51 protein-coding genes and 1 pseudogene (2 of these 52 running past the window's edge) are annotated in these 56,415 nt (G+C 70.0%); 24 read left to right on the plus strand and 28 right to left on the minus strand.

All coding sequences use genetic code 11. From position 1 onward, the window contains the following. Window positions 1–444, minus strand: partial view of a hypothetical protein gene (locus ACZ3I4_RS04800; RefSeq protein WP_465380510.1) — the 5' portion only. It extends 135 nt beyond the left edge of the window; only the first 444 of its 579 coding nucleotides appear in the window; its start codon is at window positions 442–444; its stop codon lies off the left edge, out of view. A 69-nt stretch (window positions 445–513) separates the two neighbouring features. Continuing rightward, window positions 514–993, minus strand: a complete 480-nt coding sequence (locus ACZ3I4_RS04805; protein WP_465380511.1) for a DUF6082 family protein — start codon at window positions 991–993, stop codon at window positions 514–516. Between the two features lie 839 nt (window positions 994–1,832). On the opposite strand from ACZ3I4_RS04805, the gene ACZ3I4_RS04810 reads away from it, so the two are divergent. Genes ACZ3I4_RS04810 through ACZ3I4_RS04820 form a run of 3 tightly spaced genes read left to right on the plus strand, consistent with a single transcriptional unit; the run spans window position 1,833 to window position 3,225 of the window. Continuing rightward, the gene (locus tag ACZ3I4_RS04810) at window positions 1,833–2,717 is read left to right on the plus strand and encodes a substrate-binding domain-containing protein (RefSeq protein WP_465380512.1); all 885 of its coding nucleotides are present in this window, start codon (window positions 1,833–1,835) and stop codon (window positions 2,715–2,717) included. 34 nt (window positions 2,718–2,751) lie between these two features. Continuing rightward, a complete protein-coding gene (locus ACZ3I4_RS04815) occupies window positions 2,752–3,048 on the plus strand; it encodes a hypothetical protein (protein WP_465380513.1) in 297 nt (98 codons plus the stop codon). Window positions 3,049–3,054: 6 nt separating this feature from the next. Further along, a complete protein-coding gene (locus tag ACZ3I4_RS04820; RefSeq protein WP_465380514.1) occupies window positions 3,055–3,225 on the plus strand; it encodes a hypothetical protein in 171 nt (56 codons plus the stop codon). A 42-nt stretch (window positions 3,226–3,267) separates the two neighbouring features. Here ACZ3I4_RS04820 and ACZ3I4_RS04825 read toward each other — a convergent pair whose 3' ends face one another. Further along, the gene (locus ACZ3I4_RS04825) at window positions 3,268–3,696 is read right to left on the minus strand and encodes a BLUF domain-containing protein (protein ID WP_465380515.1); all 429 of its coding nucleotides are present in this window, start codon (window positions 3,694–3,696) and stop codon (window positions 3,268–3,270) included. Window positions 3,697–3,880: 184 nt separating this feature from the next. Between ACZ3I4_RS04825 and ACZ3I4_RS04830 the strand changes: the two genes are divergently transcribed. Together ACZ3I4_RS04830 and ACZ3I4_RS04835 are read left to right on the plus strand one after the other, a co-directional pair. Then, the gene (locus ACZ3I4_RS04830) at window positions 3,881–5,683 is read left to right on the plus strand and encodes a YncE family protein (protein ID WP_465380516.1); all 1,803 of its coding nucleotides are present in this window, start codon (window positions 3,881–3,883) and stop codon (window positions 5,681–5,683) included. A 54-nt stretch (window positions 5,684–5,737) separates the two neighbouring features. After that, window positions 5,738–6,241: a hypothetical protein gene (locus tag ACZ3I4_RS04835; RefSeq protein ID WP_465380517.1), complete on the plus strand. Its 504-nt coding sequence runs from the start codon at window positions 5,738–5,740 to the stop codon at window positions 6,239–6,241. A gap of 54 nt (window positions 6,242–6,295) precedes the next feature. Here the strand turns inward: ACZ3I4_RS04835 and araA are convergent, their stop codons facing one another. From araA to ACZ3I4_RS04870, 7 genes are read right to left on the minus strand one after another with little or no spacing between them, the layout of a single operon-like run. Further along, window positions 6,296–7,771, minus strand: coding sequence for an L-arabinose isomerase (araA, locus tag ACZ3I4_RS04840; protein WP_465380518.1), 1,476 nt, complete (start codon window positions 7,769–7,771; stop codon window positions 6,296–6,298). Next, window positions 7,768–8,439 carry an L-ribulose-5-phosphate 4-epimerase gene (locus ACZ3I4_RS04845; protein WP_465380519.1) on the minus strand — a complete coding sequence of 224 codons (672 nt, stop codon included), beginning with the start codon at window positions 8,437–8,439 and terminating at the stop codon, window positions 7,768–7,770. The genes araA and ACZ3I4_RS04845 overlap by 4 nt, the downstream gene beginning before the upstream one ends. Then, on the minus strand, window positions 8,436–10,049 hold the full coding sequence (gene araB, locus ACZ3I4_RS04850) for a ribulokinase (RefSeq protein ID WP_465380520.1): 1,614 nt from the start codon (window positions 10,047–10,049) through the stop codon (window positions 8,436–8,438). The genes ACZ3I4_RS04845 and araB overlap by 4 nt, the downstream gene beginning before the upstream one ends. After that, entirely contained in the window at window positions 10,050–11,069 is a 1,020-nt protein-coding gene (yjfF, locus tag ACZ3I4_RS04855) for a galactofuranose ABC transporter, permease protein YjfF (protein WP_465380521.1), read from the minus strand. It lies immediately after the preceding gene. Beyond that, window positions 11,066–12,082, minus strand: a complete 1,017-nt coding sequence (locus ACZ3I4_RS04860; RefSeq protein WP_465380522.1) for an ABC transporter permease — start codon at window positions 12,080–12,082, stop codon at window positions 11,066–11,068. Before ACZ3I4_RS04860 ends, yjfF begins: the two co-directional genes overlap by 4 nt. Further along, on the minus strand, window positions 12,079–13,635 hold the full coding sequence (locus tag ACZ3I4_RS04865) for a sugar ABC transporter ATP-binding protein (RefSeq protein ID WP_465380523.1): 1,557 nt from the start codon (window positions 13,633–13,635) through the stop codon (window positions 12,079–12,081). Before ACZ3I4_RS04865 ends, ACZ3I4_RS04860 begins: the two co-directional genes overlap by 4 nt. Before the next feature lie 54 nt (window positions 13,636–13,689). Continuing rightward, on the minus strand, window positions 13,690–14,682 hold the full coding sequence (locus tag ACZ3I4_RS04870) for an ABC transporter substrate-binding protein (RefSeq protein ID WP_465380524.1): 993 nt from the start codon (window positions 14,680–14,682) through the stop codon (window positions 13,690–13,692). 356 nt (window positions 14,683–15,038) lie between these two features. On the opposite strand from ACZ3I4_RS04870, the gene ACZ3I4_RS04875 reads away from it, so the two are divergent. Continuing rightward, a complete protein-coding gene (locus ACZ3I4_RS04875; protein WP_465380525.1) occupies window positions 15,039–16,043 on the plus strand; it encodes a LacI family DNA-binding transcriptional regulator in 1,005 nt (334 codons plus the stop codon). A 1,159-nt stretch (window positions 16,044–17,202) separates the two neighbouring features. After that, window positions 17,203–18,195, plus strand: a complete 993-nt coding sequence (locus ACZ3I4_RS04880; RefSeq protein ID WP_465381152.1) for a LacI family DNA-binding transcriptional regulator — start codon at window positions 17,203–17,205, stop codon at window positions 18,193–18,195. A gap of 188 nt (window positions 18,196–18,383) precedes the next feature. On the opposite strand, the gene ACZ3I4_RS04885 is transcribed toward ACZ3I4_RS04880, so the two are convergent. Then, a complete protein-coding gene (locus ACZ3I4_RS04885; RefSeq protein ID WP_465380526.1) occupies window positions 18,384–19,040 on the minus strand; it encodes a response regulator in 657 nt (218 codons plus the stop codon). After that, the gene (locus tag ACZ3I4_RS04890; protein ID WP_465380527.1) at window positions 19,037–20,218 is read right to left on the minus strand and encodes a sensor histidine kinase; all 1,182 of its coding nucleotides are present in this window, start codon (window positions 20,216–20,218) and stop codon (window positions 19,037–19,039) included. The genes ACZ3I4_RS04885 and ACZ3I4_RS04890 overlap by 4 nt, the downstream gene beginning before the upstream one ends. A 131-nt stretch (window positions 20,219–20,349) precedes the next feature. On the opposite strand from ACZ3I4_RS04890, the gene ACZ3I4_RS04895 reads away from it, so the two are divergent. Next, window positions 20,350–21,300 (plus strand): alpha/beta fold hydrolase, encoded by a 951-nt coding sequence (locus ACZ3I4_RS04895; protein WP_465380528.1) that lies wholly within the window; start codon window positions 20,350–20,352, stop codon window positions 21,298–21,300. A gap of 148 nt (window positions 21,301–21,448) precedes the next feature. Here ACZ3I4_RS04895 and ACZ3I4_RS04900 read toward each other — a convergent pair whose 3' ends face one another. Then, window positions 21,449–22,285: an EamA family transporter gene (locus ACZ3I4_RS04900; protein WP_465380529.1), complete on the minus strand. Its 837-nt coding sequence runs from the start codon at window positions 22,283–22,285 to the stop codon at window positions 21,449–21,451. Between the two features lie 69 nt (window positions 22,286–22,354). Between ACZ3I4_RS04900 and ACZ3I4_RS04905 the strand changes: the two genes are divergently transcribed. From ACZ3I4_RS04905 to ACZ3I4_RS04915, 3 genes and pseudogenes are all read left to right on the plus strand, one after another. Then, window positions 22,355–23,230 carry a LysR family transcriptional regulator gene (locus ACZ3I4_RS04905; RefSeq protein ID WP_465380530.1) on the plus strand — a complete coding sequence of 292 codons (876 nt, stop codon included), beginning with the start codon at window positions 22,355–22,357 and terminating at the stop codon, window positions 23,228–23,230. Then, window positions 23,223–23,708 (plus strand): annotated as a pseudogene (locus ACZ3I4_RS04910) (GNAT family N-acetyltransferase); the annotation flags it as partial. The gene ACZ3I4_RS04905 and the pseudogene ACZ3I4_RS04910, both read left to right, overlap by 8 nt. Before the next feature lie 72 nt (window positions 23,709–23,780). Next, on the plus strand, window positions 23,781–24,206 hold the full coding sequence (locus ACZ3I4_RS04915) for a tetratricopeptide repeat protein (RefSeq protein WP_465381153.1): 426 nt from the start codon (window positions 23,781–23,783) through the stop codon (window positions 24,204–24,206). Here the strand turns inward: ACZ3I4_RS04915 and ACZ3I4_RS04920 are convergent. The 3 genes from ACZ3I4_RS04920 to ACZ3I4_RS04930 all read right to left on the minus strand — a co-directional run bounded on the left by ACZ3I4_RS04920 (window position 24,149) and on the right by ACZ3I4_RS04930 (window position 27,780). Next, window positions 24,149–24,754 carry a hypothetical protein gene (locus tag ACZ3I4_RS04920; RefSeq protein WP_465380531.1) on the minus strand — a complete coding sequence of 202 codons (606 nt, stop codon included), beginning with the start codon at window positions 24,752–24,754 and terminating at the stop codon, window positions 24,149–24,151. The two genes, ACZ3I4_RS04915 and ACZ3I4_RS04920, sit on opposite strands and share 58 nt — an antisense overlap. Further along, the gene (locus ACZ3I4_RS04925) at window positions 24,751–25,287 is read right to left on the minus strand and encodes an RNA polymerase sigma factor (protein ID WP_465380532.1); all 537 of its coding nucleotides are present in this window, start codon (window positions 25,285–25,287) and stop codon (window positions 24,751–24,753) included. The genes ACZ3I4_RS04920 and ACZ3I4_RS04925 overlap by 4 nt, the downstream gene beginning before the upstream one ends. Window positions 25,288–25,995: 708 nt before the next feature. Next, on the minus strand, window positions 25,996–27,780 hold the full coding sequence (locus ACZ3I4_RS04930) for an ABC transporter ATP-binding protein (protein ID WP_465380533.1): 1,785 nt from the start codon (window positions 27,778–27,780) through the stop codon (window positions 25,996–25,998). Between the two features lie 84 nt (window positions 27,781–27,864). On the opposite strand from ACZ3I4_RS04930, the gene ACZ3I4_RS04935 reads away from it, so the two are divergent. Next, window positions 27,865–28,290: a MarR family winged helix-turn-helix transcriptional regulator gene (locus tag ACZ3I4_RS04935; RefSeq protein ID WP_465380534.1), complete on the plus strand. Its 426-nt coding sequence runs from the start codon at window positions 27,865–27,867 to the stop codon at window positions 28,288–28,290. Between the two features lie 149 nt (window positions 28,291–28,439). On the opposite strand, the gene ACZ3I4_RS04940 is transcribed toward ACZ3I4_RS04935, so the two are convergent. Continuing rightward, on the minus strand, window positions 28,440–29,285 hold the full coding sequence (locus ACZ3I4_RS04940; RefSeq protein ID WP_465380535.1) for a tetratricopeptide repeat protein: 846 nt from the start codon (window positions 29,283–29,285) through the stop codon (window positions 28,440–28,442). 154 nt (window positions 29,286–29,439) lie between these two features. Between ACZ3I4_RS04940 and ACZ3I4_RS04945 the strand changes: the two genes are divergently transcribed. Beyond that, the gene (locus ACZ3I4_RS04945) at window positions 29,440–29,631 is read left to right on the plus strand and encodes a hypothetical protein (RefSeq protein ID WP_465380536.1); all 192 of its coding nucleotides are present in this window, start codon (window positions 29,440–29,442) and stop codon (window positions 29,629–29,631) included. 68 nt (window positions 29,632–29,699) lie between these two features. On the opposite strand, the gene ACZ3I4_RS04950 is transcribed toward ACZ3I4_RS04945, so the two are convergent. Further along, complete coding sequence (locus ACZ3I4_RS04950; RefSeq protein WP_465380537.1) at window positions 29,700–30,188, minus strand: MarR family winged helix-turn-helix transcriptional regulator; 489 nt, start codon at window positions 30,186–30,188, stop codon at window positions 29,700–29,702. Window positions 30,189–30,261: 73 nt separating this feature from the next. Here ACZ3I4_RS04950 and ACZ3I4_RS04955 point away from each other — a divergent pair, with 73 nt between their 5' ends. Then, window positions 30,262–32,268, plus strand: coding sequence for an MMPL family transporter (locus ACZ3I4_RS04955; RefSeq protein WP_465380538.1), 2,007 nt, complete (start codon window positions 30,262–30,264; stop codon window positions 32,266–32,268). A gap of 561 nt (window positions 32,269–32,829) precedes the next feature. Here the strand turns inward: ACZ3I4_RS04955 and ACZ3I4_RS04960 are convergent. Then, window positions 32,830–33,999 carry an LLM class flavin-dependent oxidoreductase gene (locus ACZ3I4_RS04960; RefSeq protein ID WP_465380539.1) on the minus strand — a complete coding sequence of 390 codons (1,170 nt, stop codon included), beginning with the start codon at window positions 33,997–33,999 and terminating at the stop codon, window positions 32,830–32,832. 47 nt (window positions 34,000–34,046) lie between these two features. Between ACZ3I4_RS04960 and ACZ3I4_RS04965 the strand changes: the two genes are divergently transcribed. Beyond that, window positions 34,047–35,327: a molybdopterin-dependent oxidoreductase gene (locus ACZ3I4_RS04965; RefSeq protein WP_465380540.1), complete on the plus strand. Its 1,281-nt coding sequence runs from the start codon at window positions 34,047–34,049 to the stop codon at window positions 35,325–35,327. 58 nt (window positions 35,328–35,385) lie between these two features. On the opposite strand, the gene ACZ3I4_RS04970 is transcribed toward ACZ3I4_RS04965, so the two are convergent. The 7 genes from ACZ3I4_RS04970 to ACZ3I4_RS05000 form a co-directional block, all read right to left on the minus strand. Next, window positions 35,386–36,507 carry a hypothetical protein gene (locus tag ACZ3I4_RS04970; RefSeq protein WP_465380541.1) on the minus strand — a complete coding sequence of 374 codons (1,122 nt, stop codon included), beginning with the start codon at window positions 36,505–36,507 and terminating at the stop codon, window positions 35,386–35,388. A gap of 422 nt (window positions 36,508–36,929) precedes the next feature. Next, the gene (locus ACZ3I4_RS04975) at window positions 36,930–37,769 is read right to left on the minus strand and encodes a TauD/TfdA dioxygenase family protein (protein ID WP_465380542.1); all 840 of its coding nucleotides are present in this window, start codon (window positions 37,767–37,769) and stop codon (window positions 36,930–36,932) included. Next, entirely contained in the window at window positions 37,766–38,530 is a 765-nt protein-coding gene (locus ACZ3I4_RS04980) for an ABC transporter ATP-binding protein (protein ID WP_465380543.1), read from the minus strand. Before ACZ3I4_RS04980 ends, ACZ3I4_RS04975 begins: the two co-directional genes overlap by 4 nt. Continuing rightward, complete coding sequence (locus tag ACZ3I4_RS04985; RefSeq protein WP_465380544.1) at window positions 38,517–39,539, minus strand: taurine ABC transporter substrate-binding protein; 1,023 nt, start codon at window positions 39,537–39,539, stop codon at window positions 38,517–38,519. The genes ACZ3I4_RS04980 and ACZ3I4_RS04985 overlap by 14 nt, the downstream gene beginning before the upstream one ends. Before the next feature lie 15 nt (window positions 39,540–39,554). Further along, complete coding sequence (locus ACZ3I4_RS04990) at window positions 39,555–40,406, minus strand: ABC transporter permease (RefSeq protein WP_465380545.1); 852 nt, start codon at window positions 40,404–40,406, stop codon at window positions 39,555–39,557. 64 nt (window positions 40,407–40,470) lie between these two features. Continuing rightward, window positions 40,471–42,882 carry a YncE family protein gene (locus ACZ3I4_RS04995; RefSeq protein WP_465380546.1) on the minus strand — a complete coding sequence of 804 codons (2,412 nt, stop codon included), beginning with the start codon at window positions 42,880–42,882 and terminating at the stop codon, window positions 40,471–40,473. A gap of 39 nt (window positions 42,883–42,921) precedes the next feature. Beyond that, window positions 42,922–43,107: a hypothetical protein gene (locus tag ACZ3I4_RS05000; RefSeq protein ID WP_465380547.1), complete on the minus strand. Its 186-nt coding sequence runs from the start codon at window positions 43,105–43,107 to the stop codon at window positions 42,922–42,924. A gap of 195 nt (window positions 43,108–43,302) precedes the next feature. Between ACZ3I4_RS05000 and ACZ3I4_RS05005 the strand changes: the two genes are divergently transcribed. The 6 genes from ACZ3I4_RS05005 to ACZ3I4_RS05030 all read left to right on the plus strand — a co-directional run bounded on the left by ACZ3I4_RS05005 (window position 43,303) and on the right by ACZ3I4_RS05030 (window position 49,391). Beyond that, window positions 43,303–43,857 (plus strand): isochorismatase family protein, encoded by a 555-nt coding sequence (locus tag ACZ3I4_RS05005; protein WP_465380548.1) that lies wholly within the window; start codon window positions 43,303–43,305, stop codon window positions 43,855–43,857. Between the two features lie 665 nt (window positions 43,858–44,522). Then, window positions 44,523–45,377: a glutathione S-transferase C-terminal domain-containing protein gene (locus ACZ3I4_RS05010; protein WP_465380549.1), complete on the plus strand. Its 855-nt coding sequence runs from the start codon at window positions 44,523–44,525 to the stop codon at window positions 45,375–45,377. Window positions 45,378–45,455: 78 nt separating this feature from the next. Further along, entirely contained in the window at window positions 45,456–45,866 is a 411-nt protein-coding gene (locus ACZ3I4_RS05015; protein ID WP_465380550.1) for a VOC family protein, read from the plus strand. Then, complete coding sequence (locus ACZ3I4_RS05020; RefSeq protein WP_465380551.1) at window positions 45,863–46,645, plus strand: DUF899 domain-containing protein; 783 nt, start codon at window positions 45,863–45,865, stop codon at window positions 46,643–46,645. The genes ACZ3I4_RS05015 and ACZ3I4_RS05020 overlap by 4 nt, the downstream gene beginning before the upstream one ends. A 74-nt stretch (window positions 46,646–46,719) precedes the next feature. After that, window positions 46,720–48,951, plus strand: a complete 2,232-nt coding sequence (locus ACZ3I4_RS05025) for a putative bifunctional diguanylate cyclase/phosphodiesterase (protein ID WP_465380552.1) — start codon at window positions 46,720–46,722, stop codon at window positions 48,949–48,951. Window positions 48,952–49,049: 98 nt separating this feature from the next. Beyond that, a complete protein-coding gene (locus ACZ3I4_RS05030; protein WP_465380553.1) occupies window positions 49,050–49,391 on the plus strand; it encodes an STAS domain-containing protein in 342 nt (113 codons plus the stop codon). Here ACZ3I4_RS05030 and ACZ3I4_RS05035 read toward each other — a convergent pair. Then, window positions 49,388–49,861, minus strand: coding sequence for a GNAT family N-acetyltransferase (locus ACZ3I4_RS05035; RefSeq protein WP_465380554.1), 474 nt, complete (start codon window positions 49,859–49,861; stop codon window positions 49,388–49,390). The genes ACZ3I4_RS05030 and ACZ3I4_RS05035 overlap by 4 nt on opposite strands. Window positions 49,862–49,879: 18 nt before the next feature. Next, window positions 49,880–52,273, minus strand: coding sequence for a phosphoketolase family protein (locus ACZ3I4_RS05040; protein WP_465380555.1), 2,394 nt, complete (start codon window positions 52,271–52,273; stop codon window positions 49,880–49,882). A gap of 153 nt (window positions 52,274–52,426) precedes the next feature. Between ACZ3I4_RS05040 and ACZ3I4_RS05045 the strand changes: the two genes are divergently transcribed. From ACZ3I4_RS05045 to ACZ3I4_RS05055, 3 genes are all read left to right on the plus strand, one after another. Next, window positions 52,427–54,106: a sulfatase-like hydrolase/transferase gene (locus ACZ3I4_RS05045; protein WP_465380556.1), complete on the plus strand. Its 1,680-nt coding sequence runs from the start codon at window positions 52,427–52,429 to the stop codon at window positions 54,104–54,106. Window positions 54,107–54,168: 62 nt separating this feature from the next. Continuing rightward, complete coding sequence (locus ACZ3I4_RS05050; protein ID WP_465380557.1) at window positions 54,169–55,536, plus strand: transaminase; 1,368 nt, start codon at window positions 54,169–54,171, stop codon at window positions 55,534–55,536. Between the two features lie 99 nt (window positions 55,537–55,635). Then, on the plus strand, window positions 55,636–56,415 hold the 5' portion of the coding sequence (locus tag ACZ3I4_RS05055) for a methyl-accepting chemotaxis protein (RefSeq protein WP_465380558.1). Its footprint extends 735 nt past the window's final position; the window shows 780 of its 1,515 coding nt (coding positions 1–780); its start codon is at window positions 55,636–55,638; its stop codon lies beyond the right edge, outside the window.

Raw genomic sequence — 56,415 nt, forward strand, 5'->3', positions numbered from 1 at the left:
GAAGCCCAGGTCCGTGTTGATGACCTTGTGCAGCACCGCCCCGGACACTCCGGCCAGACCCGCGGCGCCGGCCAGGCGGGCCAGGGCGGGCCCGGGGCGGCGGAAACGGTCGCCGTGGCCGAGCCAGTAGCCGGGCAGCCAGCGGTCGAACAACCACGCGAACAGCAGAGCCGGGACGACCTGGGGTACCGCCTGCACGAACGAGTGCAGCAGACCGTCGCCGTTGCCGGGGGCGAGCACGGCCAGGACGGACAGCGCGATGACGTCGAGGTTGCGGTAGCCGTAGCGGGCCTGGGCCACGAGCCACAGCGCGGCGACCACGGCGGCGTGCCAGAGCAGGCGTACGCCCGCGTCCGACGAGGCCGTGGCCAGGCCGGCCCACGTGGCCAGCAGGTAGAGCGCGCCGAAGCCGGCGGTCCGGAACGCGTATCGGGTCAGGCTCACGCTGCACCTCGGGGGGTAGGTGCCGACAGGGCCTGTCTGATCGGCACACCGCCCGCCCGGTTGAGGATTTCAGTCGCGTACGCCCGAACCGCTCTTGACCGGCTCTCGCAGCTGCACCGGGGGCTTGGCCCGGGCTGCCCGCTCGCACTCCTCGCCGACGATCGCGAGGAAGCGGCGTTCCTTGCGGGTGCCCTTGGACGACCAGGCGCTGCCGACCCGGCGCCACCACGAGCGCGCCTCGGCGTTGGCGAACAGGTCCTCGAGGTTGAAGCGGAGGGCCTTCTCGTCGAGCTTGCCGATGTGCCAGAGCGTGTTCCAGTGGGCCATCCACAAGCTCATGCCGATGGCGGTCTTGCGCTCGTCGGACTGGGGCCGGTCGGTGGCGTTGTAGTCGAGCTCCGGATGGTCGAGCATCAGCTTGATCAGCTCGAAGTGCCGCTCGCGGACGTCGACGGCCTGAGCGGTGCGCGCCTGCTGTTGCTGCACCACGATGGCGATCGCGACGGCGAGTAGTGCGGCAATCGACACGACTGTTGGTAGATCGGTCATCATCACTCTCTGTTCCTTGTGCGCCGCTCCGGCCTGGGTCAGGGGGCCGCGTGCAGGAGGGCGCTGACGATCAGGGCGCGTGGTTTCCCGGTAGCTCTCACGTGGACGTATCCATCGACAACGCAGTCTTGCACCGGGAGTACGTGAGCAGTTGCGATGTATTCCGTACCGGACAGAGGCGTGTCCCGGTCGCTCGCTCGGAGTATTGTCAGGGCCGCCGTGATGTGCATGCGCAGGTCACGATGCATAGGCCTCCGTGCGTAGGACCGCTTGTCCATGCGGAAACCATTGCCCGTCAGGCTGATGAACCCACCTTCTGTCGCCGTCACCGCCGATAACGGCGAACACGAAAAACCCCTCAATCCGCGGCAAATGCCGACATCCGACCGTGGGGAACACGGCTGTTCCAGCCCGACGGCCGACCGCCCGGACGAGCCCCTGAACCCCTGGCCGGACGCCCCGGGGCGACGAGATCGACCGCCCTCCGGCACACCGGCTCGGACCGGCCCGTGTCTGATCAAGGACAGAACAGCGCCCGGTCACCCACCCGGCAGCCGGACGCCGCTGTGCGCGGCCGCCGAGGCGGACCCGGCTCGATCGCGGCGGAGAAGCCAGGCGTGAGCAACAGCAGCACCCCGGCGGGCGGTCGCCGAAGCGCCGTTTCGCTCCCTGTTTGTTCCGAGTTTGGCAAGGGTCCGGACCGAAATTGTCGGCCTGGACCGATCTCTCTACATGGATGTAACAAGGACGTAACGGAGGCTTGACCCGGCCGGACCGTACCAAGCATGTTTGCGTTCACCAAAGACTCGTGGGACCTCTCCGCAAAGGACGAACAACGCATGCAGACACGTCCTGCGCCGCCCAGTTCCCGCGGCCGCGACCACCGCTCCCCCGTCATCGGCGTGGTCGCGCAGAACACCACCCTGTACGGCCCGGCCGGCATGGTCCAGGCGATCGGCGACGCCAGCCTCGACGCCGATCTGCCGGTCACCATCGGGCACGTCTCCGGATCGGACTCGGTCGCCGCCTCCCGCCGCCTCGTCCGCCGGCTCACCGGCCAGGGCATCGCCGGTCTCATCGTGATCGCCCCGGTCGACGCCGCGGCCGACATGCTCGAGGCGGTGCCCGCGGGCCTGCCCGTGGTCACCGTGGACGGCCCGCCCGGCTGCCCGGCCCCGAACGTCTCGGTCGACCAGCACGCGGGCGGGGTCCTGGCCACGCGTCACCTGCTGGCCAACGGCCACCGTACGGTCTGGCACGTCGCCGGCCCCGAGCAGTGGCACGGCAGCCGCGCCCGTGAAGCCGGCTGGCGGGCCGCGCTGGCCGAGGCCGGGGTGCCGGCCCCGCCGACCGTGCGCGCCGACTGGTCGGCCGCGTCCGGTTACCGCTGCGGCAAGCTGCTGGCCGAGAATCCGTCGTGCACCGCCGTCTTCGCGGCCAACGACGACATCGCGCTCGGCGTGATGCGGGCGATGGCCGAGCGCGGCCGCCGCATCCCCGAGGACGTGAGCGTGGTCGGCTTCGACGACGTGCCCGAGGCCGGATACACGTGCCCCGGCCTCACCACCGTCCGTCAGGAGTTCGCCGACGTCGGCCGGGAGGCCCTGCGCCTACTGCTCGACCAGCTCGGCTCGGGCCGGCCCACCGGCGAGTCCGTACGCTTGAACCCGGTGCTCATGCCCCGCGGCACCGTCACGACGAGGCCGGCGCGCGAACGTCACTGAGCACGTCGTAAAGCCCCGTCCGTCAGTTCCGGGCATGGGATTCTTTCTGCTGCCGGTCCTGGCTTTCGTGCTGTGGGAGTTCCCCAGCATGGTCGCCATGTCGGTTCACAAATTCATCTGCGCGCGCACCGGCGGAAGCTTCGAGGAGCAGTTCGCCGGCGTGTGGCCGTACCGGCTGATCGGCATGTTCACGTTCTGGCCGGGCCTGCTCATCACCGGCGCCCTGGCCGCCGAGGCCGGCCCCCAGGTGGCAACCGTGGTGGTCGGCCTCGAGGCGCTGGCCACGATCACGCTGCTGATCTGGGCCCGGACCAGCGACCGCGGGGCGTGACCGATCATGCCCACCGACCGCGAACGCCGCGAGCAGCACGCCGCCTGGGTCCGTGACGGCCGCCCGTCCCCCTTCAGCAACATCGGCTGCGGGGGCTGCTTCTGGATCCTGGCGGCCGTTTTCGCCTTCGGCATGCTCATCATGATCTGCAGCAGCGGCGGCCTGTCCGGCCGATAGCCCCACAGCCCGGATCCGGACCTCACGCCGGCAGCCGGTGGCTCACATCGTGGCGCCGGCCGCTTGCAAACTGCGCAGCGTCTCCAGTGCCGTCGAGGCCGTCATGGAGGGCGGGTCGAACGCGCCGAGGCCGAGACCGCCGACGTCTATCGCACCCATGGACCAGTCGGGGAAAAGACGTCCGCCGGCGTCCTCGAACGCGACCAGAGTGACTCGGCCGTGCCGCTGGTCCTGGGCGATGGCCAGAAACTTGCGACTGACCGCCTCCCGCGAACCCTCGAGGCATTGCAGGAACCAGCGCCGGTCGAAGGCGAGGACTCCGGTGATCCCCTCACTTCGGTTGCCCTCCCGCGCCTCATCGAGGATCCGGAGAACCCCTTGCACCCCGACGTCGCGTTCCTCACTGAAGTAGATCAAGCGACTGAGCATCACCATCTCACCGTAACCTCGCGAACCGAACCGATTGGGCATTTCGGTCTGTATCCGCGACTGCCCGGCCGCGCGAGCCGTCCGGGAAAGAATTCCACCTGATCCGCTCAGCCGCAGGAACCACTGTGCCCGATCGGTCCGTCAGGTCGCCTGAATCGGCCATTGATTCCATGGTGGGCCGCGGCGAAGACTGGCGGCTCGGGCAGCATGACGGCGGGGTGTGGGATTGACCGAGTTCATCGTCGGCGAATCCGTCCTGATGGACGAACCGCTCTCCGACTACGACGCCCTGCGGGTGTTCTTCCAGCTGGCCGACGAGCGTGGTCATCTCGCCCCCTCGGTCGTCGTCGACGACGAAGGTCAAGTGCTGACCCATCGGCACTACTCCGACCGGGCCGGCGCTGTGCACGAGAGCGCGGGCGCCTGGGCGTTCTGCCGTCAGCCGTTGCCCGAGGCCCTGGGTGTGACCGAGGGTGCCGGGTGGGTCCGGCAGCATGCGCCGCATCTGCTGCTGCGGCACAGCGTGCCGTATCCCTTCGAGCCCATCTTCAGCTACCAGCCGTATCTGCAGCGGTTCGGCTCGGACACCCCCATCACGTTGCCGCCGGTGGCCAACGCGGCGGCGATCGCGATCTCTCCGGACGGGATGCGGGTCTGCGTTCTGGAGGAGCGGGCCCGGGGTGGGTACGCGGTTCACGAGTACGAGCTGGGCCTCGGTGTGCAACGGCTCGTGGCCACGTTCCCGGCCGGGGCGGCCTGGTTCCTGACCGATGTGGCCTACGGGCCGGACGGCCGGTGGGTGCTGGTCACCGGCGGTGGCCGGGCCTGCCTGGTCCATCTGTCCGACGGTCTGGTGGTGCCGATTCCGATCGGCGCTCAAACTGCCGCCTGGAATCCCCGTCAGGGACCGAATGCCCTGCTGCTGATGTCCACGGACCAGGCCGGCGGGCGCCTCCTGGTCCAGCACTACGACGTCGCGACCGAGGAGCTCCAGGTACGGTCGGCCATCGACTCGTCCGACGGGCGGCCCCTCGACGTACGGGAAATGGCGGTCTCCTCGGACGAACTTGCTCTGGTCATAGCGCCGGTCGGAGCAGTAGGCATGGATCATGCTCCACGCGGAGGCGCCGGGGTGGGCGCCGTGGTCGACATCGATCGCGGCACGATCGACCCCATCTCGGCCGCCCGGTTCAAGACAGGGCAGGTCAGCCGCCGGCACGGCAATCCACGTTGGTGCGAGCGGCCGGTGCGGGTCGCCGGCAACACGACACCGCATCCGCGCCTGATGGAGCGCGGCCGGACGCAGCGCGACGAGCAAGCACCGCCCCTGGAGCGCTGGCAACCGATCCCGGAGGCGATCCTCCGGGCCTGGCGCAACGGCTCGGTCCCGCACGGCACGCTGGCCCAGGAATTCATCCAGTTCGTCCTCAGCTGCGACGACCTCCGGGAGGGGATGCTGCGGCAGCTCTCCGAACTCGGCCGCGGTCACAGCACACCGAGACTGGTGCGGCAGCGCATCAGCGACTCGCGGCGGCTCTGGGCTCCCGTCCCGGCCGATCCGCCGCCGGCCGCCGACACGCTGCCACCGGTCGTGCCGGCCGCGGTGGACCGGCTGATCGAGGCCCGGGACAGCGCCGAAGCGGCCTCCGCGGCCCGTGAGCTCGTCGCCGCCGCACCCGGCGAACCGTGGCCGTGGCTGCAGGAACAGAGCTCACGAGCGTTGAGCGGCGGCTCGTACGAGACCGCGGCACGGATCGCCTTGGCCTCCATCCGGTGGCACGTGCATCATGCGGCCGCGGACTGGTCGCTGCCCCGCATCAGCGGCCTGGGCACCGCCGCTCGCGACACAGCCACGCGCCTGTACGTGAACGGCTTCACAGCGTGCACCCACCTGCCCGAGCGGCAGGAGATCGCGCGCATCGGCGACGAACTCCATGACGGCGAATCGGTGCGGGAGGCTTGCCACCGCCAGCTCCGTCAGCTGCGCTACGAGGCCGTCACCACTGGAACGCCGCCATGGCCTCCCTGATCACGGCGCTGCGTTCGATACTCGACACCGACTGAATGGCCAAGGAGCGCTTCCATGCCGTACGCCGACATCGCGATCTGGGACGACCCGGATGTCAAGCTGATCTACGAGGTGCACAACGGACAGCCGATCCCGAACTTCGGTGTCTTCGCGGGCGAACCGCACCAGCTCCGGCTCGTCGGCGACTTCGTCCAGGCGGACCAGCAGGCCGGCTCCGACGGTCCGGCGAGCGCCTTCGTCGACGCCTGCCTGGCGGCGATCCGAGCCGTGGACAGCCTGGCCGCCGGCGTCGACCCGGGATGGCTCAAGTTCTTCATCTACATGACCGACGCCAACAACCATTTCCTCTGGGACCTCTACCACCCCAGCCTCGAGGTCGGGGCCATCGCCTCCTGGACCGTCAGCACCATTGAGAAACACGGCTGGGGGCCGGACGGCAACTCCACCGCGATGGGCCAGCGACACAGCAACGCCCTCGCCCTTGCCGCCGCGGCCGGAAGCATCCCGCCGGACAACGGTGACCGGGCGCGAAAGGCCGCAGCCGACGGCCATTTCTAGATCAGGCCCCGCCCGGCCCGAGCCGCTGGAACACGACTCGGGCCGGGGACAGTGTCAGAAACCTCGGGCCAGCCGGTAGTACGCCTGGTTCCAGCGCACCTCCTGGGCGAACCGGCGGATGCGGGTGTCGGCGTCGATCACGAGCAACTCGGTGGACAGCATTTCGGAGAGGTCGGTCAGTTCCTCGGTGCCCACGGCCGAGGACAGGACGGTGTGGTGCGGGCCGCCCGCGGTCAGCCACGCCTCGGTCGAGGTCGAGAAGTCGGGCGCCGGCTTCCAGACCGCGCGGGCGACCGGCAGCTTGGGCAGGGGTGCGGACGGCTCGACGACCTCGATCTCGTTGGCGATCAGCCGGAACCGCTCGCCCATGTCGGTCAGGCCGACGACCACGGCCGGGCCCGGGGCGGCGTCGAACACCATGCGTACGGGATCCTCGCGGCCGCCGATGCCCAGGGGGTGGATCTCGAGGCGGGGGCGGCCGGCGGCGATCGACGGGCACACCTCGAGCATGTGCGCGCCGAGGATGCGTTCCTGGCCGGGCGTCAGGTCGTACGTGTAGTCCTCCATGAACGACGTGCCGCCGGGCGTCATCGCCTTGAGCGTGTGCAGCAGCACCGACGTCTTCCAGTCGCCCTCGCCGCCGAAGCCGTAGCCGTCGGCCATCAGGCGCTGCACCGCGAGCCCGGGCAGCTGGCGCAGGCCGCCGAGGTCCTCGAAGTTGGTGGTGAACGCCTTGAAGCCGCCCGCCTCCAGGAAGCTGCGGAGACCGAGTTCGATCCGCGCCGCGTAGCGCAGGGAGTCGTGCCGCTCGTCGCGCAGGGCGGCGTCGATCTCGTACAGGTCCTCGTACTCGCCGATCAGCTTGTCGATTTCGGTGTCCAGCACCTGGTCGACGACGGCGATCAGATCATTGACCCCGTACGTGTTGACCGAGACCCCGAACCGCAGCTGGGCCTCGACCTTGTCGCCCTCGGTGACCGCGACGTCGCGCATGTTGTCGCCGAACCGGGCCAGCCGCAGCGACCGCATGGCCGCGTAGCCGCGTGCGGCCCGCACCCAGGTGCCGATCCGGGCGGCGACGCGCGGGTCGGTGACGTGCCCGGCCACGGTCTTGCGGGCGACGCCGAGCCGGGCCTCGATGTAACCGAACTCGCGGTCGCCGTGCGCGGCCTGGTTCAGGTTCATGAAGTCCATGTCGATCGACGCCCACGGCAGTTCCACGTTGGCCTGGGTGTGCAGGTGCAGCAGCGGGGTGCGCAGCGCGTCCAGCCCGGTGATCCACATCTTGGCCGGCGAGAACGTGTGCATCCAGGCGATGACGCCGATGACGTCGGCCCGCGAGTTGGCCTCGTTGATCACCGACAGGATCGCGGCCGAGTCGGTGAGCACCGGCTTCCAGACGACCTTGACGTCGAGCGCGCCGGCCAGGGTGTCCGAAATGGTTTGCGACTGCGCCGCCACCTGATCAAGGGTTTCGGGTCCGTAGAGTCCCTGACTACCGGTCAGGAACCAGACCTCGTGCTCACTCATTGCTGTCCCTCCATCAGGGGTTGGCCGTAGACGTTCTGGTAGCGGTCGAACAGGCGGTCCACGGCCTGCGCGGGCAGCCGGTCGACCGGACCGAGCTGACGGGCCAGGTGCAGGGTCCGGGCGACGTCCTCGCACATGACCGCGGCCTTCACGGCGGCCTTGGCCGTCGCGCCGATCGTGAACGGTCCGTGCTGCCGCATCAGCACCGCCGGCGAACGCGACCCGCGGAGGGTCTCGACGATGCCCCGGCCGATGTCGTCGCTGCCGATCAGCGCGAACGGCCCGAGCGGGATGTCCCCGCCGAATTCGTCGGCCATCGCGGTGATCGAGCACGGGATCGGCTCGCCCCGGGCCGCCCACGCGGTGGCGTACGGGCTGTGGGTGTGCACGACCCCGTTGACCTCGGGCATGTGCCGGTAGACGTACGCGTGCGAGGCGGTGTCGCTGGACGGACTGTGCTCACCCTCGACCAGGTTGCCGTCGAGGTCGCACACCACCATCGACTTGGGCGTCAGCGAGTCGTACTCGACCCCGGACGGTTTGATGACCAGAAGATCTTCCCCCGGTACGCGGGCCGACACGTTCCCGGACGTCCAGGTGACCAGCCCCCAGCGGGTGAGGTGGCGGTGCAGGTCGCAGACCTCGGCGCGGATGTCGTCGATGCTCATCGGGCCTCGTTCCGGATCCGGCGCAGCCGGTGCAGGGTCTCGTTCGGGCCGCGGCCGAAGTAGTCGTGCAGCTCCGAGTATTCGTGGTAGAGCAGGTCGTAGACGTCGGCGTCGGCCTCGCGGGGCCGGAACACGTCGCTTTCGACCTTGCCCATCGCCTCGGCGGCGGTCGCCACGTCCGGGTAGGCGCCGGCCGCCACCGCCGCGTGGATGGCCGAGCCGAGCGCGGGCGCCTGCTCCGAGGAGGCCACGCTGAACGGCCGGCGCAGCACGTCGGCGTAGATCTGCATGACCAGCGGGTTGCGCTTGAGACCGCCGGCCGCGACGAGCTCGGTCACCGGCACGCCGGCCGCCTCGAACGTCTCCACGATCTTCCGGGTCCCGTACGCCGTCGCCTCGACCAGCGCCTTGTAGATCTCGAACGGCTGGGTGGCCAGGGTCAGGCCCGCGATCACCCCGGACAGGTGGTGATCGACCAGGATCGAGCGGTTGCCGCTCTGCCAGTCCAGCGCGATCAGGCCGTGCCCGCCGGTCGGCTGCTCGGCGGCCTGCCGGGAGAGCTCCTCGTGGGTGTCGTGCACCAGCCGGTCCACGTACCAGCCGAAGATGTCGCCGACCCCGCTCTGGCCCGCCTCGTAGCCGTAGAGCCCGGCCAGGATGCCGCCGTCGACCACGCCGCAGATGCCGGGCACCGCCTTGAGGTCGGTCCCGTTCATGACGTGGCACGTGGAGGTGCCCATGACCAGCAGCATCTGCCCCGGACCGACGGCGCGGGCGGCCGGCGCGGTGACGTGCGCGTCCACGTTCCCGATGGCCACCGCGATGCCCTCGGGCAGCCCGGTCCACCCGGCCGCCCGGGCGCTCAGGCCACCGGCGCGGTCGCCGAGCGCCGAGATCGGATGGGCGAGCCGGGTATCCGCGAAGTCGGCGAATCCGGGGTGCAGCTCGGCCAGGTAGTCCTTGCTCGGGTAATGCCCGTCCTGGTGGATGCCCTTGTAACCGGCCGTGCAGGCGTTGCGGGTCTCGCGGCCGCACAGCTGCCAGACGATCCAGTCGGCGGCCTCGATCCAGCGTTCGGTCCGGGCGTAGACCTCCGGGTCCTCCTCGAGCACCTGCAGCGCCTTGGCGAACTGCCACTCCGAGGAGATCTTGCCGCCGTACCGGTCGATCCAGGGCTCGCCGCGGCGGTGGGCCAGGTCGGTGATCCGGTCCGCCTGCGGTTGCGCCGCGTGGTGCTTCCAGAGTTTCACGTACGCGTGCGGCCGGGCGCTGAGCTCGTCGAGCCGGCAGAGCGGCGTGCCGTCGGTCAGCGTGGGCAGCACGGTGCACGCGGTGAAGTCGGTCGCGATGCCGATGACCTCGGACGGGTCGACACCGGCGGCGGCCACCGCCTCGGGCACCGCCGTCCGCAGCACGTCGAGATAGTCCTCCGGGTCCTGCAGCGCCCAGTCGGGCTTGAGCCGCTCGCCGGTGGCCGGCAGCGTCTGCTCGATGACGCCGTGCCGATACTCGTGGACCGCGGTGCCGACCTCGGCGCCGTCGCCGACCCGGACGACCACGGCCCGGCCGGAGAGCGTGCCGTAGTCGACCCCGATCACGTACTGGGGCATCTATTTGGCCTTTCTCGTGACAAGACGCTGCAGGACGATGAAGGCGAACAGCAGGATCCCGACCACGATCCGGGTCCACCACGAGTTCAGGTCGCCCTGGAAGGTGATGATGGTCTGGATGAGGCCGAGCACCAGCACGCCGAGCACCGTGCCCAGCACGTATCCGGAGCCGCCGGTCAGCAGCACGCCGCCGATCACCACCGCGGCGATCGCGTCGAGCTCCAGTCCCTGCCCGTGCAGGCTGTAGCCGGACGAGGTGTAGAAGCTGTAGAGCACGCCGCCGAGCGAGGCGCAGAACCCGCTGAAGGTGTAGACGGCGATCCGCGTACGGCCGACGGGAAGTCCCATGAGCAGCGCGGAGTCGGCGTTGCCCCCGATCGCGTAGACGTTGCGGCCGAACCGGGTCCAGGCCAGCACGAGGGCCGCGAGCACGACCACGATCGCGGCGATCACCACGTTGAGCGAGATGAACACGCCGTCGTCGAACCGGAAGCGCTTCTGGGCCATCTGCGTCCAGAACTCGTTGGTGATCGGGATCGAGTTCCGGTTGATCAGCAGGGACAGGCCGCGGGCCAGGAACATCCCGGCCAGGGTGGCGATGAACGGCTCCACCTTGAAGAAGTGGATGACCGCGCCCATGCCCAGGCCCATCACCGTGCCGATCAGCAGGGCCAGCGGCAGCACGACGCCCGCGGGCCAGCCGGCGTTGAGCAGCGTCGCCGTGACCGTGGTGGTCAGGGCGATCACCGCGCCGACGGACAGGTCGATGCCGCCGGTCAGGATCACGAACGTCATGCCGACCGCGACGACCAGCAGGAACGCGTTGTCGACGAAGACGTTGAGGATGACCTGGGTGTCGCCGAAGCCCTCGTAGTTGTAGACGCCGACCGAGTACATGATGATCAGCAGGGCCAGGGTGGCCAGCACCGGGATGTGCCGGGTGTTGGGCCGGTAGGTCCTTCTCGCCCCGAAGATCGGCCGGTTGCGCTGCGGCGCCGGCGGAGTGGTCACGTCGATCATGCCGGGACCGTCCTTCGTGCGGAGAAGCGCCCGAACACCTTGGCCCGGAAGGTCGCCGACTGGGCCAGGCAGAGAATGATCACGACGACGGCCTTGAACAGCAGCGTCGTCTCGACCGGGACGCCCACACTGACCGCGGTGATGTCGAGCGTCGTGATGATGACCGCGCCGAGCACGCTGCCCGCGATCGAGAACCGCCCGCCGGTCAGCGCCGTGCCGCCGAGGACGACGGCCAGGATCGCGTTGAGCTCGATCAGGTTGCCGGCCGCGTTGCTGTCCGCGCTGGAGACGTCCGAGCTGTAGATCAGCCCGGCCACTCCGGCGAACGCGGCCGCGAAGACGTACACCATGATCGTGATGCGTCGGGCCCGGATGCCGGCCAGGCGGCTCGCGGTGGGGCTGCCGCCGACCGATTCCAGGAGTAGTCCCAATGCCGTACGCCGGGTGAGGGCCACGGTCAGCGCCACGGCGGCCGCGGCGATCAGGAAGCTCACCGGCACCGACAGGAAGTAGCCGGCCCCGATCACGCGGTAGGGGCCCGAGCGCACGTTGAGGATCTGCCCGCCGGTGATCAGCTGGGCCACGCCGCGGCCCGCGACCATCAGGATCAGCGTCGCGATGATCGGCTGGATCCCGAGCACGGCGACCAGGAAGCCGTTCCACAGTCCGAAGACCACGCACAGGGCGATCGCGGCGCCGATCACGAGAAGCACCGGCCCGGTCGCGTCCGGGTTGCTCAGGTCGCCGATGAGCAGGCAGGCCAGCGCGCCCGAGATCGCCATCACCGAGCCGACCGACAGGTCGATGCCGCCGGTCGCGATGACCAGCGTCATGCCCAGCGCGACCAGCACGAGCGGGGCGCTGCGGCGCAGGATGTCGATCAGCGACCCGTAGAGGTGCCCGTCCTGCAGCGTGATCGTGAAGAAGTTGTTGGAGAAGACCAGGTTGCTGGCCAGCAGCACCACCAGGACGGCGATGGGCCAGAACAGCCGGTGTCTGAGCAGGGTCGTCATGTGGTTGCTCCGCTGGTTCCGGACATGGTCGCGCCGCTGGCGATCGTCTGCATGATGCGGTCGGCGTCGACGTCGTCGCCGTTGTCGAGCTCCTCGACGAGCCGCCGGTCGCGCAGCACCTCGATCTTGTGGCTGAGCCGGAGGACCTCCTCGAGCTCGGCGCTGACGAACAGCACGGCCATCCCGCCGTCGGCCAGCTCGGCCACCAGCCGCTGGATCTCGGCCTTGGCGCCGACATCGATGCCGCGGGTCGGCTCGTCGATGATCAGCAGGCGGGGCTCGGTGATGAGCCACCGGGCGAGCAGCACCTTCTGCTGGTTGCCGCCGCTGAGGTCGCGTACGAGACGCTCGGGGTCGTCCGGACGGATCTGCAGGGCCTTGATGTACTTGCCGACCAGCTCGTCCTGGCGCCGGCGCGGGATCGGACGGGTCCAGCCGCGGGTGGCCTGCAGGGCCAGGATGATGTTCTCGCGCACGGTGAGCTCGCCGATGATGCCCTCGGTGCGCCGGTTCTCGCTGGAGAACGCGATGCCATTGGTCATCGCGTCGCGCGGGCTGTGCAGCTTGGCCGGTTCGCCGTCGATCCGCAGGTCGCCGTGGTCGGGGCGGTCGGCGCCGAACAGCAGCCGGGCCAGCTCCGTGCGTCCCGATCCCAGCAGCCCGGCCAGCCCGACGACCTCACCGGCGTGGATCGTCAGATCGAAGGGCGCGATCGAGCCCGTACGGCCGAGGCCTCGTGCTTCGATCAGGGGGCGCCCCTTCTGCGGCGCCTCCTTGGCCTGCTCCTCGATCTGCTCGAGGGTCTCGAGCTCCTTGCCGATCATCTTGCTGACCAGCTGCATCTGCGGGAGCTCGGCGGTGCGGTACTCGCCGATCAGGCCGCCGTTGCGCAGCACGGTCATGCGGTCGGCGATCTCGTAGACCTGGTCGAGGAAGTGGCTGACGAACAGGATCGCCGTGTTCTCGTTCCGCAGCCGGCGCATGACCGCGAAGAGCTGTTCCACCTCGGATGCGTCGAGGCTGGAGGTGGGCTCGTCCAGGATCAGGACCTTGGTGTTGCCGACGTCGGTCGCGCGGGCGATCGCCACCATCTGCTGGATGGCCAGGGAGTAGCTGTCGAGCTGGGCGGACACGTCGATGTCGAGGTCGAGCCGGGCGAGGCTCTGCTGGGCCCGCCGGCGCATCTGCGACCACTGGATCCGCCCGAACTTGCGCGGCTCGCGGCCGATGTAGATGTTCTCCGCCACCGACAGGTTCGGGCAGAGGTTGACCTCCTGATAGACCGTGCTGATGCCGGCCTGCTGAGCCTGGAGCGGGCCGCTGAACCGGACCTGCTCGCCGGCCAGCTCGATCTCGCCCCCGTCGATGTCGTACACCCCGGTCAGCACCTTGATCAGGGTCGACTTGCCGGCGCCGTTCTCGCCCATCAGGGCGTGGATCTCACCGGGCAGCAGGCGGAAGTCGACGCCGTCGAGGGCGACGACGCCGGGGAAGGTCTTCTTGATGCCGGTCATCTTCAGGACCGCTTGTTCTTGCACTTGTGTCTCGCCCATGCGCGCTCCGTCCGACCGGCGGGCCGCCGTTGCCGGCGGCCCACCGGGCTTCGATCAGTACTTGCGGTCGGCCAGAACTTCCTTGGCCTTCTCGGGCGTGAAGGTGGTCTCCTCGGTGAGCACCCGCTGCGGGATCGTCTCGCCGTTCTTGACCTTCTTGACCAGGTCCATCAGCTGTGGGCCGAGGAGCGGGCTGCACTCGACGATGAAGTTGATCTTGCCCTCGGACAGGGCGGTCATGCCGTCCTTGACCGCGTCGACCGTGATGATCTTGATGTCGGCGCCGGGCTTCTTGCCGGCCGCCTCGATCGCCTCGATCGCGCCCAGGCCCATGTCGTCGTTGTGCGCGTAGAGCACGTCGATCTTCGGCTGGGACTTGAGGAAGGTCTCCATCACGGCCTTGCCGTCGGTGCGCGTGAACTGGCCGGTCTGCGAGGCCACGACCTTGAACTTGGGGTCGGCCTTGATGACGTCGGCGAAGCCGGACTTGCGGTCGTTGGCCGGGGCGGCGCCGGGCGAGCCCTGCAGCTCGACGATGCTGACCGGGTCGCTCTTGCCGTCGTACTCCTTGACCAGCCAGTCGCCGGCCTTCTTGCCCTCCTCGACGAAGTCCGAGCCGATGAAGGACTTGTAGAGCGAGGTGTCCGGGTCGTCGATCGCGCGGTCGGTCAGGATCACCGGGATGCCGGCGTCCTTGGCCTCCTTGAGCACGGTCCCCCAGCCCGACTCGACCACGGGCGAGAACGCGATGACGTCGACCCGCTGCGTGATGAAGTTGCGGATCGCCTTGATCTGGTTCTCCTGCTTGCCCTGCGCGTCGGAGAACTTCAGGTCGATGCCGGCGCTCTGCGCCGACTCCTGGATCGACTTGGTGTTCGCCGTGCGCCAGCCGCTCTCCGCGCCGACCTGCGAGAAGCCGAGCGTGATCTTGTCATCGCCGCCGCCGCCGGTGGTGCCCGAACCGGCATCGTCGCTGCCGCCGCAACCCGCGACGGCCGAGGCGAGCAGAAGCCCACCGGCCACCGCGATCGAAAGTCTTCTGAACACTGGATCCTCCACGTATTCGTGTTAACGTTCACAGGCGCGTTCTCCGGCTGCACGCGGGGATTTCGTGCGTCCGGTTCGCGGATAACTCGTGTGGCTCGTCGTTGCGGCGAGTCGCTGCGCCTTCACTCTCAGGACCCGCGTTCCGAGAGTGTTACCGTTCTCAACACACGAGTCAAGGCCTCGCCGCCGGTTTGTTACCGACAGATTGCCGATTCCCACAAGGTGCAGGAAGACCCCGTCGGGATCGATGGACATGGTCCGTCCTCGCCGTACACTGTGCGCGCTCACATCGGAGGTCGTCTTTGCCATCCAGAAAGCTCGCCGCCGACGGAGTCGACCGGCCCCGTCTTACCGTCATGCGGGACGTCGCCAAGCTGGCCGGCGTCTCGCACCAGACCGTGTCCCGGGTGCTCAACAACCACCCCAACGTGCGGGAGGAAACCCGGGCGCGGGTGCTCGACGCGATGCGCTCACTCAACTACCGCCGCAACCTGGCCGCAAGAACCCTGGTCACCAGGCAGTCGGACACGCTGGGCATCATCGGCTTCGAGACCACCCTGTTCGGTCCGGCGTCCATGCTGTACGGCATCGAGAGCGCGGCCCGCGACGCCGGCTACATGGTGAGCATCGCCTCCGTACGCGACCTGGACCGCCGCCAGGTGCTCGAGGCGGTCGACCGCCTGACCCAGCACTCGGTCGACGGGGTGATCGCCATCGCCCCCAAACAATCGGTCACCCACGCCCTGGCCCAGGCCCCGCCCTCCCTGCAGTGCGTAGCCGTCGGCGGCGTCGGCGAATCCGACGCGGCCCCCACCGTCTCGATCGACAACGCGCTGGGCGCCCGCCTGGCCACCCAGCACCTGCTCGACCTGGGCCACGCCACGGTCCACCACGCGGCCGGCCCACCCGACTGGCCCGAATCCGCCGCCCGCATCGAGGGCTGGCGCCGAACCCTCTACGCCGCCGGCGCCGTCGTCCCCGCCGTCGAACACGGCTGGTGGGACGCCGAATCGGGCTACGCCCAGGGCCAGAAACTGGCCCAGGACCCCGCAGTCACCGCCATCTTCTGCTCCAACGACCGAATCGCCTTAGGCGTGCTGCGGGCGTTGCACGAGGCCGGCAAACGAGTGCCGACGGACGTGAGCGTGGTCGGTTTCGACGACATGCCCGACTCGGGCTTCTTCGTACCCCCACTGACCACAGTCCACCAGGACTTCGGAGAACTGGGCCGCCGAAGCCTGGCCCTGCTCCTGGAACACATGACCCACACCCCCACGGCCGAGATCGCCCCGCCGGACCACGTACTGGTCGCGCCCCAGCTGGTGATGCGGGCAAGCAGCGGCCCGAGCCCCGCTCGCTGACCGGCCGCTCCGCGGCGCCCTGATCACCGACCTCGCTGCGGCACGTCGGCGCCCCTGATCACCCGCCTCGCTGTGGCACGTCGGCGCTGCCCAACCCGCTGTCGCCGGAGCCAGCGGCACGCCGCCGGCCGTCGCGCCCGCCCGCGGCCGAACACGCCCCCCGGTCGACCCTCCGCGTGTCGGCCTGCCTCCGCGTGTCGACCGCCGCTGGTTGTCAGCCCTGCCTCTGCCTACCGCGGCGTGTTGCCAGCGGCCCGCGTGTCCACCGCATACATGCCACCCGTCCCTGCCGCCCGTCCCCGCCGCCCGTCCCCGCCGCCCGTCCCCGCCGCCCGTCCGGCGCCGCCGGTCCCGCGCCACCCCGCCCGCGGCACCCCGCCCGCGGCACCCGGCCCGCGCCAGCCGGACCGCGCCACCCGGCCGCCGTTCCGGTCCCGCACATGACTAGGCCCGCTGCAAATCGGCCTCCTCCCTACCGCCGAAGATTGCCACCGCCATTGCAGGCCCCGCGGCCAAGAGACCCGTCCTTCCAGAGCCCTCGTCACCACCGATGCTCCCGGGAGATCCGATCTCTCAAGCGGCAGCACTCGGGCCGCCGACCACCGGGTCGGCCGATCATTTATGGACCCCCAGTGGTCCGCTGCGGCGGTTAACTCGAAGTGTGCAACCCAACGGGAAAGGCTCCCGAGCCTAGAACAGCGCGAATACCAACGAGCCGCGAATCGTGCCGTGAGCCGACAACGGAACAGCCTGCCCGAAGGCCCACGCGGTATCGGGCCAATGGCTATTTTCCGATCCATTGCGGCAGCAACGACCGCGTGCTCGGGATGAGCGTCCCTCCCTGAGAGAGCAGCGCCCACGTCGTGCCGGGTATGACAATCGTGTGAACGACCACCTCAGGCAATTCCTATAGGCGGCGGCGTTCCCAGTGCCCGGCCCGGCCGCGTTCCGACGGTTCCTCAAGTCGCCGGAGGGCGTCCGGAACACCGCGCTTTTCATCAATGGGAACGCTCCCGCAGCGATCGATAACAAGAAAGGATTGTGATTTCGGCGGCGCGACCCACCCGCACGTCACTCGGGCGGGATGTGAGGGGATATCCTGCCCGCAACCAGTGGATGCGGGGTACGGGTGAGCGTGAAGCGCGGACGACCGCCGGGCATGATGGATGTCGCCCGGCTGGCGGGGGTGTCCCATCAGACCGTGTCCCGGGTTCTGAACGAGCACAAGAACGTCAGCGAGCAGACCCGCCTGAAGGTCCGGGCGGCGATCGCCGAGCTGGGTTACCGGCCCAACCGTACGGCTCGGGCCCTGGTCACCGGCACGTCCAAGGTGATCGGCGTGGTCGCGCCCAACACCGCGCTCTACGGGCCGTCCTCGATGCTCACGGCGTTCGAGCAGGCCGCGCAGGAAAGTGGTTTCGCGGTCAACGTGGGCAGTGTGCGCAGCCTCAACGAGCGCTCGATCGCCGACGCCGTCGAGCGCCACCTCGACCAGCGCGTGGCCGGGCTCGTGGTGATCGCTCCCGTGGCCAGCGCCGGCCCGGCCCTGGCCCGCCTGCCCGAGGACATCCCGCTGGTCACGATCGACGGGGATCCGGAGCGGGCGAGCACACTCGTGACTGTCGACCAGGTCGCCGGTGCCCGCGCCGCGACCGAGCACCTGCTGGCCGCGGGTCATGCGACGGTCTGGCACATCTCCGGTCCGGCCGATTGGTTCGACGCGGCGGGGCGGGTGCGGGGCTGGGAAGAGGCGCTCAAGGCGGCCGGCGCCGAGCAGCCGCCGCTGCTGACCGGCGACTGGAGCGCGGAGTCCGGCTACCGCAACGGCAAGCTGCTGGCCCGGCTGCCCGAGGTGACGGCCGTCTTCACCGCGAACGATCACATCGCGCTGGGCCTGCTGCGGGCACTGAGCGAGCACGGCCGCCGGGTGCCCGAAGAGATCAGCATCGTGGGCTTCGACGACGTGCCGCAGGCGGCCTATTACTCCCCGCCGTTGACCACGGTCCGTCCCGACTTCGACGCCGTGGCCACGGCCGGGGTCGAACTGCTGCTGGAACAGATCGAGTCCGGTACGGCCGACATCAGCGCCCGCCGCACGATAGCCCCCACGCTGATCAGCCGGGACAGCGTCGCTCCCCCGCCGAGCCGGTAGCTCGCGGTTCAGTCCGACCATTTTCACCGTTTGCCTGGCGTACGGCCGCTGCATTCTGTTAGCGTTAACAGGTCTCACTACGGGTTTCCTAGGCCTGTGGCGATGACATCGGAAGAGAGGACCCGGTCGGGGCCATCAAGGGGAGGATGGCCCCGCTGGGTGCATTCTGAGCACGTTCTCACGGAGTTTCACTCCTCCGGCGTCAGCAGGCCGGCCGACTTGGCCAGCAGCCCCGCCTGAGTCCGGTTCGCACAGTCAAGCTTTTCGAACAGGTGCGACACGTAGCCCTTAACGGTCGTCTCGGACAGGTGCAGCCGCCGCGCGATCTCGGCGTTCGTCAGCCCGTCCCCAATCGCGGCCAGCACGTCACGCTCCCGATCGGTCAGCTCGGACAGCCGCGCTAGCGCCGCCTCCCGTTCCTCGTGGACGACCGCGGACGCCGTGACCAGTCCCTCCTTCGCCACCGGCGACAGAACCGTATGGCCCCGCGCCGCCACCCGGATCAGATCGAGAAGCTCCCTCGGGGGCGTCGACTTCACCAGATAGCCCGCCGCGCCGGCCCGCAGCGCCCGGATCACATACCCGTCGGCGTCGAACGTGGTCAGCACGAGCACGATCGGCGGCGACGACAGCGCCCGGATCCGTTGGGTGGCGGCCAGCCCGCCTACGCCCGGCATGCGCAGGTCCATCAGCACGAGATCGGGCCGTTCGAGCACGGTCATCTCGGCCGCCTCGGCGCCGTCCGACGCCGTGCCCACCACCTCGATATCCGGCGCCGCCGACAGGATCGCCGTCAGATGCCGGCACACCAGCGCCTCGTCATCGACCACGAGCACCCGGATCATGAAGACACCCTCGACGGCATCACCGTCTCGACCCGGAAGCCACCGCGGCCGTCCGGCCCGACCTCGAGCGTTCCGCCGATCGACTCCACCCTCTCGCGCAAACCGGCCAGCCCCGTCCCGCTCCCCGTGGCCCCGGTCGCCCGCCGCCCCGCCTCGTTGTGCACCACGATCCGCACCTGGTCCGGCGAATAGTGGGCATCCACCCGTACGGCGGCCCCGTGCGCATGTTTCCGCGCGTTGGTCAGCGCTTCCCGGACCACGCGATACGCCGTACGGCCGGTGACCCTGGACAAGCCGGACGGCTCGCCCGCCTCGGCGAAATCGACCCGCTGGCCCGCCCGCTCCGCCGCGTCGACCAGCTCGGCCAGCGGCGGCATCGGCGGCTCATCGAGGGGCGTCTCGACCGGTGTTCCGCCGCGCCGCAGCACCCCGACCAATTCCCGCAGTTCGTCGAGCGCCATCGCACCGTTGGCCCGCAACTCCTCCGCGGCCTCACGGGTGCCGGCGTCGGGCGCGTTCATCGTCAGCACGCTCGCCTGCAGCGTCATCAGCGAGACCCGGTGGGCGACCAGGTCGTGCAGCTCGGTCGCCAGCCGCGCCCGCTCCTCGGCCCGCGCCTGTTCGGCCCGCCACCACTGCTCGCGTTCGGCCCGGTCGGCCCGCTCGCGCAGCAGCTGGACCCGTCGGCGGCGCGCGGCCAGATAGAGCGCGAACAGCGGGGCCACGGCGCTGTGCAGCAGCCCGTTGACGACGAGGCTCGTCGTCGGCTCCCACGGTCGTACGCTCACCACGGTCAGCACGGCGATCAACGCCCACACCCGGATCCACCAGCGTCTCGGCACACCGCGCTCGGTGACGTTCTCGACAGCGACCGACAGGGCGAGCGGAATCCAGGCGCTCACAGCCAGCATGGTCTCGGCGACTTGCAGAGGAGCCGTGAACAGCACCAGGGTCTGCACGATCGCCGACACCACGATGGTCACGGCGACGCCGGTGGGCCGCTTGCGCCGCATGAGGATGACGATCGAGGTCGCGACCTGCGCCGCGGCGATGCCCCACGCGTACGCCGAAGCGGTCGTGGTCTTTTCGGCATAAGCGGTGACGGCGCCACCCAGCGCCGCTGCCGTGATGAGCACGGTCAGCAGCACCGAATCGACCAGCCGGTCACGCCGCTTCATGGGCCCGACGCTACAGGCGGCCGGGGCGGGGCGGACCCTACCAAAGTAGGTGCACGGCCCGTACTTTCTCCGCTCCCGCCGCCGCCCGCTCTCGGGCTGAATGAGGGCAGGAGCAACGAGAGGAGAAGGCCATGACGAAGATGACCAGGCGTGGAGTGCTCGGGCTCGCCGCGGGGGCCGCCGCAGTGGCGGCCACACCGGCGGCCGCCCTGGCTCAAGGCCCGCCACGACGTGACTGGGTGACCACGATTGTGCTGGTCACCGGGGCAAACGGGTCGGCCAGTGGCGACGCCGAGCTGACCCTCCGCGGCCACCGCACGGTCGGTGTCGAGCTGCCCGGCCACGGGCTGCGCGACGGCCAGTTCCGCCGTTCTTACCAGGCGCCGCAAAATCTGGCCGCCCTGGCCACCGAACGCTCGCCGATGGCCGGCGTCACCCTCGACGACTACGCCGAGGCCGCGGTAGGTGTGGTGCGCCGCGCGGCCGAGCTCGGCCCGGTGATCGTCTGGGGCGGCAGCATGGGCGGCGCCACGGTCAACCGCGTCGCCAACGAGGTGCCGAGGCTGATCAAACGGCTCGTCTACAGTTCGGCGTTCTGCTGCGTCGACCTGCCGACCATGGCCGACTATCTGCAGCTGCCCGAGGCCAGAGAGAGCATGATCCTCGAGCTGGGCGCGGCCGGAATCGGCGACCCGGCAGTGATCGGCGCGTCCCGCAGCAACTTCCGGACGAGTGACCTGCGGGTGCTGTCCAAACTGAAGCAGGCCCTGTGCGCCGGGGCTACCGACGCCGAGTTCCTCACCCAGCTCAACAGCATGCACCCCGACGAGTCGATCGAGGTCCCTCTGGCCGACGCGCGCGGGCACGCCGGCACGTGGGGCACGATTCCGCGCACCTACATCCGCCACACCCGCGACCGGATGATCCCGCTCGCCCTGCAGGACCGCATGATCGCTGGGGCCGACCAGGCGACGCCGCACAACCGGTTCGAGGTCCGCTCGGTGGCCACCTCCCACCTGGCCGACACCGTCGGCTGGGCCGCCACCGTCGACATCGTCGACGAACTCGCCCGGCGACGCTGAGGCGTGTTCCATGGCTGGACACGACCTGCGCCGGGGCCTGGTCATGAAATGCGCCCGGCGACCGTTCAGAAGGCGGCCAGCCGGGCCCCCAGCCCGCCCTTCTCGTCAGCCGCGGCCGGAATTTGCCACAACCCGGGACGATCGTGGCTCAGGCGACCGGCATGGCAGGACGTCGCTGGGTCGCGGCCACGGCGTTGGCCGTGACGACGACGGCGATGCCCGCCCACTGCACGAGGCCGAGGAACTGGCCCAGCAGGATCAGGCCGGCCAGGGCGGCCAGCACCGGGTGGATGCTCATGAACAGGCCGAAGAACCGGGTGGGCACGTGGCGCAGGATGAGCAGGTCGGCGGCGTACGGGATGACCGAACTGAGCAGCCCGGCGCCCACGGCGAAGGCAATCGCGACGCCGTCGAGCCGGCCGGTCGCCGCCAGCACGACGGCGACCGGCAAGTAGAGGAGGGCCGAGACGGAGGTGGCCGCGGCGGGAGCCTGCAGGCCGGGCAGACGCGCGCCGACCAGGCGGTTGAGCACGATGTAGCCGGCCCAGCCGGCCGCGGCGAGCAGACCCGCGCCGACACCGGCGAGGTCGCTCGACGGGCCGGGTTGCACCAGCGCATAGACGCCGACACCCGCGCCGGCCGCGCACACCAGGTCGACGCGGGTGCGCGAGCCGGCCAGGGCGACGGCGAGCGGGCCGAGGAACTCGAGCGTGACGGCCAGACCCAGGCCGATGCGGTCGATGGCGGTATACAGGCTGAGGTTCATGGTGGCGAAGACGAACCCGAGCAGCAGCGTGGGCCACCACTGCCGCCAGGTGAAGCGGCGCAGGTCGGGCCGGGCGACCGGCAGCAGCACCGCCGCCGCCACGAACTGGCGGACCGCGACCACCCCAGCCGGGCCGATGGCGGCGAAGGCATGGGCGCCCAGCGCGGCGCCGACCTGGTTGCTCGCCCCGCTCGCGATCATCGCCACGATTCCTCGCATGGCCACCAGTCTGTTGAGGAGCCATTGATACGGGAAATGCATGACGCGGCCCAGTTATACGCTGGGCGTATGGATCTGCAGCTGCGTCAGCTCCAGGTGCTGGCCGCGGTGGCCGACGAGGGCACCTTCACCGACGCGGCCACCGCCATGGGCATGTCGCAGGCCTCGGTGTCGCGCTCGATCGCCGCCTTGGAGACCGCTTTGGGCGTACGCGTCCTGCAACGCACCACCCGCCACGTGGCGCTGACCGCCGCGGGCGCCCGGGTGCTGCCCGCCGCCCGCCGGGTGCTCGACGAGGTGGCCCACCTGCGGCGCACGGTCTCGGAGCCGGACGGCGAGCTGCGGGTCGGGTACAACTGGGCGGCGCTGGGCAAACACACCCGTCGTCTGCAGAAGACCTGGGCCGCGGCCAACGCGTCCGTGCCGCTGGTCTTCGTGCAGTCGGACACGGTCACCGCCGGGCTGAGCGAGGGCATCGCCGACGTGGCCGTGGTCCGCCGCTCGCTCGACGACGATCAGCGCTTCACGACCGCCCTGGTCGGCGTCGAACGCCGCGTCGCCGCGATCGCCACCGACAACGCGCTCGCCCGGCGCCGCCAGGTGCGCATGGCCGATCTGGCCCGCTACCCGGTGGCGATGGATGAGCGCACCGGCACGACCACGCCCGCGCTGTGGCACCCGGGTCCGCCGCCGGGCTCGATCCGACACACGCACGGTGTCGACGAGTGGCTCACGCTGATCGCCGCGGGCCAGGCTGTGGGCGTCACCTCAGAGGCGACCGCACATCAGAACCCCCGCCCGGGAGTGGCCTACCGTGCCGTACGGGATGCTCCGCCGATCCCGGTGTGGCTGGTGTGGTGGTCGGACACGCCGCCCGCCGTCCTGTCCGAACTGCTCGCGCTGACCCGCGAGATCTACGCCCCGCCCGGGAGACTGCATGACTGACGTGACGATCCGCCCGATGCGAGCCGACGACGCCGATGCGGTGCTCGGGCTCTATCAGGCCGGGCTGGACGGCGGGAACGCCAGTTTCGAAACCGGCGCGCCCACCTGGGAGGCGTTCGACGCGGGCCGGCTGGACGAGCATCGGTTCGTCGCGGTGGACGAGCACGCAACGGTGCTGGGCTGGGTCGCGGTCACGCCCGTGTCGAGCCGTCCGGTGTACGCGGGCGTGGTCGAGCATTCGATCTACGTCTCCCCCTCCGCCCAGGGCCGGGGTGTGGGGCGTGCTCTTCTGCAAGAACTGATCGAATCGACGGAAAACGCCGGCATCTGGACGATCCAATCCGGCATCTTCCCCGAGAACGCGGCGAGCCTCGCGCTGCACCGGTCCTGCGGATTCCGTACGGTCGGTGTCCGTTCACGCCTGGGCCGGCACGGCGACCGCTGGCGCGACGTCGTGCTGCTGGAACGCCGCAGCCCCGAGCGTGGTTCGCCGATCGCCGACTTCTGGGCCGCGGCCGGCACGATGACGGCCGACGAAGTGGTCGCCACGATGGACGATCTGGCCGGCGACGACGCGGCGGGATTGTTCGAACGCGCATCGGCGCGCGACTTCGCGGGCCGGGAGGCCGAGGCCGAGCCGCTCTATCGCGAGGCCCTCGCCGCCGGTCTCGACGACTCGCTGCGGCCACAGGCCCTGATCCAGCTGGCCAGCACGCTGCGCAAACTCGGGCGGCCCGGCGAGGCGGTCACCCTGCTCACCGAGGCCGGCGAGCTCGGAGCGTACGAAGATGAGCGTTTGGCCTTTCTCGCGCTGGCGCTGATGGACGCGGGCGACGAGAAACGCGCAGCGGTTCTGGCCGTTCGCGCACTCGCCGCTCACGTTCCGCACTACGGTCGCGCGCTGAGAGCGTACGCGGATCAGAAAGCCTCGTCGTACAGCGCCTGCAGCCCCGGCGCGGACGCCTCACCGCTGTAGCCGCAGATCAGGATGCCGCCCTTGTTCGACGCCACCAGGTACTTCAGGCCCTTCTCGAACTTGCCGCTGCCCAGCATCGTCTCGGACGTGTAGCCCTCCTGCGGGACCCGCACCTCGCCGACCGGCTTGCCCAGGTAGACGTGGGTGACCTGGAGCGTGACAACGCCTCGGCTGATGCCGGTCACCGTGCCGGCGAACGCGAAGTCGGCGTTCTCCTTCAGCTTGGCCGCCGACGGTTCCACGCACTTGGCATTCATCCCCGCCGGACCGGCCAGGTCGGTGACGGCCGGCGCGGCGACCGGGTTGCCCGGGCCGGACGGCGGCTGCGCGTTCTCCGGCCGGATGAGCAGCCAGCCTCCGACCGCGGCGATCAGAACGAGCGCGGCCGCGGCCATCGCAAGCAGGCGGGTATCGAAGCGCGGCCGGACGGCGGCAGTGGTCATCGTCTTCTCCAGGAGCTGCGAGATCTGTTCGGAAGCCGCCGGGGTCATCCCGGCGGCCGGGTCGGTGCGGCGCAGGCGCGAACGCAGGTCGTCGTCGTCCGTCATGGCCGTCTCCCCTCTGTCAACTCCTCATGTCCGCCGGGGTGACCGATCTTTCGCAGTTCGCCGCGCAATTTCTGCTTGGCCCGGTGCAGCCGGATGCTCGCCGCGTTCGCGCTGATCCCCAGCACGGTGGCAATCTCCCCCGGCGACAGGTCCTCCCACGCCCACAGCCGCAGCAGCTCCGCCTCCTCCGCGCGCAGGTTGCCCATCGCCTCGGCCAGACCGTCATCCGCCTCGCCCACAGGCCTGGTCGCCACGCCGGGCGGGTCCAGCCGCAAAATCCGGGCAAACAGCCGGCTCTGCCGTCGCCGCGAGCGCTCGGCGTTGTTCAGACAGAGCCGGGCGATCCCGTACGCCCAGGGCAGCAGCTCAACCGCAGGCATCTCGTCCAAACGCCGCCAGCACACGAGCAACGTCTCCTGCAGCACGTCCTCCGCGGTGGCCGCATCAGTACGCCGCACCAGAAAACGCCGCACAGCCTCAACAAGAGCCGGCGCCCCCACTTCAAACCGCCGCCGGCGCTCCTCCGGATCCACAGGTCCCACCCTCACCTATGTCCGGCCCCCACATCCGTCTTTCACCCGCCACCAACAACGTTCGAGACCAAACCGCCGCCCGCCCCACCCACCCCGGCCTGCCGCCGGCCAGCCCGCACGCGCGGGGCACAAACGAACAACCCAATCCGAGCGGCGAGCATAAGAGGTCGCAGAGCACTCACCAGCTCCTGACCGGCAAACGCTCGACCTGAATACCGCCCGCCACCTTGGCCGGCGCGTGGCCACAGACCGGGGAGACCACGCTGGAAGCCCTGCGGTACGTCTCGCGGAAGTCGACCAGTCCGCCACTGAGCCAGATGCGATCGCGCAACCGAAGGCAGCGTCACCCGGCGAGCGTCACGCTCAGAAAGCGACACAACAGCGCCGCCCACTTGAGCGTCCAACGCGCAAAAACGCCAGACCTGAGCACCGCCTCGCCCACACCTAGCCCACGCAGACACAAACGAGCGCCGCCCAGTGATCACAGCGATCAATGAGCGGCGCGGATGAGCGATGATGAGAATCGAGCGGCGGCTGCACGCTCCAGACTGATGCCGTGCTGGACACCACGCAGGCGGTGCTCACGGACCTGAACCGCGCAGCCCGAAGAAGCGGCGACTCCAGGTCCCGGCCTCGCGCTGCCACTGGCTGCCAGACGGCCGCCGCCGCAGATTCAGGGCGGACGCTGCCGCAGGCTGCGGCAGGTGGTCAGGCGGCCAGGGCTGCGTAGCGGCCGCCTACGTCGACCAGGGTGTCGTGGGTGCCGTTCTCCAGGATGCGGCCGTGGTCGACTACGGCGATCTGGTCGGCGTCGCGGACGGTGGACAACCGGTGAGCGATGGTGACCGTTGTGCGGCCGCGGGACAGTTCGTCGAACGCGCGCTGTACGGCTCGCTCGGTTTCGTTGTCGAGTGCGCTCGTGGCTTCGTCCAGGACGAGGATGCGCGGGTCGCGCAGGAGCGTACGGGCGATGGCGATGCGCTGCTTCTCGCCGCCGGAGAAACGGTGGCCCCGTGAACCGACCGTCGTGTCGTAACCGTCGGGCAGGGCGGCGATCACGTCGTGGATCTGCGCGGCCCGGGCCGCGGCCTCGATCTCGGCGTCGGTGGCGTCGGGCTTGGCGTATCGCAGGTTCTCGCGCACGGTCGTGTGCAGCAGGTAGGTCTCCTGCGAGACCACTCCGACGATCGACGACAAGCTTTCCAGCGACAGATCGCGCAGGTCAACGCCGTCAATCGTGATGCGGCCGGCGGTCGGGTCGTAGAGGCGGGCGATCAGGGCGGCGATCGTGCTCTTGCCCGAGCCGGTCTCGCCGACCAGGGCGAGCGATGACCCTGCGGGCACGTCCAGGCTCACGCCGGCCACGGCGGCCGCGGGGCTTCCGGCGTACGAGAAAGTGACGTCCTCGAACCGCAAGTGGCCGCGTGGCTCCGGCATGCGCACCGGGCGGGCCGGCTCCTCGATGTCGATCGGCAGATCGAGGTATTCGAAAATGCGTGCGAACAGCGCGAGCGAGCTGGTGACCGTGACGCCCACGTTCAGCAAGGACATGAGCGGCCGGAACAGTCCGGATTGCAGGGCGGTGAACGCAACGAGCGTTCCGATGCTCATCGACCCGGCGGTGATCGGCAGGCCGGCGGCGAGATAGATGATCGCGGGGATCGCGGCGAACACGATGCTCATGGACGCCATGCGCCAGCGGCCGGCCAGCTCGGAGCGCAGCTCGAGGTCGATGAGCCGGCTCGACGAGGCGGTGAACCGGTCGACCTGGGCCGGGCCGGTGCCCATCGTCTTGCTCAGCTGCACGCCGCCGATGGACAGGCCCTCCTCGATGATGACGTTGAGGTCGGCCAGTTCGCGCTGGCGTTGCGCGGTGATCGCCCGGCGCATGCTCGCGACCCGGCGGGTGAGCCAGATCGACGGCGGCAGCACGAGCAGCGACACCAGGGACAACTGCCAGGACAGGGCGGCCATGGCGACCGCGGTGGCGACGACCGTGGTCAGGTTCGAGGCGATCGAGGTGGCGGTGGAGGTGACGACGGACTGCATGCCGCCGATGTCGTTCGTGATGCGCGATTGCACTTCCCCGGTGCGCGTTCGCGTGAAGAACGCGATCGATTGGCGCTGCAGGTGACGGAACACGTCCGCGCGCAGCCGGTGCATCACGCGCTGCCCGACCGTGGTCGAGATCCACGTCTGGACGACACCGAGCGCGGAGGTCACGGCGGCGACAGCGACCATGCCGATCACCAGCCAGACGAGCAGTTGCACGTTTCTGTCCGGAAGCGCGCGATCGATCACTTCGCGCAGCAGGAACGGGCTCGCCATGCCGACGATCGACGAGACCACGATGGTGAGGACCACGACAGCCAGCGGGCGGTGGTGGTCGGTGAACAGAGAGCCGATGCGGCGCAGCGAGACGTTTTTCGCCTGCGCGATCTCGGCGGCGGTGGGTTTCTTGCCGCGAGTGCGGCCTTCGACGGGGCTTTCCAAGAGCGGACCTTCTTCCGTACGGGGTGACATGCTGAGGTTACCTCAACATGAGGGAACAACAGAAGTCCCTGGTACGGTATTCCCGTGCACGAGGTCGACGACGAGGGCCTGGCCGAGGAGTTCTTCTCGGTGTCCCGCCGGCTGCGCCACCGCACGCGCGAGGCCCTGCAGCCGTGGGAGCTCTCACCGTCGCTGGGGCGCGCGATCAGCGTGCTGTCCCGGCACGGCGACATGCGCCCCGGCGCGCTCGCCGAGCATCTGCGCATCGCCCCCCGCTCGGCCACCGAGGTGGCCGACGACCTGCAGCGGCTGGGCCTGGCCGAACGCCACCCCGACCCGGCCGACCGCCGCGCGGTGCTCGTCACGCTCACCGAGGAGGGCCGGCGCGTCAGCCGAGACATCAAGACAGCCCGCCGCGACGCAGGCGAGGGTTTCTTCGCCGCCCTCTCCCCCGAAGACCGCACCGAACTAACCCGCTTGCTCCGCAAACTCCGCGACGCCAACGACTGAAGGCCGCCCCCACCGCCCTCGCCGAAACGCCAGCAGGCCGCCCGAACATGCGCGGTTGAGCACAGGTGAGCAGCGAGGCGTGCAACTTAACCAATCCCGCGCGCGAATGCGCACACCGAACAAACCATGCGCGCGCTCAATGACGGAGGCTAGCGGCGCATGTGGGTGAAGGCGGTCAGGCAGGCCACGGCTCCGGTGGCGCAGAACATGCCGACGACCAGTGCCGACGGGACGTCCACGCCGGCCACCCGGATCAGGACGGCCAGTCCGAGCAGCGCGGCCAGGCAGACTCCGAACGCGACCGCCGCGACGTGGCCCAGTGCCGACCGGGCGGGGTCGGAGGCAGAAGCGCGCCGGACGCCGCCGGCCGGGACCCGCAGTGACTCGGCGAACTCGTCGGCCACGCGGACCAGCGAGTCCGCGTCCAGGATGTGCTGCTCGGCCGCGCCCAACCGGCGCAGTTCGGTCAGTGCGCGAGCGTGTGCGGGATCGATCCGGAGGGCGCGCGAGTAGGCCTCGCGAGCGCTCAGCGGGCGGCCGGCGGCGAACAGGGCCATGCCGAAGGCGACCTGGACGTCGGCGTCGTAGTGCGCGATCTCGGCCGCCGCCTCCAGCACCAGCGCGGCCTCGGCGGTGCGACCGGCCGCGAGCAGGGCACGACCGTGCCGCTCGGCCGGGCGGGGGTTGCCGGGGTCCTCCTCCGACGCGGCGGCCGCGGCCGTGATCGCGAGGTCGTGCCGGCCGAGCGCCGTGTAGGCGGCGCTCACCCAGAACAGCTCCTCGACCCCGCGGGGCTGCAGGGTCAGGGCGGTCCGCGCAGCCGAGAGGGCCTCGGCGTGCAGGCCCAGGGCCATGCGCGCGCGGGCCATCAGCAGCCACGCGACGCCGTTCTCGGGATCGGCGCCGACGACGGGCGCCAGCACGGTCACGGCCTGGCCCGCCTGGCCGCTCGAGAGCAGGTCACCGGCACGGTCGAGGAGGTTTTCGGTCTGCACGGACAGTTGATCGGCGTGGCCGGGCGCGGAAGCCGGTTCGCCGTGGGTGCGTTCGGGTTGCCGGAAATCCTCAACCGCGCCGGTGGTGGTGCCGATCGAGAGCGGTTGCCAACGAGGAGCAACCCCCACCCCCCGGAGGCAGAGAGGAAAGACCATGAGGATCGGGTCGAGCCCCTGGACGTCGCACATCAGCCTCGTCCACCTGCACAAGGATGTGCAGCGACTGCGAACGGATTTCGTTACCGGCGCCGATCAGCAGATCATCGCGGCCGACCGCGCCGCCGTGCAGGACAGCCGCCGCGTGATCAACACCCACCGGGCCGCCCTGGTCGACGTCACCGTCTGAGCTTCAGCCGCCCGCGGTGACGACCGGCGCGGTCACGGCCTCCACGATCGGCTGTGACGGCTCACACATCAGGGCTGCTGAGGTGGAGTTCGGGTGCGGAGCTCGCGATGGTGCTCCGTGATCGCACCGAGCATCCCGTTCAGGAAACGCCGCACGGTTTCCAGCTCGTCCACGCTGAAGTCGTCCATGACCGCGTGGCTGCGCAGGCCGAGCGGGCGGAAGAAGGCCACGGCGAGTTCCATCCCCGGCGCGCCGTAACGCAGGTGCACCACTCGCCGGTCCGAGCTTTCCCTCGTACGGCGTAAATGCCCTGCCCTCTCGAGGCGGTCGATCACCGCGGTGGTCGCGCCCGAGGACAATCCGAGCGTGTCGCCCAGCCGGCCGGGCGTGATCGGATCGCCCCGCCGCTCGGCGTGCATGACCGCGATCAGGGCCTGCAGGTCGGTGAAATGCAGGCCCTCCTGACTCGCGAAGGAGTGGGCGACATGCTGCGCCTCGATGCTGTAGAGCCGAAGCAGGTCCACCACATCCGCGCGCAGATCGTCCCGTTCCTTCACAGCGTCAGTGTTGCAGACCGCAGCCGTATGGGTAAGAATCTCGATTATCGAGATACTTGACCGTGGAGGCTTCATGCGGCGCGCCTGGCTCACGCTCGTCCTTGCGCTCTTGATCGGCGGTGGCGTGCTGGCCTTCGCCGGTCCGCTCGAGACGACCAACGACCCCACCGCGTCGCTGCCCGGCAACGCCGAGTCGACGCGCGTGGCCGAACTCGAACGGCAACTGCCGTCCGGCCAGGTCAACCCGGCGCTGATCGTCTTCGCCAAGGACGACGGCAGTCCGCTCACCCCGGCCGAACTGGAGAAGATCCAGACCTTCGGCCGGCCGATCGTGGCGCCCGGCAAGGACGCGGCGATCGTCTCCAGGCCGTACCCGGCGGGCTACTCGGCCGAGCAGATCGTCGACGCGGTCACGCAGCTGCGCGAACAGGTTCGCTCGGAAATGCCGCCCGGCATCACTGCCCAGGTGACCGGCGGCGCGGGCTTCACCGCCGACCTGGCCGACAGCTTCTCGGGCGCCAACACCCGCCTGCTGATCGTGACCGTCGTCGTGGTGGCGCTGCTGCTGCTCATCACCTATCGCAGCCCGCTGCTCTGGTTGGTCCCACTGGCGGTCGTCGGCCTGGCCGACCGGCTGAGCGGCTCGGTCGTCGCCATCCTGTCGAGGCACACCGACCTGGCCATCGACGCGTCCACCAACGGCATCATCACGGTGCTCGTCTTCGGCGCCGGCACCAACTACGCCCTGCTGATCATTTCCCGCTACCGGGAAGAGCTGCACCGGTACGAGGACCGGTTCGAGGCGATGCGCAAGGCGCTCAAGGGCGCCGGACCGGCCGTCCTGGCCAGCTCGGGCACGGTTGTGCTCAGCCTGCTCACGCTTCTGCTGGCCAGCCTGGGCAAGAACGTGGCCCTCGGCGTGGCCGGCGCGGCCGGGATCGCCATCGCCGCCGTGTTCGCATTGTTCGTTCTGCCGCCCGCGCTGCTCGTTTGCGGCCGCGGACTGTTCTGGCCGTTCGTCCCGCGCGTCGGTCAGGCCGGTGTCGAAGCCGGCAAGGGCGCATGGGCGCGCATCGGACGCGCAGTCTCCCGTCGTCCGGTCGTTGTGACCGCCGCCGCCGTGGCCGTACTCGCCGTGCTGGGCAGCGGCCTGATCGGCACCAAGCTGGGCCTCTCGCAGGCCGATCAGTTCCGGGTCGAGGCCGAGGCGGTCGACGGTCTCGAGACGGTCAGCAAGTACTTCCCGGCCGGAGCGACCGATCCGGCCACGGTCATGACCACTCCCGCCCGCGCCGAGGAGGTCCTGGCCATCGTCTCCAAGACCCCGGGCGTGGCCAGCGCGCGCATCGGCGAGCAGGCCGGCGACCTGGCCAGCATCAGCGCGGTGCTCACCGCGGCCCCCGACACCCCCGAGGCCTACGACACCGTACGGGCCCTGCGCGATCGAGTGGGCGGCGAGGACGCACTGGTCGGCGGAAGCGTCGCGGCCGGCCTGGACGACCGTGACGCCGCACGCCGCGACCTCACCGTCATCGTCCCGGCCGTCCTTTTCGTCGTCCTGTTCGTTCTGATCGGCCTGTTGCGCGCCCTGGTCGCACCGGTACTGCTTCTCGTGACGGTCATCGCCAGTTTCGGCGCGGCCCTGGGCGCGGGAAGCTGGCTGTTCCGGCACGTCTTCGACTACCCGGCGCTCGACACCGGCGTACCGCTGCTGGCCTTCCTGTTCCTGGTCGCGCTCGGTGTCGACTACAACATCTTCCTGGTCACCCGGGCCCGGGAGGAAACGCCGGAACGCGGCACCCGCGATGGCATGGTGCACGCCCTGGCTGTGACCGGCGGCGTCATCACGAGCGCGGGCATCCTGCTGGCGGCCGTGTTCGCGGTGCTCGGAGTGCTCCCGGTGATCACCCTGACCCAGATCGGCGTGATCGTCGGCATCGGCGTCCTACTGGACACCCTGCTCGTCCGCACCGTGCTCGTGCCCGCCCTGGCCACGATGCGCGGCGAACGATTCTGGTGGCCGGGCCACCCCGCGGCGGCGCCCCACCCGAAGGAAGCAACGCCGACCGCCCGCGCCTAGCCCAAACGCGCAGGATGACGCGCGCCTCGCTCAAGACACCGGAGTAGGTGCGCATCTCGCTCATCGGAGTGCGCACCCGCTCATTCACGCATGTAGAAGCGCCTCATTCACGCATGTAGAAGCCCGTCGCGCTCATGACGCACAGGCAGGTGCGCACCCCGCACAAACGGAGTGCGCGCCACGCTCAATCGTGCAAGTAGAGGCACGCCCCGGGCCAAGGACACGCGCCAGGAGCACGCCGCGCTCAAAGACGCGCAAGTGGGTGCGCACCACGCTCTAATCGCGCGAGTAAGGCTCGCCCCGACCGGAACGCGCACACAGGTTCACGCCCCCGGTCAATCGCGCGACCAGGCGCACGCAACTGAACCGTCCGCGAACCGGTGCGCGCCACGCTCAAATCGCAAGCAGGAGCGCGCCACGCTCAAGAACGCGCGAGCAAGTGCTTGGCACGCTCAGAATGCGCTATCGGTCGCACGCCGCGCTCACAACGCAGGCGACCGCACGCCATGCGCACAACGCGCATAGGCAGGCGTGGGACCGAGGCGGGGACGCCGGCGGAGGTCAGCTTGGGGAGGCGGGGACGGGTTCGGGGGACGCGGTGAGGGGGACGCCGGCGAAGGGGACCGCTGATGTCGCCTGGACGCCCGTTCCCGCGGGGTGCTGCCAGACGCCGCGGCGGGCCAGTTCGGGTAGTACGCCCTCGCCGAACCAGTACGCCTCCTCGAGGTGGGGGTAGCCGGACAGGATGAACTCGTCGATGCCGAGGGCCGCGTACTCCTGGATGCGGTCGGCCACCTCCTGGTGGCTTCCGACCAGGGCCGTGCCGGCGCCGCCGCGGACCAGGCCCACGCCCGCCCACAGGTTGGGCGAGACGACGAGGCCGTCGCGGTTGCCGCCGTGCAGGTCGAGCATGCGGCGCTGGCCCTCGGACTCGCTGCGGTTCAGGCCCGCCTGCACGGCTGCGATCGCGTCCTCGGAGACGCCGCGCAGCAGCCGGTCGGCCTCGGCCCACGCCTGCTCGGCGGTGTCGCGGGTGATGACGTGCAAACGGATGCCGAAACGCATGTCCGGCTTGAGCGAACGGATCCAGTCGAGCTTCTGCGCGACCTGCGCCGGCGGCTCGCCCCACGTCAGGTAGACGTCGGCGTGGTCGGCGGCCACCACGCCGGCCGGCTTGGAGGAGCCGCCGAAGTAGATGGCCGGGGCCGGGTCGGGCACCTTGCTCAAACGCGCATCTTCGACGTGCAGATGCGCACCTTCGAACGTGACCGTCTCGCCGCGGAAGAGCGAACGCACAATGCCGAGGAACTCGCCCGTACGGGCATAACGCTCGTCCTTGCTCAGGAAGTCGCCGAACTGGCGCTGCTCGTGCGACTCCCCGCCGGTGACCACGTTGAGCAGCAGGCGGCCGCCGGAGAGCCGCTGGAACGTGGACGCCATCTGCGCGGCCAGCGTCGGGGAGAGCAGGCCGGGGCGGAAGGCGACCAGGAACTTCAGCCGCTCGGTGACCGAGGCGAGCATCGCGGTCGTCAGCCACGCGTCTTCGCACCAGGCGCCGGTCGGGGTGAGCGCGCCGACGAAACCGAGCTGTTCGGCGCTGCGCGCGATCTGGCCGAGATAGCCGACGGTCAAGGGGCGCACGCCGCCGGCCGCGCCGACCGGCACGCCGTGGCCGCCACCCACGATGTCGCGGCTGTCGCCGTTGGTGGGCAGAAACCAGTGAAAGTCCATGCTCGCACCCTACCCACATTTCCTATGAATTAGATAGGGTCTGCACCATGGATGAGCGTGCATACGACGAGCGGCGGCTCCGGCAGTGGCTGGCCGGCCGCGCCCGCGGTTTCGACCGTCGCGACCTGCTGAAACTGGCTGCCCTGGGAGCCGTTGCCCCGGCCCTGCCCGCGACGCCGAGCCTGCCCGGCACATCGGCCGGGTCCGCCACACCGGCCGGCGCGGGTGCGGGAACCGCAACCGCCCTGGCCGACTCCCCCATCGTCAAGCCCCTGCCTCCCGAGCTGTTCAAGACGTTCGGCACGAACGCGGAGACGCTCTGGTCGTCGCTCGCGGAGGTCGGCTATCACGTGCCGATCGATCGCTTCTTCGTGCGCAACCACACGAGCACCCCGATCATCGACCGCGCATCCTGGCGGCTGAACGTGTTCGGGGCGGGCCTGCGCGGCGGGCCGGTCGAGTTCTCGTTGCGCGACCTTGAGCGTTTGCCGTCGGTGAGCCGTTCGGTGACGATCGAATGCGCGGGAAACGGCCGGAGCTACTTCACCAGCCAGCAGGGCCAGACCGTCTCCGGTACGGCGTGGGGCCTGGGCGCGGTCGGCGTCGCGCGCTGGCGGGGCGTCCGGCTGTCGACCGTGCTGCGCCGGGCCGGGCTCTCCTCGCGCGCCGTCGATGTGCAGGCTTCGGGCCTCGACCCGAACTACGTGACCGGCGGCGTCGACCTCGGACCCGTGCGACGCCCCCTTCCCGTGCGCAAGGCCCTCGACGACGTCCTGCTGGCGTACGAGATGAACGGCTCGCCGCTGCCCGCCGACCACGGCCATCCCGTACGCCTGGTGGTCCCATCCTGGATCGGCATCTCGTCGATCAAGTGGGTCGGCAGCATCGAGGTCTCGGACGAGCCGCTGTTCTCGCCGTGGAACACGCAGTTCTACCGCTTCTTCGGCCCGGACTTCCCGGCCGAAGGGCAGCCGTTCGACCGCCAGTCCATCAAGAGCGCGTTCGAACTCGACCCCGGCGCGACGTTCTCGGCCGGCCGGCACACGCGTCTGACCGGCCGTTCGTGGTCGGCCGCGGGACGCATCAAACACGTCGAGGTGAGCACCGACGGCGGCGCGCGGTGGCGGCGGGCCCGCCCGGTCGGGCCCGCCCGGTCGGGCCGTCGATCGACAACGCCTGGCAGCGCTGGGAGATCGACTGGCGGCCGGCCGCGGGCGCGCACGTGTTGCAAGCTCGCGCAACCGACGTGCACGGAAACACGCAGCCCGACGTTGCGCGTTTCAACACTCTCGGCTATCTCTTCGACGCCGTCGTCAAGGTGCCTGTGACGGCCGTCTGAGCGCGTCGCGCGGGTCACGGATCCGGCGCGGGAGGCAGGCTTAGAACTCAACGTTTGAGCGGGACGGGCTGTCCTTGTTGCACCTCGAGGACGGCCCGATCGCCCAGCGGCTTGGACAAGGTGACCGTTGCGGTGCGCACATATCCGATCGCCAGGCATGCGTGCTCGGTTCCGGGTGGGACGCTGGGTGGCGGACCGTCGTAGCGTTGCTCCTGAACGAGAACGGCGACGGCGTGCCCGGATTCGACAGCCTCGGCGGTGTAGTCGGCGCCGCAGGGCTGGTCCGCCCCCGCGAAGGCGCCGGTGAAAGACACCGTGAGTCGTTTGCCGTCCGGACGAGCCGACTCGACCGCGGCGCCCTCCGGGATGGTGTCGGGGTCGCCGGCCGGCGGGTCAACCTGAGCCGGGGTGCCACCGTCGACCGCCGCCCGGAGAACGCGCACCTTCGTACGGGCAAGTATGTACTCCCAGGCCGGGACGGTGGCCTGTCCGCGCGTCGTCGTCACGTGCATCGTGCTCAAACGCGCACCCGTCACCGGATGGGGCGTGCAATTCGCGCATTCGCCGCCGGAAGCCATCCGGCGTAGCGCCTCCGCCGCCGGCAACAACGGCAGTTCGAGTCGCTCACCGTTCGGCCACACCGCTTCCCCGGTCTTGCGCGGCGCCGGGGGCAGCTTACCCGCGGCCGTGAACAATCCGGCCGAGATGACCTGCTTGAGGTGCTCGTTTCTGGTCTCGAGCGCGCCCACTACGTCGGATTCCGAGCGCCAGACGACGACGAAACCCGAATCGCCCATCGCCGCTTCGTAGTTGCCGAGCACCGCCCGGGCCCGCTCGCGCAGCCGCTGCAGGTTTTCCGCCTGATTCGGACGTTGCGGCTCGTCGTCCACCTCCTGCGCCACCGTCGAGGGGACCCCACAGCCCGAAAGCAACAGCCCCGCCGCCGCAACCGCCACCAGCAGCCGCCTCATATCCGCACTCTCCCCGTTTCGCCGGCTCCGCTTCGACGCGGCTGAAGCCTCGCACGTTCCCCGGCCGCCGAGGAGCCGCAGGGGAAGGCCCGGCAGAGGAAGGCCCGGCAGAGGAAGGCGCGGAATCAGACGCTCAGGAGCATGGCGTGGAATCAGACGCTCGGAGGTGCGGCCGTAGAACCCGCGCAGCGGACGCACGGAAGGTGCGGCACGTGGGAGCACTCGCAGCGGACGCTCAAGTCGGAACAGCGCTTCGCGGTGGACAGGTACGGCCGTAAGAGCGCCGAAACACACGCGCAGAAAGTGCGGCACGCAAGAGCGTTCGAAGCAGACGTTCACGTCGGAGACACGGCCGTAAGACAGCCCAAGCAAACGCGCAAGGTGCGACACCCAGGAACGCTCGAAACGGACGCTCACGTCGAAGGCACGGCCGTAAGACAGCCCGACCGCACCGCAAAGGTGCGGGCCGAAGAGCGCTCGAAGCGGACGCTCAAGAAGGCCCGCAGGTCTGCGGCCTGGGAAAGGCACGGGGACCGGGCGCGTGGAATCCGGCAGCGCAGGTTGGACACGCCGGCGGCCCCCTCGACCGATCAGGCTGGTCGAGGGGGCCGCCGAGCTAGTCAGGCGTTGACTCCAACCGGGACGTCGCCGCGCAGGGTGATTCGGTGCATGACTCGGCGTTCGGTTCCGTAGTCGCGGTTGGCGTAGTGGGCCGTGCTCCGGTTGTCCCACATGGCCACGTCGCCGGGGCGCCAGCGGTGGCGGACGATGTGTTCGGGCTTGGTCAAGTGGGCGTAGAGCAGGTCGAGGATGGCCCGGCTCTCGAACTCGGACACGCCGACGATGTGGGACGTGAAGCCGGGGTTGACGAAGATGCCCCGCCGGCCGGTTTCGGGGTGCACGCGGACGACCGGGTGCTCGATCGGTTCCAGCTTGGTCACGACCTCGCCGTCCCACTCGTTGCCCCGGCCGCCGCGGCGCTGCGCGAGGTAGTAGCCGAACTCGCGGTTGCCGTCGTGCACTGCGGTCAACGTCGAGACCAGGTCCCGTACGGGAGCCGAAAGCGAGTCATGAGCTAGTTCAGCATCGGTCCAGTTCGTGTCGCCACCGGTCGGCGGCAGGGTGACCGCGCGCAGGATCGAGCCCAGGGGTGGGCGGCGCATGAACGTCACGTCGGTGTGCCACACGTCGGCGAAACCGTTGTCGGTGCTGTCCAGGGCGTACACCTCGGGGTGTTCCGCGTCGACGCCGGCCACCACCGGATGCGAGGCGGTGAGCTCGCCGATCCGCCGGCCCAGCGAGATCTGCCCGTCGTCGTCGAGCGTCTGGTCGCGGAAGAACAGCACCTTGCGCTCCACCAGCGCGGCCCGGATGTCGGCCACGTCGGCGTCGGACACCTTGGTCAGGTCGATGCCGTGGACGATCGCGCCGAAGTGCGGGGACAACTCATCGAAGATCATGCGGGTACCTCCGTACGGGATCGGACCGCCGCGCCCACCTCGGCGCGCAGGGCGGCGAACTCGGGCAGGCCGCGCAGCTCGTCCGGGGCCAGCCCGGTGCGCGGCAGGTCGATCGGCAGGTCGAGGGCGATCCGGCCGGGCCGCGGGGTGAGCACGACGACCCGGCTGCCCAGGAACACCGCCTCGTCGACGCTGTGGGTGACGAACACGCACGTACGGCCGGTGTCGTGGCTGACCTTGCGCAGGTCCTCCTGCAGGCGTTCGCGGGTCAGCGCGTCCAGGGCAGCGAACGGCTCGTCCAGCAGCAGCAACGGATTGTCGACGGCCAGCGCCCGGGCGATCGACACCCGCTGCTGCTGCCCGCCGCTGATCTCCCACGTGCGCCGCCGGGCGACGTCGTGCAGGCCGACCCGTTCGAGCAGCAGGTCCACGTCGGCCGCCGAGGCGGGCTGGCCGGCGTAGCGCAGGGCCATCGCGATGTTGCCGCCCACGCTGCGCCACGGGAACAGGCGCGGCTGCTGGAAGACCAGTCCGGCGCCGCGCCCGGGCACGGGCGGCTCACCCGACGTGCGTACGGTGCCGAAGGTGGGCTCCTCGAAACCCGCGATCAGGCGCAGCAGCGTACTTTTGCCGCAGCCGGACGCCCCGACCAGGACGAGGAATTCGCCCTCGGGCACCGTCAGCTCGACCGGGCCGACCGCGGTGACGTCGCCGTAGCGGTGCTCGACGTCGTGCAACCGGATGGCGTCAGCCGAGGACACCGGGCAGCCCCTCGACGTAGATGGCCTTCTGCACGTCGGCCAGGGCGGGCACCGCGTCGATCTTCTGCTGGCCCTTGAGGAACTCGGCCGCGCTGACCAGGTTGCCGGCCAGCTGCCCGACCTTGTCCGGCGTGCCCAGCCACTCGTCGGAGGCCAGATCGGCCGGCTTGAGGAAGACGCCCTGCGACAGCTGGTCCTGCGCGTCGGCCGGGCTGAGGTTGAGCTCGGCGCCGATCGACTTCGCCGCGGCGGCCGGGTCGGCGGCGATCAGGTCGAGAGCCTGCGCCTCCACCTTGCGCCACGCGTCCACCGCCTCCGGGTGCGCCTCGACGAACGCCGTCGACACGACACCCAGGTCGAGGGTCGGCTTGCCTGCCGTCGCCAGCTCGCGGCTGGAGATCAGCACCTTCCCGCTCTTCTTGATCTCGGCCAGCGACGGCAGCCACGTGTACGCCGCGTCGAGGTCCCCGCGCGTCCAGGCGGCCTGGATGTCCTGCGGCTCCAGGTCGACGATGTTGACGTCCTTCTCGGCCAGGCCGGCCCGGTCGAGCGCGGCCAGCAGGCTGTAGTGCGCGGTCGACGCAAACGGCGTGCCCACCTTCTTACCCTTGAGCGAGGCCACATCGGTCACGCCGCTGCCGTTGCGAGCCACCAGCGCTTCGTTGTCGCCCGCCACATCAAGGACGAAGGCGACCTTGTACGGGATGTTCAGCGGCGCCGACAGGCCGCGCGCGACCGGGCTGGACCCGATGGCGGCGATGTCGATGCTCTTGGCCACGAACGCGGTGTTGATGCTGGCCCCGGAGTCGAACTTGGTCCAGGTGATCTGGTAGTCCGGCAGGGCCTTCTCGAGCAGCGCCTGGTTCTTGACGACCAGGTCGCCGCTGGGGAACGCCTGGTAGGCGATGCGGATCGTTTTCTTGTCGGCGTCCCCGCCCCCGCTTGCGGCGCCGTTGCCGCAGCCGGCGAGCAGGAGGACGGCAACGCCGGCGGCCAGAAGTCGCTTCATGTCGGAACCCTTTTTCTATGCACGGCCCCGCCACGGGATCAGCCTGTTTTCGGCCGTCCGCAGCAGGGCGTCGATGAGCAGGCCGGAAAGGCCGATGGCGAACAGCCCGAGCACGACGACGTCGGTCTGCGAATAGCGCTGCGCGTCGCGGACCATGCCGCCGATGCCGGGGACGCCGTTGATGGTTTCGGCGGCGACGACCGAGCTGTACGCCATGCCGACCGCGAGCCGCACACCGGTGAAGATCTCGGGCAGCGCGTTCGGCAGAGTCACATCCCGTACGACCGCCCAGCGGCCCGCTCCGAGTGCGCGGGCCGCCTCGACCAGGCCTGTGGGCGCGCCCTGCACGGCGGCCGCGGTGGCCACGGCGACCGGGGGCAGCGCGGCGATCGAAAGCAGCCACAGCTTGGGGGTCTCGTCGATGCCGAACCAGATGATGAACAGGCTGAAATAGGCGAGCGGCGGGAGCGCCCGTACGAACGTGACGACCGGCTCGGTGACGACCCGCAGCCACGGGACCACGCCCATCAGCACGCCGATCACCAGGCCGCCGGCGACACCGATCACCGAGCCGATGAGGATGCGCCGCAGCGAGATGCCGAGGTGCTCGATCAGCAGGTGACCGCTGTAACCTCGTACGCCGTCATGGGTGGTGGAGGTCTGGATCAGCTGATGCCAGACCGCGCCCGGGGACGGGATGAACGTGGGGTTCTGAGTCGTGCGGGCGGCCAGCTCCCACAGTCCGTAGAGGACGACGAGGGCCACCAGCCGCAGCACGAACCGGCGCCGGCGTCCGCCCTGGGGCGCCAGCGGGGAACGCCGCTCGACGGCCGGCGGGGCAGGCGGCGCGGACAACGAGATGGTCACGCGTCATTTCCTACCTGCCCTATCGGTTTAAGGCAAGCGGGCGTCCCGGCTGCTGGACTCTTCCTCAGCCGACTCGCAGCACGGTTACCGTGTCATCGCCCCCGTTCGAGACGTACGCGAACCGGCCGTCGGGGGCCACCGCCATCGTGCGCGGGCTCCGGCCGACCGGGACCGTCGCGGTGATCCGGCCCGTGCCGGGATCGACCACCGACACCGAATCGCTGCCCTCGTTGACGGCGTACGCATGGGCTGAATCGGTCGCGAACGCCGCAGCCTGCGGTTTGCGGCCGACCCGGAACGGGCCCCGGCGTTCCAGCGTCTTGGTGTCGATCAGGTCGACGGCGCCGGCCTGGAAGCAGGCGACCACCACCGTACGGCCGTCGGGTGACACGGCCAGGCTGTGCGGGGCGGCGCTGACCGGAATCGAGCGCAGGCGACGGTCGGTGCGCGTGTCGATGACCGAGACCGTGCTCGACTCGTGGTCGGGGGTGAAGGCCCGCTGCCCCTGCTGGTCGAACGAGACGGCGTGCGGGTTCTCCGGCACGAAGACACGGCCGGTGAGCTTGTCGGCCTGGTAGATCTCGACGTTGCGGCCGCCGTGAATGGGCACCCACAGCCTGCCGTCCGGGGCCACGGCCAGCGCGTACGGCTGAACTCCGGTCTTGAGGTTCTGCCGGACGGTGAGCGTTCCCGCGTCGATTACCGCCACGCCGCTGCCGCTGAGGTCGTCCTCGTACATGGAGACGAAGACGCGCTCGCCGTCCTGCGACACGGTGACGAATCGCGGGGTGTTGCGCAGCGTGACGTTCCGGACCTGGCCGGTGGGGAGGTCGGCTACGGAGAGGATGCGGGAGCTCTGGTTGGCCACGTAGAGCGTGCGACTGTCGGGCGACACCGCTACGCCCTCGGGTTCGTCGCCCACCTTGATCGTCCCAATTACGGCCGGCTTGTCGAGGCTGGGCCGTTTCGCTTCGCCGCTCCCCTTGTCCTGGCCCTGCTCGGCAGCGCCTGGCTGTTGCTGGTCGCCGGCCTGCTCCTGCTGAGCCGGCGGCGCCTGCTCGCCTTGCTGGGCGGGTGGCACCTGCTCGCCTTGCTGGGCCGGTGGTGCTTGTTCGCCCTGCTGGGCGGGTGGTGCTTGTTCGCCCTGCTGGGTTACGGCAGCGGCAAGTCCGGTGCCGGCCAGGAGGACCAGGGCGGTCGCTCCGGCGATGATCAGGCCCTTGGTGCGCCTCCGGGACTTCTCCGGAGCGCCGGGCTGTGGCGGGAAGACGGGTCCGCGACTGACGGTGACACCGGCCAGCGGCTTGAACCGGAGCGGCTGGCGACCTTGCGGGCTGCTTTCGTCGGGCTGTGGCGGTTCGCCTTCTGTCGGGTCGGTCTCGAGTGGCCAGGTCTCGAACGGCTCGGTGCGGTGCGTTTCGAACGGCCAGGCTTCGAGCGGATCGGCATCTCGAGGCCCGGTGTCCGGCTGCCCGGCACGCAGTGGCTCCTGCAGGTCGAACGGCCAGGTCTCAAGGGGGTCATCTTCTTGCGGTGCGGCGTCCGTATGTCCGGCACGGAGTGGCTCGCTTGCATCCAGCGCAGGGGTCTCTGGTTTTACAGCCTGCGGCTCGGTGCCTGCTGCCTCCGTTGTGGGCGGCTCGGGTTCCCGCGGCTCGAACTCGGGTGGCCAGGGGCCGAGCGGTCCGGTTTCGAGCGGCTCGGTTCCGATCGGCTCGGGAGTGAGCAGCGCAGCCGCGAACTGCTCGGAACCGATCGGCTCCGGCGTGACCAGCCCGGGTGTAAGTGGCTCGGAACCGATCGGCTCCGGCGTGACCAGCCCGGGTGTAAGTGGCTCGGAACCGATCGGATCGGGCCTGACCAGCCCAAGTGGCGCGGTTCCGATCGGCGCAGTTCCGACCGGCTCGGTCCCGATCGGCTCGGTTTCGATCGGCTCGGTTTCGATTGGCTCGGTCCCGATCGGCTCGGTTTCGATTGGCTCAGGGGTGAGCGGCCCAGGACTGAACTGCCCACGGCTGAGCGGCGCGGGGGTAAGTTGCTCGGATCCGATGTGGCCGGTCACCGGCAGGTCGGCCGCGCCCGCCGGGCCGTCGAGCGAGATCATGCCGGTCAGCGCGCGGTCGCCGGGCTGCCACTGCACCTGCAGCTGGCCGCCGGCGATGCGGGCGCGCAGACCCGAGCCGGTCACCTTGATCTTGGAGGCCAGGGCCATCGGCGATCCCTGGATGCCGACCACGGCCGAGAGGCGCGGCGTACCGGGCGAGACGGGTCCGAAGTCGATCCTCGGCGGGACCAGGGAGATCGAGGTCTCGGCCAGGGCCTGCCCGGCGGCCGCGGACACTTCGGGGCTGTCGTCGGTGATCATGCGTACGAGGGAAGCTCTCGCCGCCACCGCAGTGTCCCGGTCCTCGCTCTGGGCCTGGTCACGTAGCTCCTCGACCGCCGCGAGTCGTTCCGGCAGGCTTGCTGAAGTCATCTGGTCACCGCCCCGTCTGGAAGTGGACGGCCGACCTGATCAGTCGGCCGGGTGTGGCCGAAGCTGGAGAACCGGGGCAACGTGCCCCGGGGGCAGCGCGGGATAGGCCGCTTGTGCGCCGAGTTCGCGACGCAGCCGCCGGGCCGTCCGCCGCCATTGGAGATCGTCGTCGTCCGGACCTTCGATGAAGGTCTCGGTCGGCAGCGCGGCGAGCGCTGCCAGCAACCGCCCGTCATCCCACATACCGTGAGATACGGACGTCCGGTCCACCGGGTTCAACACAACCGCACATCGATGCTCATCGCCCCTGATCGGTCCGGTCCTGGCCTTGTTCAAACGGCGCCCGGCTCCGGTCGGTTCACGATTTTTGTCAGAGGGTCGGTCTAACGTCTTCCTCGCACCTGTTGAAGGAGGATCCCCATGACCACTCTTCAAGACCGCCCCGGCACGGCCTTGCTGGTTGTCGACGTGCAGAGCGGCGTGGTCGCCGCCGGCCACGACCGCGACACCGTGATCGCCAACATCGCCTCACTGGCCGCCCGCGCCCACGAGGAGGACATTCCGGTCATCTGGGTGCAGCAGACCGACGACAGGCTGGTCCGAGGCACCGAAAATTGGCAGCTCGAGCCGTCCTTACCGGTCGCGCCAGGCGACGCGGTGATCGAAAAACAGTACGGCGACTCGTTCGAAGACACGCGGCTCGAATCCGTGCTGGCCGACCGAGCAGTGGGCCGCCTGATCGTCACCGGAGCCCAGACCGACGCCTGCATCCGCTCCACCTTGCACGGCGCCTTCATCCGCGGCTACGACACCCTCCTCGTGAGCGACGCCCACACCACCGAAGACCTGACCTCCTACGGCGCTCCCCCGCCGGCCCAGGTGATCGCCCACACCAACCTCTACTGGACCTACCAGACAGCCCCCGGGCGCACAGCCGGCACGGCCACCACCAAGGAGGTCGCCTTCACCCCCTGATCCGTCCCCCCTCGCCCCCGCCCACGGCACCGTCCCGTCCGTAGCGGCTCCGTCGGCGCGCCCCGTTGCGGGCAGACGCAGCGGGCCACCGGCGGCTCGCTGGTCGGGGCAGCGCTGTCCGCCGTCCGGCGAGAGCGTGCTGCCTGCCTCGGGCCGTCATCGCCTTGGCGTACGTCGGAGCGGCAGCGCCATGGCGCACGTCGGCCGATAGCGCGGAGGCATGGTGGTCGAGAGGCGGAGCCGGCGTGTGCCCATCGATTCCACGTCGAGGCGGCCCGGCACCTTGCGAAACCCAACCCGGCGAACGTCGCCCGCGACCTCCAGTCTCTGCCCGCCCGGCCGTGATCACACGATGCGCACGTCGGACCTTCAGCCCCCTGCCCACGTCGGGCCGGCGACGCTCTGCGCACATCGGGCTTCAGCCCCGGCGGGCGTCCTGACCCCCTCCACGCGCAAGCAGAGCCGGTTGGCAACCGACCCGTCTCTCCGAAGGCCTGCTGCCCGCGGCGCGCAGCCGGCGGCACGTTGCGGCGGGCAGCCGGCGGCACTGGTCAGCGGAACGTTATTGCCTAGTTTGCCTATAGGGGACGTTGACTTGCGTCGACTGGTGTTTCAGAGTGGCGGGAGGGGTGGTCGGCGGGAGTTGGTCGCAGGGAGGGTGCTCCATGGCGCGTGGGTCGGGGCTTGTGCAGCTGGCTGGGCCTGTTGATGTGGCTACCTACGGCACTTACGACGTTGAGCCTGTGGTGGGGTTCCGCGGGCGGATCACGCGGGACGGGGAGTTCACCGCTCGGCCGTTTCGGTATCACGTGTATGGCGGGTGGTTTTGCCCGTGGTCGCATCGGGTGGCTATCACGCGGGAGCTGGCGGGGCTGCACGACATCGTGACCATGTCTTATGTCGATGGGGCGCGGGACGGGCGGGGATGGGCGTTCCGGGAGCGTTATGGGCCGGATCCCGTCAACGGGTTCACGCTGCTGCGGCAGGCCTATGAGGCTACGGTCGAGGGCTTTCGGGGGCATGTGGCCGTCCCTACGTTGTGGGATCGGTTCGGCTCGCGGGTGGTCAGCAACGATGCGACCGGGATCGGGATTGATTTGGCGACCGGGTTTCGGCATCTGGCCGATGAGGGGGCGGTGGACACTTATCCGGTGCACCTGCGGCAGCAGATCGACGAACTGGATCGGTGGCTGCGGCCGGCGGTCAACGAGGCGGCGGTTGTGGGGCCGGGCGCCGCGCGTACGGGGCTGCTCGATGCTTTTGAACTGCTCGACGGGCGGCTGTCACGCCGGGACTATCTGGTCGGCGACGTGCTCACCGAGGCGGACGTTCGGTTGTGGGTGACGCTCGTGCGCTATGACGTGGGGCCCAACGCGTTGCGCACGATCAATCCTGGGCTGCACGTGTATCCGCATCTGTGGCGTTACGCCCGCGCGCTTTATCGGTTGCCCGCGTTCCGCAAGACGACCGATTTCGCGGCCTTTGCCAGGCCGGGCGCCATCCTGCCCCAGTGGGACTGACGCCGCTGCAGGCCGGACGCTCGGGCCGGACGGACGCTGGGGCAGCAGTGATGCGACGGCAGGGCTGACACTGGGGGGATGACTGCCATTTCGTTGATGCTTGCCGTGCCCGACGCGGCCGAGGCGTCCTCCTGGTATCAGCGCGCGCTCGGGGCCTCCGAACTGTGGAATCTGGGTTCGGTCATCGGGCTCGAACTCGACGGCGCGCCCTTCTTTGTGGCCGAGCCGGCCAACAACCGGTGGGACACGCCGCATCGGACCGGCACGACGACCGTGCGGGTGGAGATTTTCACCGGGGACCCGGACGCTCTCGTGGCGCGGGCCACGGCTGCGGGTGCGGAGAATCACGATCCGGTGCGGGATCACGAGATGCCTTGGAGTCCGCATCGGCAGGGTGGCTTCTTCGACCCGTACGGGCATCTGTGGCTTGTCGGTGACCACTCGCCGCTGCGGAAACGGGCTGAAGCGCCGGGGCGGGCGGAGGCATGACCAGGATGGGGAATTTGCCGCCGGTGGTGTCGCGCGAGGATTGGATGACGGCCCGGCGCGAGCTGCTGGCCCAGGAGAAGGAGCTGACGCGGGCCCGCACCCGGCTCAACGCTCAGCGCCGCCGGCTGCCGATGGTCAAGGTCGATAAGGCGTACGCGTTCGAAGGGCCGGACGGGCGGGTCGGGCTGGCCGAGCTGTTTGACGGGCGGGACCAGCTGGTGATGCACCATTTCATGTTCGCGCCGGGCTGGGAGGAGGCCTGTTCCAGTTGTTCGTCGGCGGCGGATCAGATCGGGCGGCTGCGGCAGTTGCACGTGCGCAACACCTCGCTCGTGGCGGTCTCGCGGGCCCCGTACGGGAAGATTGCCGCTTATCAACGGCGCCTGGGGTGGACGTTTCCGTGGCTGTCGTCGTACGGGAGCGATTTCAACTACGACTTCCACGCGACGCTGGACAACACCGTCGCGCCCGTGATGCTGCATTTCCGCACGGAGGACGAGCTGGCCGGGGCGGGCACGCCGTGGACCGGCGGGCCGTGGCTGGAGAGCATGAACGGCGAGGAGGTGCCGGGGATCAGCGCGTTCCTGCGGGTGGGCGGCGACGTCTTTCACACGTATTCGACGTTCGGGCGGGGCATCGAGGACTTTCACAACGGCTACCCGTGGCTCGACCTGACCGTGCTGGGGCGGCAAGAGGAGTGGGAGGAGCCGCAAGGTCGCGCGGAGCCGCTCGGGTTGCAGGTCGGCGGTCCGAACTTGCGCGTACCGGATAGGTATTAGCCGGTCGCGGACAGCGTCGTGTGAAGTCGATGACACTGGCTCAGTTCGTCGCCACCGCAGCCCGATGACCGGTCGTGAGGCACGGACGGTTGTGGATCTGGTGGCTCGTGGCCGGAGTGGCCGCGATCACCGGTCATTACGTGCTGCCCTTCGGCGGCACCTCCGCGAACCTCGTCTATGACGCCATCGGCGCCACGACGGTGGTGGCGATCCTGCTCGGTCTGCGCCTGCACCGGCCCGAGCGGCCGGCGATGTGGCGGTGGTTCGCGGCCGGGCAGGCGTCGTTCGTGCTCGGCGACCTGACCTGGGCGATCTACGAGAACGTCCTGGACCTGTCGCCCTACCCGTCCTTGGCCGACGCGTTCTATCTGGCCTCGTACCCGATGTTTGTGGTGGGTCTGCTGCTGCTGGTGCGACAGCGCCGCAGCACCATGGGCGACCTGATCGACGCGGCCATCGTCGCGACCGGCCTGGCCCTGGTCTTCTGGATCTTCGTGTTGTATCCGGTGGCCGCCGATGCCGGTCAGACGCTGGTCGAACACGTCGTAACGATCGCCTACCCGGTCGCCGACGTGCTGTTGCTGACCCTGCTCGCGCGCTTGTTCACCAGTGGCGGCTCGCGCAGTTTGAGTGTTCATCTGCTCGTGCTCGGCACGACGCTGATGCTCGTCGCGGACACCGCCTTCTCGCTGATCCCCCTCTACTCCGACGCAAGTACGCATCCGACCGATCCGATCTTCCTGCTCGGGTACGTGATGTGGGGTGTCGCCGCGTTGCACCCGTCGATGGCGGCGCCCCCCGCGACCGGCCGCGTGTCGGCCCGGGTCGGCCGGGGCCGGCTGCTGCTGTTCGGCGTCTGTTCGCTGCTCGCGCCCGCGCTGCTGCTCGTTCCGCACATCGGCGCCGACCCGGTCGGCCGTTTCTCGGTGGCGGTCGGCGCGGCCGCGCTGATCGTGCTGGTCATCGCCCGGATGTCCGGTTTTGTGTTCGAGGTGCGCCGCCAGTCGGCCGAGCTGACGCGGGCCGCGATGTTTGACGCGCTCACCGGGCTGGCCAGCCGCCGCCGGTTCGAGCTGGCGCTGAGCGATGCGCTCGGCGCCGGACGTCCGCAGATGCTGCTGCTCGGCCTGAACGGCTTCAAGAACGTCAACGACGAGCTCGGCCGGCCGATCGGCGACCGGGTGCTGTCGTCGATGGCCGGGCGGGTACGCGCGGTCGCTCCGGAGTCGTCGGTGGTCGCGCGGATCGGCGGCGACGAGTTCGCCGTGCTGCTCACCTCCGCCAGCGCGGACGAGGCCCGGACGCTCGCCTCGTTGCTGACGTCGTCGCTGAGCGCCCCGGTGGTCGTCACCGGTCACGAGTTGTACGTGGGGGTGGCGATCGGCCTGGCCGGCGGCGCCGGACTCACCCCGATCGAGATGATGCGGCAGGCCGAGTCGGCCATGTACGCGGCCAAGCAGACCGGTGAGCCCGTACGCCGGTGGACGCCCGCGCTGGACGAACGCGCGGGTGAGGTCGTGAGCCTGGGCGCGGAGATCCGGACCGCGCTCGACAATCACCAGTTCCGGGTGGTCTACCAGCCGATCGTCGAACTGCCGTCGGGCCGGGTCGCCGCCGTCGAGTCGCTGGTGCGCTGGGAGCACCCGGTGCGCGGCATGGTCAGCCCGGCGGCGTTCATCCCGGTCGCCGAACGCAACGGCCTGATCGTCGAGCTGGGCGAGTGGATTCTACGGACCGCCTGTCACCGGCTGGCCGAGTGGCGCGCGACGCTCGGCGACGCCGCACCCGGCCGGGTGAGCGTGAACGTGTCGGCGCGTCAGCTGGCCCGCCCGCACTTCGCCGCGACGGTGGCCGCGGCGCTGGCCGACAGCGGGCTGCCCGCGTCGTGCCTGGCCGTCGAGGTGACCGAGACGGCGGTGTTCGAGGGCGGTCAGGCCGTCATCGCGCTGCACGAGTTGCGCGCGCTCGGCGTGCGGATCGCGCTCGACGACTTCGGGACTGGGCATTCGTCGCTCGGTCTGCTGCAGACCGTACCGGTGGACATCCTCAAGGTGGACAAGTCGTTTGTCGACAACGTGACCGAGGCGGGCCGCCACACCGTGATCGCCGAGGCGCTGCTGCAGGTCAGCTCGGGTCTGGGCCTGTCGGCGGTGGCCGAGGGGGTGGAGACGGCGGCGCAGGCCGAGGCGTTGCACCGGCTCGGGTACCGCTACCTTCAGGGCTACCATTACGGCCGGCCGGTCGCGGATCCCGACTTCGCGCTGTCCGCCGCGATCGCCGCGGAAGGTGAAACCGTCGTCGCCTGATCAAGCGACGGGGTGAATCACCGCGGTTGACACGTTTGATCGCCGTTGACCAGGGTAATGCGGCGGTCCCCTTTTCGGAGCAGAGCGACGGAGTGAGCATGTCGTTGGAGTACCGGCTCGAACGCCACGGCGACCGGATGACAGTGGCGCCCGAGGGCGACATCAGCCTCGAGACCGTCGACGTGCTGCGCGACGTGCTGCGGAGCATTGTGGACGGGGCCGAGGTGGCCCACATCGACGTCGACATGCGGTCGGTGGCCTTCCTCGACTCGAGCGGCATCGGTGTGCTCGTCGCCGCGCGCAAGGCGGCCGCGGCCCGGGGCGCCACGCTGACCCTGCACGAGCCGACCCCGATGGTGCGCATGGTGCTGCAGGTCGCGCATCTCGACGGCATCCTGCTGGCGGACAGCTCGATGAGCTCGGACAGCTCGGCGGGTTAGAGCCTCAGCAGCATCGTGTCGGAATTGCCGTTGCGGCCGGCCACCTCGAAGCCGGCGCGCTCGTAGAGGTGGCGGGCGGCGTTGCCGTCCTCCACGCTCAGGCTCAGACCCGGCAGGCCGCGCTTGCGGGCCAGCGCGATCAGCGACGACAGCAGCGCCGTGGCGATCCCCTGGCCGCGCGCGCCGGGCAGCACCCCGGCGGTGAGCTCGGGGATGCCGGGCGCCACGAAGCCGTAGCCGGCCCGGTCGGCCGGCAGCGCCCGGCCCCAGACCGCGCCCACGTCGCACCCGTCGACGGCCGCCACCACGCCCAGGTCGCCGGGCGCCGGGAAACCGGCCACATAGCGCTGGGCCATCTGGTCGGAGCGCACCCACTCGAGGGTGAAGCGCGGCTCCGACCAGTTGTACGCCTCCAGCACGATCCGCTCCAGAAAGGACCGGTCCCCCGCGTTCGCTTCCCTGATCAGCACCCCGCCGAGGATAGCCAGTCAGGACGTGGCCCAGTCCCCCAGCGACCAGTCGCGCACCTCGGGCATGTCCTCCAGGTGTTCCACCACGTACTGCTCGTGGCGGGCCAGCTGCGACTGGCACCACTCCTTGAGCTCGGCGGCGCCCTGCGGCAGCCGGCGGGCGTTGTTGATCGCGTCCATCACCAAGTGGTAGCGCGAGGCCTTGTTGCGGACCGTCATGTCGAACGGCGTGGTCGTGGTGCCCTGCTCGATGAAGCCGCGCACCCGGAACCGGTCGGCGTCGGGCCGCCCGTGCACCAGCTGGTGGATCGCCCCCGGATAGCCGTGGAAGGCGAACACCACGTCGACCGTGTCGGTGAACAGCTCGGTGAACAGGGTTTCGCCCATGCCGTGCGGGTGGTCCTTGGGCCGCACCAGCGTCATCAGGTCGACCACGTTGACCACCCGCACCCGCATGCCGGGCAGCTTGTCCCGCAGGATCTGGGCGGCCGCGACCGTCTCCATCGTGACGACGTCACCGGCGCAGGCCAGGATGATGTCGGGGTCGGAGGCGCCGTCGTCGGTGCCCGCCCAGTTCCAGATGCCGGCGCCGCGGGCGCAGTGTTCGAGCGCCTCGTCCATCGTCAGCCACTGCAGCTGCGGCTGCTTGTCGATGACGATCAGGTTGATGTAGGACTTCGAGCGGAAGCAGTGGTCGGCCACCGAGAGCAGGCAGTTCGCGTCCGGCGGCAGATAGACCCGGCTCACCGTGCCGCGCTGGGTGAGCACGTTCTGGATCAGGCCCGGGCCCTGGTGGCTGAAGCCGTTGTGGTCGTTGCGCCACGCCGTCGAGGTCAGCAGCACGTTGAGGCTGGGCACCTTGGCCCGCCAGGGCAGGTGGTCGGCCTCCTCCAGCCACTTGCCGTGCTGGATGGTCTGCGAGGCGCTGACCATGGCGAACGCCTCGTAGGTGGCGAACAGGCCGTGCCGGCCGGTCAGCGTGTAGCCCTCGAGCCAGCCGTGGCAGTTGTGCTCCGACAGCACCTCCATGACGCGGCCGCCGGGGCCGATGGCCACGTCGCCGGGGTAGACCTTTTCCATGAACGCGCGCTCGGACACCTCGAACACCGCCCCGAGCCGGTTGCTGTTGGTCTCGTCCGGTGAGAACAGCCGGAACCGGTCGGCGTTGTCGCGGTAGATGTCGCGCATGAACTCGCCGAGCTTGCGGGTCGACTCGGCCCGCAGCGTGGCCGGCTTGGGCACGTCGATCGCGTAGTCGCGGAAGTCGGGCAGGTCGAGCTCGCGGGTCAGCACCCCGCCGTTGGCGTGCGGGCTGGCGCTCATCCGCAGGTCGCCCGTCGGGTCCTGCTCGCGCAGCAGGGCGACCGGCGCGCCTTGGTCGTCGAAGAGCTCTTCCGGCCGGTACGACTTCAGCCACTTCTCCAGCAGCGCCAGGTGCTCGGGGTTGTCGCGGACCCCGGCCAGCGGCACCTGGTGGGACCGGAAGGTGCCGGTCACCTTGATGCCGTCGACCTCGTCGGGGCCCGTCCAGCCTTTGGGGGTGCGCAGCACGATCAGCGGCCACCTCGGGCGGGCGCCGTCCCACTCCCCCTCGCGGGCCGACGTCTGGATCGTGCGGATGCGGCCCCACGCCTCGGCCAGCGCGGCCGCGAACCGGTGGTGCATGCCGGGCAGGTCGTCACCCTCGACCTCGATCACCTCGTAGCCGTGGCCGCTGAGCAGCTCGCGCACCTCGGCCGGGTCCTTGCGGCCCAGCACCGTGGGCCCGGAGATCTTCGCGCCGTTGAGGTGCAGGATCGGCAGCACCGCGCCGTCGTGGGCCGGGTTGAGGAAGGAGACGCCCTTCCACGAGCCTTCGAGCGGGCCCGTCTCGGCCTCGCCGTCGCCGACCACGGCGATCGCCAGCAGATCGGGGTTGTCCATGACCGCGCCGAACGCGTGGACCAGGACGTATCCCAGCTCGCCGCCCTCGTGGATCGAGCCCGGGGTGGTCACCGACACGTGGCTGGGGATGCCGCCGGGGCTGGAGAACTGGCGGAACAGCTTGCGCAGGCCCGGCTCGTCGCGGGTCACGTCCGGGTAGATCTCGGAATACGTCCCCTCGAGATAGCCGGCGGCGACCAGCGCCGGACCGCCGTGGCCGGGGCCGGTCAGATAGATCGCGTCCTGACCGGTGTGCCGGATGAGCCGCGACACGTGGGCGTAGACGAAGGACAGGCCGGGACTCGTGCCCCAGTGACCCAGCAGCCGCGGCTTGATGTGCTCCGCTTTCAGCGGCTCACGCAGCAACGGGTTCGCCTGCAGATAGATCTGGCCGATGGTCAGATAGTTGGCGGCCCGCCACCACGCGTCGAGCCGGTTCAGATCGGCCTCGTCGAGCGTGGGCAGCAGATCGGAGACAGCCGTAGTCACTCGCTGGTCCTTCCAGTCATCCGGTCGTTGGCGTCGACGCTATGCCTACCCCTCGCGGGCCAATAGAGTCTTTGGTACCGGGTCGAAGTGACTTTCGCGTGTCACTGAACCGACGAGCCCGGTCCATCCGTTCCCCATGGCGTGCCAGAGAACGTGGACGGCCCGCCAGCCGTCGAGAACCGCCGCGCCCGCCTCGCCCGCTTCTTCCGGCGGCCCCGGATCCAGCTCACGCTGACGATCACCGCCGCGGTCCTGCTCTTCGCGGCGCTCATCTTTCCCAACGTGGTGTCCCGCCTGACCCCGGTCGGCTTCGCCCGCATCCCGGTCGAGGGCGCGGTCATCCTGGGCCTGCTCGTCGTGCTGCCGTCGCGGGCGCGCAAGGTGTTCGCGGTCGTCGCGGGGACGATCGTCGGGCTCCTGGTCATCGAGAAGTGCCTCGACATGGGGTTCTTCGAGGAGCTCAACCGCCCGTTCGACCCGGTGCTCGACTGGGTCCTGTTCGACGACGCGTTCAGCTTCGCCGTCGACTCGTACGGCCGCCCGGCCTCGATCGCCGCTGTCGCCGCGATCCTCCTGCTGGTCGTGACCATCCTGGCCGTGACCAGCTGGTCCGTCCTGCGTGTGGGCGAGCTGGTGGCCCGGCGCCGCAAGCGGTCGGCGATCACCGCGGGCGGCATGGCCGTAGCCTGGGGGCTCACCTTCGCGCTCGGCCTCTCGATCACCGGCACCGTCCCGGTCGCCGCGCGCAGCACCGCCACGTACACGTGGGACCGCGCCCACCAGGCCCGCGCCGGCCTGCGCGACGGCGCCAACTTCCGCAAGGAGGTCCAGCAGGACGCGTTCAAGACCGTCCCGCCGGCCCAGATGCTGACCGCGCTCAAGGGCAAGGACGTCATCTTCACGTTCGTCGAGAGCTACGGCCGCAGCGCCGTCGAGGGGATCGCGCTCTCGCCGGTCACCCGCCCGGTGCTCGACAGCGGCGCCGCCGAGCTGAGCCGGGCCGGGTTCGCCGCCCGCAGCGGCTGGCTGACCTCACCCACCTTCGGCGGCGGCAGCTGGCTCGCCCACGCCACCTTCGAATCCGGGCTGTGGATCAACAACGAGCAGCGTTACCGCAACCTCGTCTCCAGCGACCGGCTCACCCTGACCAGGGCCTTCAAGCAGAACGAGTACCGCACCGTCAGCGTCATGCCGGGGGCCACGCGGGCCTGGCCGGAGGGCAACTTCTACGGGTACGACACCGTGTGGGACTCGCGCAACCTCGGCTACCAGGGTCCCAAGTTCAGCTGGTCGCCGATGCCCGACCAGTACACGCTGAAGCAGCTCAACACCATCGAGTACCAGAAGCCGGGCCGGGGCCCGCTGATGATCGAGATGCCGCTCGTCTCCAGCCACACCCCGTGGGCGCCGATCCCCGACTACCTGCCCGACTGGGACCAGGTCGGCGACGGCTCGATCTACACGACCATGGCGGCCGCGGGTCAGAAGCCCAAGGCGCTGTGGGCCGAGCCCAAGAAGGTCCGCGCCGAGTACGGCAAGTCGATCGTCTACTCGCTGACGTCGCTGATCAACTGGATCAAGTTGTACGGCGACGACAACCTGGTGATGGTGTTCCTGGGCGACCACCAGCCGTCCCCCATCGCGGCCGGCGCGGGCGCGAGCCACGACGTGCCGATCACCGTCGTGGCCAAGGACCCGCGGGTGCTCGACCGGATCGCGGGCTGGGGCTGGACCGAGGGGCTGCGCCCACGGCCGGAGACGCCGGTCTGGCCGATGAGCGACTTCCGCGACAAGTTCTTCACGGCGTTCGGTCAACAGACCTCAGCCCCCTGAGTTCCTGCGGAATCAGTCGCGGGGTCTCCCGTACGGGCAGGAATTGTTGGTAGCGTCGCGCCATGTCAACGGATTCCGGAGTTGATCGCGCTCGACTCGCCGCCCTGGCCGCCCGCGAACGTGCCGCTTTCGCCGAGCGGCGCCCCCGGTCGGCCGCCGCCTATCAGCGCGCCGACAACCTGTTCGGCCGCGTGCCGATGACCTGGATGAACAAGACCGCCGCGGGCTTCCCGATCTACTTCGAGACGGCCCGCGGCAACCGCATCACCGACGTCGACGGCCACGAATACCTGGACTTCTGCCTGGGTGACACGGGCGCGATGGCCGGCCACTCCCCGGCGCCGGTGGTCGAGGCGGTCACCCGGCGGCTCGGCGGCCTGGGCGGCGCCACCACCATGCTGCCGACCGAGGACGCGGCGGCGGTCGGCGCGGAGCTGGCCCGGCGCTTCGGGATCCCGTACTGGAGCTTCGCCCTGACCGCCACGGACGCCAACCGGTGGGCCATCCGGCTGCTGCGCGCGGTGACCGGACGGCCGAAGATCCTGGTCAACAGCTACTGCTACCACGGCTCGGTCGACGAGTCGCTGATCGTCGTGGGGCCCGACGGGCGGGGGCAGAGCCGCGAGGGCAACGTCGGCGCGCCGACCGACGTCACGGTGACCAGCCGGGTGGCCGAGTTCAACGACCTCGAGGGCCTGGAGCGGGAGCTGGCGAACGGCGACGTGGCCGCGGTGCTGATGGAGCCGGCCCTGACCAACATCGGCATCGTGCTGCCCGAGCCCGGCTATCTGGCCGGGGTACGCGAGCTGACCAGGAAGTACGGCACCTACCTGATCAACGACGAGACGCACACGTTCTCGGCCGGGCCGGGCGGCGCCACCGCGGCGTGGGGTCTCGAGCCCGACGTGCTGACCATCGGCAAGGCGATCGCCGGCGGCATCCCGATCGGCGCGTACGGGCTGAGCGCCGCCCTGGCCGAGACGCTGCTGAGCCGCACGGATCTGGATCTGGTCGACATGGGCGGGGTCGGCGGCACGCTGGCCGGCAACCCGGTGTCGATGGCGGCCGCGCGGGCCTGCCTGGAACAGGTGCTCACCGATCAGGCCTTCGAGGGCATGATCGCCACGGCCACCGCGTTTGCCACCGGTCTCGTCAAGATCATTGAGGGGTACGGGCTCCCGTGGTCGGTCAGCCGGCTGGGCGCCCGCGTCGAATACCGGTTCACCGATCCGGCCCCGCGCAACGGCACCGAGTCGGCCGCCGCCGCCGATGCCGAGCTCGAGGACTTCCTGCACACGTATCTGGCCAACCGCGGTGTGCTGCTCACTCCGTTCCACAACATGGTGCTGATGGCGCCCCAGACGACCACGGCCGACGTCGAGCGCCACCACGAGATCTTCACGGCGGCGCTGGGCGAGCTCACCGCCTAGGACGCCGCACCGTATCGGCGGAAACCGATACGGTGCGGCCCGCGGCCGGGGTTTCGCGTTACCGTCATAAAGTGGTCAATACACTCGTAGCCTGACATCATGGGTCTGTTCGGAAGGCGGGTAGAACTCGAACCCGCGCCTCAGCGCACGCCACCCCGCGACGTCGAGGCCCTCGAAGAGCTGGTGATCAACCTCGAGGGCGTGACCGACGAGGCCAGCAGCTGGCGTATCTATGCGTCCACCAACCAGGAGTTCTACGGCTGGGAGTATGTCGCCGTCTGGGTCGTCGACAACGGCACGCCGCGGCTCGAGTACGAGGTCGGCGGGATGACCGGTGCACTCACCGGCACCCCGTCCGGCCTCGTGCAGCAGGCGATCCGCAGCCGTCACCCCGTCTATTCGAACGCGACCGCCACCGGTGGTGACCCCCGCCTGGCCGCCGCCGTGCGCGCGGGCGCGAAGGCCGGCGTGGCCATTCCGATCAGCACGGCCCACCGGGTGACCGCCGTGATGGAGTACTACACGTCCTCCGAAACCTCGCCGGACGCTGCCCTGATCAGCAAGTGGGGCGCCATCGCCCGCGTCGCCGAGCAGGCCCGGGTGGCCGCCCTCACCCGGCACTACACCCAGCAGGTGGCCGACGACCGGCTCGCCGTCACCAACGTCGTCGCCGCCCTCGGCCACACCACCGACTCCCAGGTCGCGCTCCGGGCCGCGCTCGACGCCGTCCGCACCGCCTTCCACTGGGCGTACGGGTCGTACTGGCAGATCGACGAGAACGAGAACGTGCTCAAGTTCGCCGTCGAGAGCGGCACCGCGGGCGACGAGTTCAAGAAGGTGACCCTGGCCGCGACGTTCGCCGAGGGTGTCGGACTGTCC

This window comes from Actinoplanes sp. NPDC021490 (assembly GCF_055562135.1).

Bases quoted from the DNA above. Each gene is read 5' to 3' on its own strand.
- ACZ3I4_RS04860 (WP_465380522.1), bottom strand. From the start codon at position 12,082: ATGACGACCCTGCTCAGACACCGGCTGTTCTGGCCCATCGCCGTCCTG.
- ACZ3I4_RS04915 (WP_465381153.1), top strand. From the start codon at position 23,781: ATGGACGATCTGGCCGGCGACGACGCGGCGGGATTGTTCGAACGCGCA.
- ACZ3I4_RS04885 (WP_465380526.1), bottom strand. From the start codon at position 19,040: ATGATCCGGGTGCTCGTGGTCGATGACGAGGCGCTGGTGTGCCGGCAT.
- ACZ3I4_RS04905 (WP_465380530.1), top strand. From the start codon at position 22,355: ATGGATCTGCAGCTGCGTCAGCTCCAGGTGCTGGCCGCGGTGGCCGAC.
- araB (WP_465380520.1), bottom strand. From the start codon at position 10,049: ATGCCCCAGTACGTGATCGGGGTCGACTACGGCACGCTCTCCGGCCGG.
- ACZ3I4_RS04810 (WP_465380512.1), top strand. From the start codon at position 1,833: ATGCAGACACGTCCTGCGCCGCCCAGTTCCCGCGGCCGCGACCACCGC.
- ACZ3I4_RS04985 (WP_465380544.1), bottom strand. From the start codon at position 39,539: ATGAAGCGACTTCTGGCCGCCGGCGTTGCCGTCCTCCTGCTCGCCGGC.
- ACZ3I4_RS04995 (WP_465380546.1), bottom strand. From the start codon at position 42,882: ATGACTTCAGCAAGCCTGCCGGAACGACTCGCGGCGGTCGAGGAGCTA.
- ACZ3I4_RS04815 (WP_465380513.1), top strand. From the start codon at position 2,752: ATGGGATTCTTTCTGCTGCCGGTCCTGGCTTTCGTGCTGTGGGAGTTC.
- ACZ3I4_RS04805 (WP_465380511.1), bottom strand. From the start codon at position 993: ATGACCGATCTACCAACAGTCGTGTCGATTGCCGCACTACTCGCCGTC.
- ACZ3I4_RS04895 (WP_465380528.1), top strand. From the start codon at position 20,350: ATGACGAAGATGACCAGGCGTGGAGTGCTCGGGCTCGCCGCGGGGGCC.
- ACZ3I4_RS04975 (WP_465380542.1), bottom strand. From the start codon at position 37,769: ATGATCTTCGATGAGTTGTCCCCGCACTTCGGCGCGATCGTCCACGGC.
- ACZ3I4_RS05020 (WP_465380551.1), top strand. From the start codon at position 45,863: ATGACCAGGATGGGGAATTTGCCGCCGGTGGTGTCGCGCGAGGATTGG.
- ACZ3I4_RS04945 (WP_465380536.1), top strand. From the start codon at position 29,440: ATGAGGATCGGGTCGAGCCCCTGGACGTCGCACATCAGCCTCGTCCAC.
- ACZ3I4_RS05050 (WP_465380557.1), top strand. From the start codon at position 54,169: ATGTCAACGGATTCCGGAGTTGATCGCGCTCGACTCGCCGCCCTGGCC.
- araA (WP_465380518.1), bottom strand. From the start codon at position 7,771: ATGAGTGAGCACGAGGTCTGGTTCCTGACCGGTAGTCAGGGACTCTAC.
- ACZ3I4_RS04960 (WP_465380539.1), bottom strand. From the start codon at position 33,999: ATGGACTTTCACTGGTTTCTGCCCACCAACGGCGACAGCCGCGACATC.
- ACZ3I4_RS04865 (WP_465380523.1), bottom strand. From the start codon at position 13,635: ATGGGCGAGACACAAGTGCAAGAACAAGCGGTCCTGAAGATGACCGGC.
- ACZ3I4_RS04900 (WP_465380529.1), bottom strand. From the start codon at position 22,285: ATGCGAGGAATCGTGGCGATGATCGCGAGCGGGGCGAGCAACCAGGTC.
- ACZ3I4_RS04880 (WP_465381152.1), top strand. From the start codon at position 17,203: ATGATGGATGTCGCCCGGCTGGCGGGGGTGTCCCATCAGACCGTGTCC.
- ACZ3I4_RS04965 (WP_465380540.1), top strand. From the start codon at position 34,047: ATGGATGAGCGTGCATACGACGAGCGGCGGCTCCGGCAGTGGCTGGCC.
- ACZ3I4_RS04835 (WP_465380517.1), top strand. From the start codon at position 5,738: ATGCCGTACGCCGACATCGCGATCTGGGACGACCCGGATGTCAAGCTG.
- yjfF (WP_465380521.1), bottom strand. From the start codon at position 11,069: ATGATCGACGTGACCACTCCGCCGGCGCCGCAGCGCAACCGGCCGATC.
- ACZ3I4_RS04890 (WP_465380527.1), bottom strand. From the start codon at position 20,218: ATGAAGCGGCGTGACCGGCTGGTCGATTCGGTGCTGCTGACCGTGCTC.
- ACZ3I4_RS04955 (WP_465380538.1), top strand. From the start codon at position 30,262: ATGCGGCGCGCCTGGCTCACGCTCGTCCTTGCGCTCTTGATCGGCGGT.
- ACZ3I4_RS05015 (WP_465380550.1), top strand. From the start codon at position 45,456: ATGACTGCCATTTCGTTGATGCTTGCCGTGCCCGACGCGGCCGAGGCG.
- ACZ3I4_RS05010 (WP_465380549.1), top strand. From the start codon at position 44,523: ATGGCGCGTGGGTCGGGGCTTGTGCAGCTGGCTGGGCCTGTTGATGTG.
- ACZ3I4_RS05005 (WP_465380548.1), top strand. From the start codon at position 43,303: ATGACCACTCTTCAAGACCGCCCCGGCACGGCCTTGCTGGTTGTCGAC.
- ACZ3I4_RS05030 (WP_465380553.1), top strand. From the start codon at position 49,050: ATGTCGTTGGAGTACCGGCTCGAACGCCACGGCGACCGGATGACAGTG.
- ACZ3I4_RS04820 (WP_465380514.1), top strand. From the start codon at position 3,055: ATGCCCACCGACCGCGAACGCCGCGAGCAGCACGCCGCCTGGGTCCGT.
- ACZ3I4_RS04825 (WP_465380515.1), bottom strand. From the start codon at position 3,696: ATGCCCAATCGGTTCGGTTCGCGAGGTTACGGTGAGATGGTGATGCTC.
- ACZ3I4_RS04845 (WP_465380519.1), bottom strand. From the start codon at position 8,439: ATGAGCATCGACGACATCCGCGCCGAGGTCTGCGACCTGCACCGCCAC.
- ACZ3I4_RS04920 (WP_465380531.1), bottom strand. From the start codon at position 24,754: ATGACGGACGACGACGACCTGCGTTCGCGCCTGCGCCGCACCGACCCG.
- ACZ3I4_RS04875 (WP_465380525.1), top strand. From the start codon at position 15,039: ATGCGGGACGTCGCCAAGCTGGCCGGCGTCTCGCACCAGACCGTGTCC.